This is a genomic window from Lebetimonas sp. JS138, from assembly GCF_000523335.1.
Taxonomy (GTDB): Bacteria; Campylobacterota; Campylobacteria; order Campylobacterales; family Nautiliaceae; genus Lebetimonas.
Genome location: NZ_ATHT01000001.1, coordinates 115344 through 172830 on the forward strand (window position 1 = coordinate 115344; position 57487 = coordinate 172830).

Below are 57487 nucleotides of genomic sequence, written 5' to 3' on the forward strand. Positions count from 1 at the left end.
TAAAATCATATTTTTCATCAATATAATTTGTAAGATGGACTCCGATTCCCTCATCACCGAATAATATATTACCTATTCCCAAAATTAATATTTTCATTTATTGCCTTTTGATTTTTAATATAGTAGGTAGAAAACAGGGCTCTGTTCACTACTTACTATATAAAAGAGAAAAAGAAGGTTATTCTTCTTCTTTTTCCCATTTCATACCTGAGAATATTGCATCCATTGAACCGTTTTTATTAAATACACCGTTAAATACTGCCATATAAATATGAATAGCTACAATAATAATAATTCCCCACATAAATATATGATGCCAAAGTCTTACATAAGCAAGTCCTCCAACTAATGTTTCAATCCATTTTGCAAATGGATACAACATTGCACCAAGTCCTTGATGATAAACTTCTGCATATAAAGCAAGCCCTGTAATTATAATACCGTAAAAAAACAGATAAAGTGCAAAATATGCCCAAAATTGCAATGGATTATAAACACCTTTTGTATGTGGATGTTTAGAAACCAATAAATAATATCCGACTTGTTGGAGAGCCACTTTTATATTAAACGCATCTTTTAATGAAGCTCTTTCATATTTTCCCTCTCTAAAAAAGAAGAAATAAAAAGTTTTATACAAAACTGCGCCAGTCATTGCAAAACCGAAAATAATATGTAATTCCCTAAAATATCCCTGTGTAAACCTGGTAGGATCTACTGAAGCATCAGCATAAGTTATATATGGATTAGCAATATAAAACCCGGTTGCAATAAGAACAAAAATAGAGATGGCTCTAATCCAGTGTTGCCATCTATAACCGGCGGAAAACTCTATTCCGCCTAAATAATTTCCCATTACTTTTAAAAATTTCATTTGTGCCTCCTTAGCATGCACCGTATTGCGGGTCTACTTTAAATTCACCTAATTTTTTACCTTTTACATCCATTACATGAACTGCACATGCAATACATGGGTCATAGCTGTGAATACTTCTTATGACTTCCAAAGGTTTGCTTGGATCAGCCAATTTCATACCAATTAAGTTTGCTTCGTAAGCGCCTTTTTTACCGTTTCCGTCTACAGGACCAGCATTCCAGGTTGATGGAACAACTGCCTGCCAGTTTTCGATTTTTCCGTCTTTAATTCTACACCAGTGACTTAACATTCCTCTTGGAACATCCCCGATGTATCTTCCTTTATATTTTTTATTAGTATCAATTTTATATGGTGTGATTGTTGATTTGTCAGATTTTAAATTTTCAACCAAATTATTAAATGCCGCAATTCCATAATCTGCAATAACTTTAGTCTGTAACATTCTTGCCGCTGTTCTTCCAAGAACAGTAAACAATGCTTTAGCAGGAAGTCCTGTTTGAGCTAAGAATTCATCTACTACTTTTTTAACCCTTGGATTTCCTTTTGCATAATTAACCACCATACATGCGAGAGGTCCCACTTCCATAGGTTCTCTGTTATATCTTGGAGATTTAACCCATGAATATTTTCCTTGTGGATTAACAACTTTTACATTAACTTCATTACCTTTACCGTCAACGGATTTACCGTCAACATATCCGGTATAATTAGGAACAGTTTCTCCGTTATATGGTTGTAAAAATCCTGTATCTTTATACCAGCTGTGAGTTACGTCTTCTGCTATTTTACTTTCGTCAATTTCATAAAATTTACTTAAATCATGGTTTTTAATATATCCGCTTGCATCAAACAGCCATTCATTTGCACCCACCTGATGTTCTCTGTATGTCAAAAAATTACCAAGATTAGTAGGTTGAACAACACTCGGTTCATTTCCAAAAGCAGCAGCGGCCATTACTATATCTGCATAATATGCCCTGTTTGCATAATCAGCCAAATCTTGGAATTTTTGCAAATATTCTCCAAGTCTGCTCGGATTTTCCAAATCCATAGCACATGTAACACCGCCGACTGTTAAACTTTGCGGATGTGGATTTTTACCGCCGAAAATTGCCATTGCCTGAGCTGCAATTCTTTGAATTTCAAGTGTTTTTAAATAATGGCTAAGTGCAATTAAATTTTGCTCAGGTGTAAACTTCATTGTAGGATGACCCCAATATCCGTTTTTAAATGGGCCCAAATCACCCCTCTCAGCAAATTTTTCTACTCTTTTTTGAACTTCTGCTAATTCATCAGCACCGGTAGCAATTGGCTCATATCCTTTTGGAACATATTTAAACGCTTCTTCACTTGCTTTTTTAGGATCTGCTTTAAGTGCACTTATAATATCCACCCAGTCAAGCCCGTGCAATTGATAGAAATGAACCATGTGGTCATGGAAAAAAAGTGCTATATTCATCAATTCTCTTGTAAGTTTTGCATTTAGAGGAGGTTCTATCCCCAACGCATCTTCTACAGCCATAATTCCGGCTTTATAATGAGAATATGTACAAACACCGCATATTCTTTGTGTCATAAATCCTGCATCTCTTGGATCTCTTCCTTTTAAAATAACTTCTATTCCCCTCCAAAGTGTTGCAGAAGAATAAGCATCTTTAATTACATTGTTATCATCCAATACTACTTCTACCCTTAAATGCCCTTCAATTCTTGTAATCGGGTCTATTACTACTCTTTTTGCCATTCTCTACTCCTTAGGATTTTTAATTGCACTAAGTGCTGCGTGAGCTACAATTGCGACACCTGCCACTACTAAAATAGTTGCACCGATTTTATCTGCTGTAGCATCTACTGTAGCTGAAGCAAATTTATGATTTGCAAGCGGTTCTTCATATGGAGCCATAGAATCCCAGAAATCTGGTTCAGAACATCCTATACAACCGTGCCCCGCCTGAACCGGCCAAGATGTATGTTGGTTAAATCTCTCACGAGAACAGTTATTAAATGTATAAGGTCCTTTACAACCTACTTTATATAAACAAAATCCGTTTTCTGCACCGTGATCACCGAACTCTTCAACAAATTCACCGGCATCAAAATGCCCTCTTCTTTCACATAAATCGTGAATTCTGAGTCCGTATGCAAATTTTGGTCTGTTGAAATTATCAACTGCCGGAAGCGCTCCGAATAATATTACATATAATATAGTTCCAACAATATTATTTGCACTTGGAGGACATCCAGGCACATTAATTACAGGTTTGTTGATTACCTGATAAACACCTTTTGCCCCTGTTGGATTCGGAGCGGCAGCCTGAATACCGCCAAAACTGCTACAAGTACCGACACTGATAATTGCAGCCGCTTTATCGGCAGTTCTTTTTAATTTTTCAAGCCCGGTTTCTGCAAATGGACCTATTGTTAAATCTTCTCCACCGCCTTTTGTAGGCACTCCGCCTTCAACGCATAATACAAATCTACCTGCAAATTTTTTCATAGCTTCTTCAAAATTTTCTTCTGCCTGCCATCCGGCTGCAGCCATGATTGTATCATGATATTCTAAATTTATATAATTAAAGATCAAATTATCAATTGTAGGTGAATCAGTTCTGATTAAACTTTCACTACATCCTGTACATTCAGCCAAATGAAGCCAAACAACAGGCAATCTGTCGCTAACTTCCGCCGCTTCGGCAATTAACGGAGAAAATTTTGTCGGAAGACCGAGCATTACAGCCATTGCTGCAGACCATTTTAGAAAATCCCTTCTTGTAAATCCATGTTCTTCCAAAACCTCAGCTACACTTTTTTGTCCAATTCCTGGAAGTTTTTTGAGAGTTGCTAATCTCTCTTTAATTTTTTGGATAGTTGCTTCATTCATTTTATCCCTCCAATTTTTTTGTTCAACATTATTATATACTAAATAAATGTTCATTTTCAATAGTTATAAGCAAAATTTATCAAATTTTATTAAAATTTTATTAATTTAATGGCTTACACATACGGCACAAATATCAAAACATTTAAATATGGAGTCAATATATTCTTTTTTTTCATTTATCATTGCAGACTGGGCGGCGGATAATTTATTTTTATCCTTTGAAGAGGAAAGGTTAAACTGTGTGGGAACTATAATATTGTAATAAGCGATTTTTCCGTTTTTTATTTCTATCTCATGAATCAGGCTTCCTCTGGGCGCTTCGACAGCGGCAATCCCTTTTGAATTACTCATTCCACATTTTATATATGAAGGCTCGCATATATCTATTTCTTTTATTTTATTAATTAAATATTCTAAAATGAGTAAACCTTCATATACCCTTGTAAGAATTCTCGTAAATATACTGTTTTTGTAATTATTATAAATTTTTCTTATATTTTCATTGTTTATATTTCTTGCAAGAGGACCTACTTCCACAAACTCCCCGTTATATAAAACATTTTTGCTTAAAGACGAATTTTCAACTTCTTTAACCAAATTGACATCACCGTTTTTTTTAAAAAAAAGATTATCTCCCAAAACCAAAAACCTGTTAATACTTTTACCAATATCTTTAGGCAGATTTTCAAAAAAAAGCTCAATATCCTCTGAATTTAAGTTCAAATCCATAATTTTCTCTTGATATTTTTCATAAATTTTATTTAATAAATCTTTTAATTTTATTATTTCCAAATTTGTGGGGTCTGAGGTAACACCTCCGGGAACCATATAGGAATTATGTGGATACTGCCCCGCAATAAGAGCTATTGCCTTTGAAATCAACGCGGCAAATTCGCCTGCTTTAAAAATATATTTTTTATCTTTTATCTGTGTTGGGAAAAGTGTAATATAAAACCATTTGATATGATTTTCCACAATTTCAAGCCCAACAGTAATATCTCTTAAAATTTCAGCTTTCTTTGAAACTTTTGCATTTACAGCATTCTCAATTGCTTTTACGGTGGCAAACAGATGGGAATGGCCGCAAATCCCACAAATTCTCGGGTTAATAACCAAAGCATCCATTACGGGCCTGTTTATTAAATAACTTTCAACACTCCTGTATTGCCAAAATTCTATTTCAACAAAATCCACTTTTTCTTCACCGTAAATTTTTAAGCTTGCTTCACCTTCTATTTTGTTAACAATTTTTTTTGTTATTTTCATTCTCACATCCGTCTATTAATTTTTTTGAAAGTCTTTCGTTTTTTAAACTTTTAGCCATTCCGCTGATAGTAAGATATGCCCTTTTACTGACTCCAAGAGGAATTTTTGCAGGAATTCCCATAAAAGTTTCTGTCTTAAAAAGCCCTGTTTTTGGAAAACTGTTTTCTGTACAGCCAAAACATGGAGTTCCGGCTCTCGGTTTTGAATTTACTTCATTCCATAAAATTTTATTACAGTTACTGTGTGTATACGGCCCCTGACATCCCTGTTCGTAAAAAAGACACCCTTCTTTTGTTCCGAAAGCATCAGCATCTATTTTCCATTCAAAATATTCATTCCTGCTGCATCCGCTATGGGAAGTGTATGAGAAAATTTCTTTTGGCCTGTTTTCTTCATCCAATAAAATTTTTTTATTTTCATACAGCATATTCAACACATAAGCAAGCCATTCGTAATGAGCGGGGCATCCGGGAATATTTATTATTTTGTCTCTGCATTTATAAAAAGCCCCTTTTTGTTCTTTATTAAACATCAGGCCTTCCCCAAATACTCCGCCGTATACGGCACAGGTTCCGAGTGCAATTATTTTGTCTGCTTTAAAAAAGAGTTTTCTTATTAAATCTTTAAGATTAAACCCGAGTCTTGAAAAATTATTTTTTAAAGCACCTTCTACAATTAATATGTCACTTTTTTGTAATTCAAACGGAGGAGAATCAAAAACAGGATGGTATAAAAAATCAAATTTTTTATAAATTTCATTTAAAAACGGATAATTTATAAAAGAATGTGTACAGCCGTTACACCCTACAGCGTCTATCCATATTATTTTAAGCTTTGAGCGCATTGTAAATATTCTCACTTACACTTTCAACATATTCTTTTAAAGGTTTGGGTAAAATTCTTTCTTTGCTTAAAAACACAAGACCGCCTAAATATCCCATAAAAAGACCGAATGCTGAGAAAAAATCCTGGTTTTTAAGTTCTTTTTTTCTTACACCCTCTTCTAAAAATATCATAATTTCCGTTACAAATGCACTAACACAAAGCATTCCTTCACACCCGTTTGCAAATATTTCTTTATTGGAAAGATAAACCCTCATAAAATAATCCACTAATTCCGGCTCACTTTCGGCCATGTCAAAATATAACTCGGTAATTTTTTTTATTTTTTCTTTGCCTGGAATATCCATTTCGTTAATTTCTTTTAATTTTTCTCCGAATCTGTTTGAGGTGTAAATAAGAAGCTCTTTTGCCAGCGATTCTTTAGAGGGAAAATAATTATACATATTCCCCACGCTCATCCCCATCTCTTTTGCAATATCTGCAATAGTTGTATTATAAAAACCGTGTTCAGCAAAAAGTTTTAAAGCTGTTTTCATTATTTGAGTTTTTTTAGTCTCTTTTGCCACTTTTTAGCCTTTTTTTATAATTATAATATAATTTCACAAAAAAGGTAAAAAAATGCACGAATATTCAATTGTAGATTCTCTTTTACAGCTTGCGGATGAACATGCAAGAAAAAACAATGCAAAAAAAGTTACAAAACTGGAAATAAAAATCGGAATACTCAGCGGAGTTGAACCGGATTTATTACAAACGGCATTTGAAACCTTTAAAGAAGGAACTATCTGTGAAGAAGCTGAATTTATAATGAAAATACAGCCTGTTGTTGTACGCTGCAAGAATTGTGGATATAAAACAGAGCTTAAAAAAGACGAATACCGCTGTCCAAAATGCAACAGTGGAAATCTGGAAATAATAGACGGGGAAGATATGTATTTAATGAGCCTTGAACTTGAAACAGATTAAATTTTCTCTTTTATTTCCTTAATAATTTCAAGCTGTTTTTGGGCAATAAAATGTGATAATTTTTCTTCTGCTTTCTTTTTATCTTCAAATTCCAAATATAATATAAATCCGTCAACAATTCTTTTTACAAATGTAATTTTAGATTTTAAATCAAATTTTTCATTTAAATCAAATTCGATATTTATTTCCATATCCTTTTCATAATCATATATAAAAGTAGTCTGAACTGTAGCATTTATTAATGAAATTTCTTTTATTATTGCTGGAATTTTTATATTATCCCATGTTAAAAAACTTTTTAACGGAGGGTTTAATTCTAAAGATATTAACTTTTTTTTATAAAAAACAACATCAAAATTTGTCAAAAATATAGTATTGTTTTCAATATCAAAATCTTTTACAACACCCCTTATTAAAATATTTTCAAATTCTATATCTATAAAATTTCCAATTTCAACTATTTTTATTATTTTTTCAGAGGTTTTAATTTCAATATTATTTTTTTCATAATCAATCTTATAAATGACCGCTTTGTCACTGATTGATAATTTATTATAATACGCCCTTATTGTTAATTTTTCTTTTACGGCGATAGAATTAAAAAATTTTCTTAAAATTTTTTCTCTCTTTTCTTCAAAATAAATATATTCGCTGTCATCTTCTATTTCATTAATATCTGCTTTTGCCAGAATATCCTCAATCCTCTGCATAATTTTTAAATAATTATCTTTTTCTCTTTTTTTTATTATTACAATTTTTTCTTTAAAAGAGATAAGTTCATTTTCATAAAAAAATTTATTGTTTTTTAAAATATTTTCTGCTAAATTTTTAATCTTTTCAAAATTATTTTCTTCAATAATCAAATAAAACTTATTTCCGTCCACCCTTGCGGCAAAAAAATTAAGTTCCTGTAAAAATTTCGCAAATTCTTTAATAGCAAAATCAACCTTGGACCTTCCGTAAATATAATTTAATAAGAGTAAATTTTCAAGTTCAACACAAACAATAAAAAATTTTTTATTCAAAGATATATATTCTTCTACTTTATTTTTAAATAATGTATCAGTATACAAATTGGTAAGAGCATCATAAAAATTATTTTCTTTAACTTTTTCAATGATTACAGGATAAAGTGAACCGGTTATTATATTCTCATCAATAATCTTTAAAACCAGATGAAAATCTTTATTATTTACTTTTATAATACATTCTAATATTTTATTATCTATTAATGCCTTAAACCACTCTTTTTTATCTTTTTTGAATAAATCCTCAAAACAATTAGCTTGGTCTATTTTCGCAAATAAATCATTTCCAAAAATCTTTTTAAACAGTTTATTTGAATATGTAATTTCAAAATCAACTATTTCAAAAATTGCAAATGTTTGATTATCTAATAACTGTTCATAAAAATTTGTTTTTCTTTTATATAATTCTTCGTAATATTCCAAAATTATTTTTGTAGGATAATCCAAAAGTTCCCTAAACCACAGATCTTTAACTGCCAATACATTAAGTACTGCATTTTTAAATTTTGAACACAAAAACATAATATCTTTTAATGTAAGCTTGTCTTTGGTTATTTCCATCAACCGGTGTAAATAAGAGCATTTTCTTACATCATTTTCTATTAAATCTATAAAATTGTTTACAAAACCTAATGCGAATCCTTTTTTAAATTTTGTTAAACTTAAATTGTTTTTATCAAAAAATTCTTTTACTTCTTTATCCTCAAGCCACAATTTAATTATTTCTTTTTTTGAATGTTTTAATTTTAATGCTATTTTTTTTCTAAGTTCCATATTATATCACCTCTCTTGGCTCTTCAATATAATATCCCTGAAAACCGTCTATTCCGAGTTCTACCAATACATCATAAACTTCCTTATTGTGTACAAACTCGGCTATAGTTTTTATGCCGAGGTCGTGTGCGAAATAATTCACATGTTTTACAATAGTATAGTATCTTTTGTTTTTATTAATCGTTTTTATCAAACTTCCGTCTATTTTTATGTAATCTGGATGAATATCTGCTAAATAACTAAAATTACTGTAACCTGTGCCAAAATCATCAATTGCTGTTTTAATACCATACGGTTTCATCTCTTTTATAAATTTGATAACTTCTTTGAAATCTTCCATTGCCTCTGTTTCAAGAAGTTCTATTATTACCCTGCCTTGCAGGTTATATTTTTCAATATGTTCTTTTAAATACCGTTTAATTTTATCGTTATGTAAATCTTTGTATGAAAAATTAATTGAAAAATCTTCTCTTCTGTTTTTAAAAACTTCGCAGCTTTTTCTTATCATTGTTTTAGTTATTTCAAAATATAATGCGGTATTTTTAACATTATCCAAAAAGAAAAACGGACTTATTAACCTATCTTTTTCTTTTATTCTAACCAGACATTCATAACTGATTTTATCAGGTTTAATTATTTTTTGAAATACTGGTATTATCCTGTCTTCAGTTAAAGCTTTTTTAACCATTTCTATTGATTCAAATTTTTTAATTACTTTTTCTTCAATATCCATTTTTTCATTATAAAAAACTATATTTAAATCATTTTTTTTAGCATATAATAAAGCTAAATGAAGTTTTTTAATTATATTTTCTTTGTTGCCATCCTTAATTATTGCCATAATTAATTCTATATTAATGGGGATTTCCTCATTTTTATATTTAATATCAATTATTTTATATTTAAAATAAGAAAATATTTTCTCAACCAATTCTTTACATAAAATCTCCCCAAAATTTAATACTATAAATTCGTCCGCGCTGTATCTGTATAATTTACAATTATCAGGCAGCAAATTTTTTAAATTTTTAGCTAAATTTTTTAATACCATATCACCAACTTCTATTGAATAATAATTGTTTATCAAAGAAAAATTTTTAATATCTACAATCATTGAACCTTTTGGATTTAGCTTCTTTAAATCTTTTTCAAGTTTAAGCTTGTTTGGAAGGGATGTTAATTCATCAAAATATGTTTTATATTCTATATTTTTTAATAATTTTGATTTTTCTTTTAAAAGTTTTATTATTTTAACTGCTAAATTTCTAAATTCTTCAAAATAGATTTTATTTTTATATATTTTTTCTTTTTTTACAAATTTTTCAAAAACAGTTAAATCATTTTTCAATTTATTTTCAATATTTTTCAATAAAACATAAAAGAGAGCTGTTAATAATAAAATTAATAATAAAAACAGAACCATTGAATCTAAAAACTCATTTAAATATTAAGTTTTTATTTCATTTTTTATTTTATTAATATCATTTAAAAATATCCCGGAGCCTATAAAATAGGGAGAATGTTTAATATGCCTTACATAAGAAATTTTTAATTCTTTTTTGCCTGTTTTTGGATTTATCCATTCATAAACAATAAAATGCTCTTTTGAATGGGAAGCTTTTATCAGCATCTCTTTTAATTTTCTTAATTTTTCATTATTTGATTTTAAAAGATTAATTCCCAAAAGTTTACTGTCTGGATAAACTAAAATCCCTCCTTTTTCACTGTCTATAAAAATATATTTGTCCAAATGATGTTTATTGTAATTTTCTATGATTTTCTTAAAAGCTTCTATTTTATGTTTTTTAGGGGCATTTACATTATTTAAAATATATTCAAACTGTTCGGCAAATAAATCTACTTTTTCTTTTAATTTACTTTTTTCGATTTGAATATATTTCTTTGTCTCTTTACTGACTTCCTCTTTGTATATATTAAATTGCTGAAAAATATTAACTATTAAAAAAACAAAAATAGTTACAAAAAAAAATTCCATATGTCACTATTTTAAATTGTTTTGACAGTTTCATAAAAAACCTTTTTTCAGTAATATTAGCAAAAAAACTTTTTTTTACTAAGAGTGATTATTCATTTATTTAAAAATAAAATAAATCTAAATTTAATTAATCAAAATAATTCTTATTAAAATATTTTCCTAAATCAATCCCGTAAATTTTTTTATTTTTATACATTTTTTCAAGTTCTGTTATTGCAATTTCAAGCTCATGAGATTTTATACCATAATGAATACTCATATAACTTTCCACAAAAGCTCCGAAATGATCGGCCGCTTTAATAAAATTTCCGTCCACTGAATTTGCAATATTTTTAATTTCTTCAATATTTTCAACAATTTTATAACACCCATTTTTAATAATTTTATTTTTAAATTCATCTTTTAAATAGATATTCATTATTTTTTGCATATTTTTTGGAAGAAGCGGCAAAATTTTCTCATCTATTAAAAAATGCTCATAACTTTTAAGTATTTCATCAAGCCCTTTTACCTTGTGTTTAACAGGGGCAATAATATCTCTCGTAAGGGCTTCCGGCAGGTCATGAAAAAGGGCTGTAAAGAAATTGTTAATTATCTTTTCTTTAATAAGCCCGGCCTCTTTTGATAGAAAATATGTAACAACTGCCACAAAAAGCATATGCCCAAGAACTGAAGTTTCAGGAACCCTCGGAGTATTTGCCCATCTTTTTTGAAATCTCATATTTCCGCATAAAGAGATAAAATCATAACTTTTTCTTTTAAGACTAAGTATCCTCACACCCTCTAAGTCATAAAAATCCTCAAGTTCGTTTTCTATATTGTTTTTAATCTCATCCATTCCATATATAAAAGGGGCTGTGTTGTAAATAATGTCAAATTCCCATTTTGTGGCAATAAAACTTGAGGCTGAGTGAAGTCTGTTTTCTATTGAATCATCTTTTTTTAAAATTTTTATATATTCTATCAGTTCATCACTGATTTTTCCCCTAAGCTGATTTATTACAAACTCGTCAAGTTCTTTTCCTCTTTTTTTTCTTAAAAAATGATAAACGGGAGACTTTAAATCGGTAAGAACCGCCCTGTATAAAAGATTGGCAATTCCTAAATTTATAAATTTGTAATAATCTATATCTTTTTCAAAAAAACTGATTAAATAAGCTATTATAAATTTGTGTGCCTGTTTGTCAAGTTCAATAAATTTGACAGGACGTGGCAGGTCGTTCCATCTTTCAATTGTAAATGCGGTAAAAATAAGTCTAATAATTTCGGCATTCATTTTATGCCTTTATATCAAGCAGACTTTTAAACATTTCATCCTCTGTTTTTATGGGTTTACTTTGGGCTTCAAAAGCTTTTGCATTTACATTTTCTTCTATTAAATTTTTGGCTAAATCTTTATTTTTGGCAATATTTTCAGCATTTTTATTAAATTTATCTGCATAATAATTCATGGCACTTATATTTGCATTTATTCTCATAATATTCCTTTTTGTATTCAACATTCATAATTCATAATTTTATTATACCACTTTTGTTATAATTTCACAAAAAAGGTAAATAATGAAACTTTGGGGCGGAAGATTTTCCAAACAGGCTGCAAAAATACTTGATGAATTTAACGCATCACTTCCTTTTGATAAAAAGCTTTATCTCGAAGATATAGAAGGCTCAATAGCACATTCTCAAATGCTGGCAAGTCAGGGAATTATTACACAAGATGAAGCTGAAAAAATAAAAAAAGGTTTACTTCAGATAAAAAAAGAAATAGAAGAAGGTAAATTTCACTGGGATATATCCGATGAAGATATACATATGGCTATTGAAAAAAGACTTATTGAATTAATTGGTGATACAGGAAAAAAACTGCATACTGCAAGAAGCAGAAACGACCAGGTGGCGGTTGATTTTAGAAGATGGGTATTAAAAAGAAACATAGAATTTTCTGAAAAAATAAAAGAGCTTATTGAAGTTTTTATTAAATTAGCAAAAGAAAATATTGACACAATAATGCCCGGGATGACACACCTTCAACACGCTCAGCCAATTAGCTTTGCTTATCATATGCTGGCATACGCCTCTATGTTTAAAAGAGATTATGAAAGGTTTATTGAGAGTTACAAAAGAAATAATAAAAACCCGCTTGGATGTGCGGCACTTGCAGGTACGCCCCATCAAATTGACAGGTTTAATACAACAAAAGCTCTCGGGTTTGATGAACCTACAATTAACTGCTTAGACAGCGTAAGTGACAGGGATTTTGCGTTGGAAATATTGTTTAATATTTCAATGCTTATGATGCATGCAAGCAGAATAAGCGAAGAGATGGTTTTATGGTCAACAAGCGAATTTAGATTTATTACTCTGAGCGATGAATACTCAACCGGAAGTTCCATAATGCCACAGAAAAAAAATCCGGATGTGCCAGAACTTATAAGAGGAAAGACAGGAAGGGCTTATGGGAATTTAATGGCACTTTTAACTGTTATGAAAGGGCTTCCGCTTGCATATAATAAAGACACCCAGGAAGATAAAGAGGGAGTGTTCGACAGCGTAAAAAATGCATTAATTTCTATTGAAATATTAAAAGAAACACTAAAAACCATGAATGTAAATAAAGGAAATATGTATAAAGCGTGTAAAAAAGGTCATTTAACTGCCACTGATTTAGCAGATTATTTAGTAAAAAAAGGAATTCCGTTTAGAGAAGCACACCACATAACAGGAAAAGCAGTAGCATTAGCGGAGAGCAAGGGAGTTGATTTAAGCGATTTAAGTATTGAAGAATTAAAACAAATAGATGAAAGAATAGATAAAGATTTAGATTTAAGCCTTGAAAATTCAATGAATTCCAGAAAAAGTTTTGGAGGCACAGCCCCTGAGAGTGTAAAAAAACAAATTAAGTATTTTGAAAAGTTTTTAAAGGAGCATAATGATAAAAATTAGACATATAAATAATCATATTTACGAAGCCACAAATGGAAAAGATATAATAATAATTGATCCTAAAAAATACACCCCTGTAGATATGTTTGTAACAGGTCTTGCAAACTGTTCGGCATATGATGTTGTAGAACTTTCAAAAGCAAAAGGAGAAATAGAAAATTTTACTTTGGAAGTTGAATATAAAAGAAAAGAAACTTATCCCAAAATTTTTACCGAATTTCATTTTATTTACAGTTTTAATTCAAAAGCGGATAATATGACGGCAAGAAGATGGGTATTAAGTTCACTTGAAACATACTGTTCAACTATAAATACCGTTCGAAATACAAGTAAAATTTATTATACTATCAAACACAATGGAGAAACCATAGCTTTTAAAGAAAGCATATTGTCAGGACAGACACACGAAAACATTCGTGAAGAATTTGAAGACGACGACGGATTTGGCTGTATAGCCTGAGGAGGATAATCAGGGCTTCGTTGAAGCCAAAACATTTCACAAAATCAAATAAAAGGAAGAAAAATGAAAAAATTAATATTGGTTTTAATAGCTGTTTTTGCCTTCGCAAAACATGGCCAGACTAACGACCCTGCCCTTCAGGAAGCACTTCAGGGACATTACATAAAAGCATTTAGAATGTTTGATAAAAGATGCAGTGAAAATGACGGATATGCCTGCGGAATGGTTGCATATTTTTACGACAAAGGTTTGGGGGTAAAAAAAGACCTTAAAGCCGCAATTGATTATTATACAAAAGGATGTGCCCTAAACGACAATGACAGTTGCACTATTTTGGGATATTACTATTATAAAGGAATTGGTGTAAAAAAAGATTTAAACAAAGCTGTAACTTTACTTAAAAAAGCGTGCAACAACCATTCAAAAGACGCATGCAATTATTTAAAAGAAATTGCCAATATAAAATGAAATACGTCATTTACGGCGATATTCACGGATGTCTGGAAGAATGGGAAGAGCTTAGAAAAGAAACAGCAAAAGGGGCTTTTGAAATAAGTGTTGGAGACATACTTGATAAAGGTCCCTATCCTGTTGAAGCTTTGCGTTATGCTAAAAAAAACAAAATTTTTACAATTATGGGAAACCACGAATACAAACATTTAAGAAAATTTTGGGGGAGAAAAGTTCATTTGGATGAAGACCAGCAAAAAATTTATCCAAAGCTTAAACAAAAAGATTTTGATTTTATTTCTTCTATGCCGTTTTTTTTAAAATTAAATCATTTAACAATTCTTCATGCGGGCATTACAAACAGAATTTATCTAAACAATCCACCTTTAAATATTATGACACTGCTTTTATTTTTAAGGGAAGTGGATGAAAACGATAAATTTTTACCTTTAGACAATAATAATCCAAATGCAAGATACTGGGCAGATACATACAATGGACACGAAGGATTTGTGGTATATGGACACAATCCTTTTTTAAATCCAAAAATCAATAAACACGCCATTGGAATAGATACAGGCTGCGTCTATGGAAACAAGCTCACAGCAGCAATTATCGAAGATAGTGTAAAGATAAAATATTCAATTATTCAGGTAAATGCAAAACAAAAATATGCCGAGCCTCACGCACCTTTACAATAAATGGAAAATGTAAAATGGGTTTTGCCCATCTGGCTGCTTGAAAAGCAGCTATAATGATAAAAATGTTGAAATAATGTACATTTTAAATACTTTTAAAATTTGCTGTTAATTCAAAATTGATAAAATAATTTCAAAATCTTTTAAAGCAAACAAAAATAATTTTACTCCAAAAAAGAAAAATAATACAGCTGCTATTTTATTTATTATATTTAGCCATTTATCTTTTATTTTAATTTTAGAGCTTATTACTGCCCCAAAAACAAATGCAGCAATGATTCCTAAAAAAAGACTTCCACAACTTAACATAATATTTTTACTCATAAATGGAGCAATAATTACTGCAAAAAATATCATAGCCTTTGGATTTGATAAATTAAGCAAAAGTGCTTCTTTATAAATATCTTTTGAATTTTTACAAGCTAAATTCAAATGAACTTTTTCCTTAAAAATAATTATAGAGATTCTAAACAGATAAATACTACCTGATATTCCCACAATTATTTGGAAATATATATTTTTACCTATGCTGCTAAGCCCAACGGCCACAAGCGTTAAATAAACAATATTTCCTGTAAGTATTCCGGCAACCGCCGTTAGTGAACTTTTAAGACCATGACAGAGTCCCTGCCTTATTACATAAAATATATCCGGTCCGGGAGTTAATGCAGCAACAAATCCAATACTTGCTAAAATTAAATATTCCAACAAATTCCTTTTTGATAAAATTATATAAAAAAAGAGGTCAAATGAAACCGTTTATTGTAATGGATATTGTAAAAGAAGCCCAAAAATATGAGAATGTTATTCATTTGGAAATTGGAGAGCCTGATATACTGCCCTCACCTAAAATTAAAAATGCCGCATTGAAAGCTATCGAGGAGAACAAATTTTTTTATACAGAGTCTAAAGGATTAAAAAAATTAAGAGAAAAAATTGCAGACTATTATAAATATTTTTACAATGTTGAGGTAAATCCTGAAAATATAATTATTACCACCGGAACTTCCACCGCATTTTTAATTGCTTTTTATTTCAGCAAAATTATTGCAACCCCTACTCCCGGATATCCTTGCTATGAAAATTTTGCTAAGCTTGAAAATAAAAAATTTATAAAAATACCTACTAAATTTCCCAACTATGAAATTGATTTAAAAGCATTAAAAAATATGGGCTTTGACACATTAATGATTTCAAGCCCAAATAATCCTACAGGAAGCGTAATTGAATCTAAAAAACTAAAAGAAATCTGTGAATTTTGTGAAAATAACAACAAACTTTTAATAAGCGACGAACTATATCACGGACTTGTTTATGAGAAAGATTATACAACAGCCTTAAAATTCAATAAAAATGCAATTGTTATTAATGGATTCAGTAAATATTTCTGTATGCCAGGCTTTAGAATCGGATGGATAATTTTGCCTGATAATTTAGTAAGAACTGCCGAAATAATCGCCCAAAACATCCTGATTTCAGCCCCTACTGTTTCTCAGTATGCCGCACTTGAAGCTTTTAATTATGAATATCTTGAAAATACAAAAACTGAATTTAAAAAAAGAAGGGATTTTTTATATAATGAATTAAAAGATGTTTTTAAAATAGCAAAACCTGACGGGGCTTTTTATTTATGGTGCGATGTTTCAAAATATTCAGATAATTCTTTTGAATTTGCAAATGAACTTTTAAAAAAAGCAAAAGTAGCCGTTACACCTGGAATAGATTTCGGTGAATTTAAAAATTATATAAGAATAGCTTATACAAAAGATATAAAAGATTTAAAAAAAGCTCTAAAAAGAATTAAAAATTATCTAAAAATTTGATATAATTACACTCCACGCGGCGGTGGCGGAACTGGTAGACGCGCAAGATTGAGGGTCTTGTGGGCGTATGCCCGTGGGGGTTCGAGTCCCCCCCGCCGCACCACTTAATAGCCTAAAAACCCCATAAATCAATATTTATCAAAATATATAATTAAAATTTACCCACTTGTTTACCCACTAAATTGATTAACAATAACTTTTTGAATCTGAATTAAACTATATGTATTTTATTATCAGTTTATATAATTTTTTAAGATTTATTTGTTTAGTTCTGTTTGGTTTTGGTTTGGAAATTTATTTTTTATTGAATATCTTGTAGCCTTATAAAGAGGAAAAATAGAAGTGAATTGAAGTAATAATTAGTCTTAATTATCAAATAAAAATTTAGCAAACTCATCTTCTTCTTTTTGCAGCCAATCTTTCATTTTTTCGCGGCTTTTTATGCTAAATCCCATTTCTTTTGCAATTTCAAACATTCTTTTAAAGGCATTATCTCTTATCCCTATTAAAGCAGCTTCTGCTTCATTCCATTCTTGAAAAGCAAGTGCATAAGCTCTTATCTTCAATTTAGCTAATCCATTAACTCTATTAAAAATCTTTTTTAATTTTGGGTCATTAACTTTTGCCCTTCCAGCTCCTGGTCTTGCTCCACCTGTTTTATTTAATAACTGTTCTAATTCTTTTATTTGTGCTTTCCAAGCCGCAATAGCTTTTTTATATTCATTCAAATAGTTTTCTTTTTGTTCTTTTTCTCTACTGACATAATAATTAATAAGAGTCGTATTATATTCATCTTCTGGATATTTCTCGCCAAGTATTCTATAAGCCGCTAATTTCAATAAATCATATTAACTGCTTGATATATATTCATTTTCTCTCCTTTATTAAATTGTGTTTTTTTAAATAATTTTTTAATTCTTCAAAATCTTTTTTTATTTTTGATTTGTCAATGTATCTTAATTTTGCAAGTGATAATGCTTCTTCTTTTTTCATTTCCACTCCTTTTTAAGCACGGCTCAAATTCTATTAATTTTTTTCTTATATTTTGGACTTCTTGGATAAATTCATCATTATCAATAACCTCAATATCTCTTTTAATCTTATTAATCAATTCATTTGCCTCATAAGAGATAACAGCTCTTGGGTTATCCCTAATTATTTTTTTCATTTCTTTCCAATAAGAGATATTTTTTTATAATTTTTATAAATAAATTTCTTTAATTTTTTTAATTTATTTTCCAAAATATTAACCTCGCATAATTTTCCATTGTGAATGGTTTGCCGTATTTTTGCCCCATATAAAAAAGTTGACATGAATTGAAGCCATAATTCATTAACTGCTTTTTCATCATAAGCATCTTTATAATCAAATTTTACTGCATATTTTCAAGGTCTAATGTTCCATTTAAAAGATTAATCACACTTAAATTTGTTTATATAGTTTTTCTTTGAAAAGTTCGTCTTTTGCTTCAATAAGAGGTATTCTCTGTTTATTTTCCTTTTCATTTACTTGATTCACATCGCTTTCATATAGTAAAATATTTTTAAGGTTAACATCAAAATCGCTCATTTCATTTCGATACTCCTTTCTTTATATCTTGTGTAGCTTCTTCATTTGATTGTAAAGCAATAAAGCAAGCTAATAAATGAAATACCTGATATACTGCATAAATCACTTAAATCTTTAACTTTTTCTATATCTTTAAAATGTGAAAATTTTTTTCTCAAATCCCATACTGATATACTTCTTCTATTTTGCTGCAGTTCTTTTTTTAATTTTTTATAACTTTCATCTTGTTCGTTTTTATAATCTAAATCTGGTAATACAATAAAATCTGATTCTTATTTGGGAATATTTATTAGCTTGTGTTTTGGATAATGCAATTTTTTATCATATCTGACTCAACATTTTTGCCCTTTTTATTCATTCCCACATATTCAACTAACACATCAAACACATCTCCATTGAATCCAGTTCCAAAATCTTTTGCACTGATTACAATTCCAACTTTTCCAATGATAATTTAATAAACCTTGTTCTGATTTTTGTTATTTGTATTTCTCTTGCTTTCATTTTTTTTGCCTTTAAAGTGGAAGTATTAAGTTTAATGTTCCGCTTATGATTAAAATCTCAATCTGTGCTAAACCTTTAGAATTATTATTTAATTTTATAATACTGTTAAAATGTGGGGTATAGATAGAAAAGTTCCCAGCTGGGTAAAACCTTTCATTGAAAATTACATAAAAGCCAAAAAGTTTGAAACTGCAAAAAAAGCTCTTTGTGAGAATAATTTTTCTTTTTTCTATTTTAAGTATAATCATATTGCTAAACCTTTTAAAGGCTATTGAATCACTTTATTTTTATTGCCTTGTAAAAGAAGATGGACTTGTTTTTCTTTTATAAGGCTTTACCTCATTGGCTTCTTGAAAATTAATCTTTTTATCAGTTTTTAAAAATTCATCTTTTGCTTCTTTGAAATAATTAGTATTGTCAAATATCCATAACTGCACTAACTCGTAATAAGTCAATCCTGCTTTTAAAGGTAAAAGTTCTCTTTTTATACCTAAATATTCCTCAAATGCTTTTTTGTTGATTAAAGTTATTTTCGGACTTGGTTTAAGTGGCTTTGGGAATTCTTTATCTTACTGCTTTTGTTTGTGCGTGTATGGGGGCAAAAGAAAAAATTTTAAAACTTTCATCGGGTTTGTATAATATTTTTTTACTAATAAATTTATAAAATAAATTTTTTAAAGTTTCTTCATCATCAATAAAATAGCTTTTTAAGTTTGAAGTTTATATTTTTTAAAAGTTTCTTTAATAAATGTATTTTTTACAGTTTCATATTTTCTAACTTAGGCTCTTCTAATATTTCATTTGGAAAATATCTTTTTAAAAAATATGAAAAATCATTTTTTAAAAGTTTTTTTATAGATTTTGTATGAATACTATCCACCCAAAAATTGCTATTTTAGGATTACAAGTTAAATAACATAATATGCGGTATTTATTTTATGTGGTCTTATAAGATTTTATAATATATTTAAGAAGTTTTTTAAATTTTTTGGTTTCTAATATCTTCAACTTCTTTTCTCATTTCAAGCATTGAAGTATTGAAGTCAAATGTAACTAAATCTTCATATAAAAACATTAAGCTCTTTTTAATATTTTTATAAGTTCTTCTTATTCTTTTTTTAAGTTTAACATTTTCTAAAAAACTATTATTCAATACTGCTTGCATTTTTTCACGCTCCTGTTTTTTAGTAATACAATTATAGCACATTGAGACTAAGTGAACTTATATTGATACTATTTTTCTTTATTTTTTAGGTGCAAAAAATTTCCTTAAAGAAATACCGTAATTTAGGGGTTTTAATTAATTTAGGGTGCAAAAGGTGCAAAAAATTTGCTAAAAAATTATTTTTGTAAAAATTTAATATTTATTTGCCTTTTAAAGGAAAAAGTTTAATTTTGATGTCAATGGGGTGTAAAAACTGGTGTAAAAAAGGTGTCTTATAACTCATTCTCTATTCTCTTAATAAGCTCATCAGCATTAGATACAAAAGCCTCATTTTTTTCGTTTGTTGCTTTTAGATAATTTTTGCATATTCTTCAATACTTTTTTTATCTCTTCTTCATCATAATATAACCTTTGATGTGTATTTAGATATACATATTATAACATATAATGCCTTTAAAAGAGAAAAAAAATAAAAAAAAATTAAAAATTAATTAAAAACTCTTTTTCTTCTCTCTTCTAAAAAATCGCTTCTCATATAAGCTCTTGTTACTTTGTTACCAACTTTATGAGTTTTTGATTTTCATAAGCAAGTGTTGAAAATGTAGCTCTCCATCCGTGGGGATTATGTTCTTTGGTTAAATATTCCCTGTAATATCATTTTTGTTTTTTCTTGTTTAATGATTTCAATAATATCAGTTCTTGTTATTTCATTAATTTTTTTATTGCCTATAAATGGTTGAATATAATGAATATATGTCCCTAAATAATTCCGATTCTGTAACTTCTTTTCCTTTTAAAAGAAGATTTCTTATTTCTTGTGCTATTTTCCTTGCTTCTGATAATCCAATAGTTGGATAATCTCCAATAGTATAATAACTGTCTTTTTTACCAAGTTTATACCTTAAACGCCATTTATAGCCTCCCCCGCCGCACCAGTATATTTTAATAAAATTTTATAAATTCATAGCTTAAAATTAAGTTTCTTTGATAGTCCATCTAACAGTCCAAAAATTAAATTTTATTTTACATCGCTTTATTACTGATAAGCTTAATACTTCTTGCCAATAAATACCAGGCAAAAAGAGGGCCGAACATTATTCCGTAAGCTAATCTTGAAGCAAGTCTAACTCCCTGTTTTTGAAATATTTTTTTCATTGCTTTTTCAAATTGAGGATATGTTATCTTTTTTTTGTGATATGCCATTAATAATGGCCAAACTAATGCAACTGAACTCATTGTAACTCCGGAAACTACAACTTCAGTTTCATTTACAGGCTCAATGCTGTCTATTAGTTTATCTACATTTTCTTTTGTAATATTTTCAAGCATTTCATTTGATATATCAGTCCCAAATACTTTATGGGCATATTCAGGATTATGTTCAAAATAGTCTGAAATTTCTTTTGTAGTTAAGATGGGAGTATCAGGATATTTTAATAATGCATGTTCAATAATTTCAGGATTATGCGTAGCTTTTAGGGAGAGTGCAATTTTTTCTCCTGTATCTGTATTTGTAAAAATTATATCAGAATCGGGATGTGATTCATTTGTAAACATATGGGCTTTAATATCATCATTATCGCTGTTTTCTAAATCTGTTACTAAAATTTCAAACATTTTGCCTTTTATTGTATTGATAGCCCCTTCTAACTGCTCTGGAGAATATTCGGAAAATCTTTTTGCAATTTCTTCAATTGGTGTATTTTCATCAAATTGAGAAGACCATCTAAGTCTGATAGCCTCTTCAAATATTTTTCCCAAAGGTCCTTGTAATTTATCATAATGACCGCTTAAAAGATAAGCCATAGCAGCTGATGCAAAAATTTCGCCCCTTACTTCTTTTGTGTCGTAAATATCGCCATTAAGCCACATTTTAAGTCTATTGGCTACTTTTTTTAAGTTTTCAGTATTAAAAGTATTTTTTAAAATATTTAATTGATGAATATACAAGTTTTTTGATTTATTAAAAATTTCAAACCACAATCTTTTAGGTATTTTAAAACTTCCGCTTTTTTTTACCTCTTCAAAACCTACCCAAAAGGCTATTCCAATAAGATTGGTAGTAAATATTTCTGCCAATATCAAAGGATTAAGTGGAATTATCGAAAAAAGTGAAAAAGAAAAACTGAGAATTGTTTTAAAAATAAACAATCCTCCTCCTATAATTCCAATATATTTAAAAATTTCAGTAGGTCTTAAAATACTTATGCCTACATGTCTTGCTATGACATATCCCATCCAAGCCTCAAATGCAATAGATACATAAACCCCAACTCCGAGCTGTCCTGGAAGGCCTGCTAAAATTGCATTTATTATTGCTACTTGTGTAATTACATTATAAATATCTTTATCTAAAGTTTTATCAGGATAATAAAATACTTCTTTAAAAGGTTCAAATATAAAATCTCTTAATTTTATATCTTCAAACAGAGCTGAAACTTTATTTATATTATTAGAGAGCCACTCTTGTGCTTTTTGAATATTTATTTTGTTTTTGTAATTGTGGAATTTTGATTTTATGTAATTGTAGATTGTCATAGCATATCCTTGTTATTTAAATAAAAAAGAATTTCTTTCTTTAAAATTTTCAACTTGTTCTTTGCTCATATCCCAAAATATAAGATTTTCATTTTTTTTGAAAAGATTTTTAATTGCACTTGGTTCTTTGTTTATAATATCTTTGTTACTAATTTGTCTATAAATTTATTTTAAAAGATTTTTTTGAAAGTTTTTTATTTCTTATATAATCTTCTATACAATAAAAATTTTTTGATTTAGATAAATATGAAATTTTTTTATAAGCTTTATTAATAACATCCTTAGTTAAAATATCATCATCCTCTATTAAATTCTTTTAAAATACAATTTCTTTAATTTCTCCGTATTTTATTAGTTCTTTTATTATTTCAAAAGTTTTAGGAGTAATATCTTGATACTCATCTAAATATAATACCTGTAAATTATTTAATCTACCTTTTTGTTATAAATATAATTTTTATATTTTTTTAAAAATTTTTTATCTCTTAATTTAATACATTTATTTCTTTTTCTTTTTATTCATTTTAATTCTTAAAACATTCTTTTTAATTCTTATATGTATTATTTAATCTTTTATTAATATTTTTTATCTAATCTTTGTTTTTTATTGTTTTGCTTATTATATCTTTGAAAATTTTTATTTGTAGATTGTTTAAATTTTTCAGCAATTTCACGAAGCTTTAATATTAATTATTCCCTTTTCTTTTAATTCTATCTTTTTCTTTTTTACATAATAGTTTCGATTTTATAGCTAAATCTACTGGGTTTAGATAAATTTTATCTTTTTTGAAATCTTTCAAAGCTTGATAACAATAATATCAATATAATTATTAATAAAATTTTGCAAAATTTCTTCTCTATTTTCTTTTTTTGAATGAAAACTCTCAACCCTATAACCAGTTTCAATATTAATACATTATTTTTATTTAATATCTTCAATAACTTCTTTAGATGCTGTTGCACTAAATAAAGAGTTTTAAATCTCAAAGATTCAGGTGCTATATATAATAAACTAACTTTCCCATTTTTTGCATCTTCTATAAGTTTTATTCTTTCATTAGGAGTCAAAAAACCGCTCAAAGCTCCAGCTAATGAATATTTTATAATGTCTTCTTGGGAAATATCATCATTAAATAAATCATCTTCTAAAGGCTTAAATCATTTTTTACCTTTTTTAAATCTTTCAAAACCTTTATAATATTCATTATTTTTTAAAAGATAAAACAATGAGCATTTAATATTTTTAGGTAATACTGTTTTCCTTGTTTTTTATATTCTGTTTTTAAAGCATCCATTAATTGTATCAATATCAAAAAAAATCAAATTATAATTCAATACATTTTGAATATATTTAATTAAATTTTTTTCATCTAAATTCAACTTTTCAAAATTTTTATCAGATAATTCTTTTAAATCCTTATAAGCCTTGTCAAATCTTCTTTGTTTCTAAAAAATGTCCCTTCATATTTCTTTATCTATATCATATATTTTTCTTTTGGATAATAATTTTATATTCTTTAATAAGAATCATACTCTTTTGTATTTAAATTATTTAATTGATATAAAAGATTTTTTTCATTATCAAAAATTTTTGAATCATTTCTATTTTAAATATTTGTAATCTTCTTGGTGAAAATTCTTCGTTCAATTAATAATGGAATATTATAATTATCTTTTCTGTGATAAATTTCGTTAACCCAAGGACAAATAGATATTATTTTTTTCGCATAATTTTTTCCCGCTTCCATTTTTTCCAATAATAGCCTTATAGTTACAGTTATATTTTGAGGAGAGATTAAAACCTTGATTTTTGATATTTTTATATTCTTCAATCCAAAAATAAAATTCCTTTTCTATTATTATATATTCTCTAAATGCTAATATAATTACAAAAAAAGGGAGAAAGATGAAAAAACATCATCCAAAAATTGAAATGCTAAAACAATATTATGATAAATATAAAAGCTATGACAAAGCTACCCAAAAAATGTTAGAAGAAGGAATAATAGAAGATATAAGAGAAGTAAAAGGGCTTACCCTTGAAGAAATAGGCTATGTTTTAGGAATTACAAGAGAAAGAGTCAGACAGTTAGAAAGCAACGCTATTAAAAAATTAAAACAAATAGCTTTTAAAGAAAAAATAGATTTGAGGGATTTTGTTTAATCAAAACAAAAACCCAAACGGCCAAAGTGGAATTTCATCAAATCCTATTTCAATATCATCTTTTATAATATATGCATTTTCAAGGTTTTTTATTTGTCTTTTAGTTTTATTTTTCCCTCCTATTTCAAATACGTAATTTTCATCCACTATATAATCCCCCTGTTTTGAATATCTGATTGTATGTTTAAAAAGTTGTGATACAAAAAACGATTCTCTTATTGCTCCTTTATTTTGATTTGAACATAAAACATTAAAGAGATTTGGATTATCTAAAAGAATTTTATCCGGCTTTTGAAACAGAGCATTTCCTTTTTTATTGTAATAAAGAAGATGTATTAATTTTCCTCTTAATAAAGCTTCTATATAGTTTTAAATTTTATCTGTTGACTTTTTAAAAGCTGTTTAGTTTTGTTTAGTTTGTTAACTTTTGTTTACTTTTTAAATTACTTGTAAACTTTTAGAAACTTCAAAAAAGAAACTTTTAAGACTTGTTTCCTTTTGTTTCCTTTTCAATTTTCTCTATTAGCGTGATAAAAAAAATCAAGGTATTTTTTTAAAAAAAAGTGTTGCTTTTTTATTTTTACAAGTTCTTAAATCACCTGTAAAAGGGAGCTAATGAAGTTTTTTACCTGTTGCATAAATGTTGCTATTTAAAAAGCTGTGAGTGAGTTCCAATTCTAACGAGGATTAATTCTTCGTCTGTTTTGATGTATATAACTAATAAATCGCCTCCTATATGAAATTCTCTTGTATCACTCCATTCACCTGTTAATGAATGGTCTTTTGCTTCTGCTGGAAGTTCTTCATTATTTAATAGCAGAGAAATATAATTGATAAATTTTTGAAACTGAGTATCACTTATTTTAATTTTCTTCATATCTTTTATGAATTGCTTATGTCTTTTGAGTTTAAGCATTAGCAAATCTTTTAAGCTCATCTATACTTGTTTTTTCCACATTTTTACCAGTTCTTGCTTCTTTAATAGCTTTTTGAGTAGTTTCATTTGGAATTTTTACTTCAAAAGGAAGTCCCTTATGCTTTACTATCATTGCAGTGAAAATGTTAACTGCTTCTGAATAGCTCAAACCTACTTGTCTTAAAATCTCTTTTGCTTCTTCAAAATATTCTTTTTCAATTCTGATACTTGTTTGAGTTTTCATATCAATCCTTTTTTTTTGTTTATTATACACCATTTGGGATATAAAAGCAATCATACCCCCACCCCCCTGAAATTAGTTTTTGTTTTTTCGTGACTGGGCAGCCGACTGATACACCCTAACGCCCTGAAAAGCCCATAATTTCGGCATTTTCTTGGGGTGTAAACCCTTGAAATGCTTACACTTACTTACACCCTAATTATTTATTAAATACTCTAAAACTCTCATAAATAGGGGATTTTGATATGTTTATGTCTTTACACCCTGTAAAAATAGGTTTACCCCCTTTATTGATTTTTAAGCAGAATAAATTGATAAGAGTTTAAGGAAGGATAATATATTTAATGCCTTTAATAGTAAGTAAATTTTTATCGCTTAAAAACTCTGGGTCAATTGCTTTTAATTCCTCTAATAGTTTTTGAGCTATGATATTTTTTTGATACATTGCATTAAAAAGTCTTGTAACTAATGGTCTTTTTATTTTCCCCTCTTTAAAAGCTTATTTTCCTTATTCTGACATTCAGAAATGCACAGTTCATCTTTCAAGAAATATTTATAAACATATGAAAAAAAAAGATGCTTCTTTCGTTAATAAAAAAATCAAAGAAATTAAATATTCTTGTGATACTTTTGAAAAAGGATTATCTATTTTTCAGACTGAAATAATTGAAAAATTTAAAAATCACTATCCGACTTATATCAAATATCTTAATTCAAAAAAAGAAGAATTTTTAGCTTTTTTAAAATATCCCGAAACTATTAGAAAACTTATCAATTCAACAAATGCTGTGGAATCCGTTCATTCTACATTTGAAAAACAGAGACTTAAAAAAGGTGTTTTTTTTCAATCTATGGATATTTTAAATGTTGCTCTTTTTATTGTAACTGATAAATTACATAAAACTTGGAAAATTAACCCTTTAATTAAATCTAAAAGATATGAATTAAATCAAATGTTTGTTATGAATTTTGAACATGGAGTTGATGAATGAAAAATATTTGTTATAATATCACAGACACAAAATTAATGGTATGTCTCAATTTTTTTAAAGTATTGAAGTATATTAAGCAGTGTTATCCGTTAAAGGAAGTCTAAAAGGCTCTTTATTATCCTTATATGTATTTGGAGGATAAATAATAATCTTTCTTTTAAAATCAATATACTCCCACTTTAAGCGGTAAAGTCCTACATTTCTTAAAGCTGTAAGTGCTTGAAACTGCATTATGTAACGGCTTGCTTCATAATCGTAAGAGAGGATTTTTTGATATACTTCTTTGATTTTAGTTTCATTAATAACGGCTTTCATTTTCTCTTTTTGTTCTCTTGGTAATATTTTGCTTGGATCTATTCCGTAAGCTGGATTATATTCTATAAGTCCTAAATTTAACGCATAATCAAGGCAGTTTTTTACATAATTAAATACTTCTTTTGCTGTGTAGATTTTTCTCTTGTTCTGGTAGCATTTGGAAGATTTACTTTTGGTATCCATTTTATAAAGTCTATTAAATCATATCTTGTAATTTTGTCTATCTTCTTATAACCCATAAAAGGAATAGCATATTTTTCAAAAGCTCTTAAATAATTGCTCTTAAATCTTTTATTGCTAACACTTCCTTTTTTTAATTCTAAAAACTCATAAGCTATTGTCTTAAAAGTCTTTTTTTTCTTGCTCCCTTTTAACGGCTTCTTCTTTTTCTCTCTTATGCTCTACTGGGTCAATACCTTTTGCTAAAAGTTCCTTATAACCTCTTGCAATATCTCTGGCTGTCTTTAAAGTAATATCAGGATAATTTCCTATTTTAAGGCTTGTGTCTTTTTTAGTTCCAATCTTTTTATATCTAAACTCCCAAACTATACTTTTATTTTTTTTAACAAGTCTCAAACCTTTTACCATTCCATCTGATTACTTCTTTCTTTTATCATCTATTAAAAAAGAATTAATTGCTGTTTGAGTTAAAACTATACTCATATTAAACTCCTTTTTAATGAAATATGGTGCGGTTAAAAAACCGACCCCACTACTGACCCCACTTTTTTTTGTGCTAATATGATACAAACTAAAACTAATAAAAACAACAATATCCCGATTTTATGGTAATATTTCAAAAGAAGTGATACAATCTGAAACTGAGAAAAACTAAAAAACTACGCACCTCCGCCGCACCACTATCCTTCTATAAATTTTTCTCCAAAAGAATTTCATATTAAAATTTAATTTTAGTATGTGTAACTTTTTGTTACATTACAAAAATAAGACTATTTTTATCTTTTTTATTTTCATACTTTTTGATATACTCCAATAAAAAAAGGAGACAATATGCCTGTAACAACAAAATTAAAAGGAAATGATGTAGCACTTTATGGGAATCAAGTAAATGTTGGAGATAAAGCTCCTGTTGTAACCCTGCCAAATAACGCACTTGAAGAAATAACAATTGGTGGAGCTCAGGGAAAAGCTCAGTTAATTATTGCTGTACCAAGTCTTGATACACCTGTTTGCGCAACTGAAACTAGAAAATTCAATGAACAAGCTGCTGCAGTTGATGGAGCGGTAGTATGTGTAGTAAGTATGGATTTACCTTTTGCTGCAAAAAGATTTTGTTCAACTGAAGGAATTGAAAATCTTCAAGTATTAAGTGATTACAGAGAAAAATGTTTTAGTGTAAATTATGGAACTTTAATTGCTGAAGGTCCACTTAGAGGTCTTAGTGCTAGAGCAATATTTGTAGTAAACAAAGAAGGAAAAGTAACTTATAAAGAATTAGTTCCTGAAATCACTGAAGAACCAAACTATGAAGCAGCTCTAAATGCACTAAAAGAAGCCGCTAAATAGTTTTATAAATCCCTTCTTTTTTTATATATTCAATCAAATTTTTATAAGTTTTATTTATTCTTAATGTTTTAGCATCACCTATTATAACAAGTTTTCTTTTAGCCCGTGTTATTGATACATTCAGTCTTCTTATATCCTTTAAAAACCCGATTTCTTCATTTTCATTTGCCCTAACAAGACTTAAAATAATTATTTCTTTTTCCCTGCCCTGAAAACCGTCCACAGATTTCACTTCAACTGAGTTTTTCATTATTTTTTTTATATATTCTTCATGGTCTTTATAAGGGGTAATTACTCCGATATATTCTTCTTTAGCCCCGTTTTTTATTAATTTTTCAACTATTTTTTTTACATACTCGGCTTCAAGTGGATTATATTTTGAAAAACTTCCGCTTTTTGATTTTTCTATAAATTTACCCAATGTATCTATAAAAACAATCGGCGCATATCCCCCATACATTTCATTTTCTTTAATTTTTAAATCTTTTATAGTTATATTTTTAATTTTTTCATATGTTTTTACCCTGCATTCATAAAACTCCGAGCTTGAAAAATTATTTATTTTTTCATTCATTCTGTATTGAATACCCAGGGTATAATAAATATCTTTATACAAATATGTAAGTCTCTCAAAAAGTGAAACCATAAGCCTTTTATCATTACTTAAAATTGTTGGAGGCAACTGTTTATGGTCACCCGCAAAAACAGCCTGCTTTGCTTTTATTAAAGGAATAAGCGTTGATGGCTCCATTGCCTGGGCTGCTTCGTCTATAAAAACAACATCAAATTCTTTTGTTTCCAAAAATTCACCGCCGGTACCTGAATTGGTTGCAAAAATAATATCAGCATTATTTAAAATATCATTCATAATAATTTCTATTTTTTTATTTTTTTCGTCATATAACTTACTGATATTTTTTTGCAGTTTAAGCCATTCGGCCATCTCTTTTATCCACTCGGCCTTAATACCTCTTTTTGCTTTTCCTTCTTTTGCTAATTGTAAAATCTCCTCATCGCTCATCCCTCTTCTTCTGCCGGGAGTCGGTTTTTTGCATCTTTTTTCCTGCATATGTTTTAAATCATCTATTTTTTTATTAATTTTTTCAATTTCTTTATATCTTTTATCCCTTCTTATTCTTACATCCAGAGAAAATTTCATAAGTTTGGAATCAATTTTTGCAGGATGACCGATTCTTACAATATTAAATTCACCCATTTTTTCCATAACATTATCAACCGCCACGTTACTGTCTGCCGTAACTAAAATTCTTTTTCCTATGTGCTTTTTTATAACTTCAGCCAAAGTGGTAGTTTTTCCTGTTCCCGGAGGACCATGAATTAAAAAAACATCTGAGTTAATACACTTTCTAAGAGCTGCATTTTGACTTTCATTTAAAATATCGCTTCTTTCATCAACTTCAATAATTTTTGGGGCTTTTTTACCTATTAATACATCAATACAATTTTTCATTTTACATTTTCCATTTTTCATTTCATCTAACGCTTTTATCATTCTTTTAAATGTAATATCATTAACATACAAATCAAGTCTGTATAATTTACTTCTGAATATTGCTTCTTTTGAATAAACTTCTATAAAATTTTTGCCAACACTGCTAACGGTTGCTTCTTTGGAAAATTTTAAAGGCTCCCCCCTGCTCACTAATACAATATCCCCTACTTTAATTTGGTGTTCGGGCATATTATTCCTGTTGAACATGTATATTTTAAAATCTAAAAACTCTCCTATATATTTCATTTTAAGCCCGAGCAGTGCCCTGCCTTTTTTTTGTCTCTCTTGTGGCGTTAGTTTTTTTATTTCATTTAAATAAAATTCTTTTTCTGCTTTTCTTTCTTTTTCAATTAACTCACTAAAATATTTTTTATACTCTTCAATATTTTCAAATTTATACATTATTTTCATTTAATATAACCTTTTTAAATTTTTATTAAAATAACTATCAATGCAAATAAATTTATACCATAAAAAGCCCACTTTCTGTAATAAGCAAAAAAACTTAAAGATAAAAAAAATAAAAGTATCCAAAAATCTACATTAACATAATAATTTTTCTCTCCCATATTAAGATACCACTGTAAAACTTTATCAAACAATCCGCCAAACCCTGTTAAATGCAAAAATATACTTACAGGATAAAAAACAGAAAACAATATGTTTACAACAGGTGAAAAAAATGAATAAAAATTGAAATTATAAAAAAAATAATGCCCCAATATAAACATAACCAAATACATATAAAAGCTCAAAATCAAAGAATTGACAAAAGTCGGTTTAAAATATTTAAAAAATAAAAATATATAATATACACCCATAAAGCTTAAAAAATATCCGATACTGAAAACTTTTTCAAAAAATATTAAAACACTTATTAAAAATGTCCATATTAAAACACTCAAAGGCTCTTTTTCCAGATAAATAAGACTTATAAAAATAACCGTTTCCATAACAAAAGCCCTGACAAGCGATGAAGGAAAATTAGTAAAATAAAGATATAAAAATTCTGTTGTTAAAATAAAAATACCCAAATCAAAATATCTGTTTCTATACGAAAAAAAACGGCTTTGAAAAAATTTATAAACAGGATTTAACATAAAAAACAAAATTGCGCTTAAAAACCCCAGATGCAATCCGCTAAGGGCAAAAAGATGACTTATTCCAAGAGTCGAAAGGTCTTTTCTTGTGCTAAAATCAATAGATTTGCCAAAATACAAAGCTTTGTATAAATTTGTTATTTTTATATTTTTATGCTGATTTTCAACATATTTTTCAATTTTTGAAGGTTCTTTTAATTTCAAATCAAAACTTGGGGCAAAAAATCCGAAAAGATAATTTTTAAAAGAGATATGTTTGGTAAAAATTTTAACAGAGACATCTTCATTCAAAAGATTTTTTAAATCATCCCTGTTTATTGTATAAAAAGTTAAATTTTTTGATTTTATCTTCAATACATAGTAATTTTTCTTTTTATACTGATTTGCGACAAACCCGTCTATTTTAACCACTTTTTTTGAAATAAAATTTTTATATAAAATATAAGAAAAAGCCCCTCTTAAACACAATAAAAAACTAAATAGCAGGAATGTCAATATGAGCTTCTGTATGCTCAACTTCTTTAACCTTACTTAATTTATCGCTAAATTTGGTGTATTTTTTATGAAACAGCATTTCAACGGTGCCAGTCGGTCCGTTTCTCTGTTTTCCGATGATTATTTCCGCATCTTCTATTTCCTTTTCATTATATGTCACTTCCGCAGCTTTTCCTTTTTGAATTGCTTCTTTTTGTTTCTGTCTGGCTTCCAATGCTTTATATACGTCATCACGATAAATAAACATTATAATATCTGCGTCCTGTTCTATTGCGCCTGATTCTCTAAGATCACTCAGCATCGGTCTTTTGTTAGGCCTGCTTTCAAGTGCCCTGTTTAGCTGGGAAAGGGCAATTATGGGTATTTGAAGTTCGCGCGCTAAAAGTTTAAGACTTCTGCTAATTTCCGCAATAGCCAAATGCCTTTCTTTAATATCTGAATTTATCAACTGAAGATAATCTACAATTGCAAGGGAAATATCTCTGTTTTGAGCTTTTAATTTTCTGAGTTTTGCCCTTATTGTATGAATATTGACACTTCCCTCGTCATCCACAAAAAGAGGTTTTTCGCTTAAATAATCACTTACCTCGGTAAGTTTGGACCATTCTTCATCATTTAAATTCCCCCTTCTTAAATCCTGAAGGGGAATATCGCTTGCCGAACTTATCATTCTAAGCATCAGCTGCTCCGCCGGCATTTCAAGAGAAAAAATTGCCACCCCCCTATCCTGCCTTAATACATTAAATGCCAGGTTCAGTGCAAAAGCCGTTTTACCCATAGAAGGCCTTGCGGCAATTATTATCAAATCGCCTTCTCCGAATCCGCTTGTTTTTCTGTTAAGTTCAACAAATCCGGTATCAAGCCCTGTTACAATTTTATTTTGCTTTGATACCTGTTTTTTAATATAATCCAAAGTTTCGTTTATTATTTTGTTTGAATCTTTAAAATCCCCGGAAAGATTGGATGTTGCGATGCTGAAAAGTTTACTTTGAATCTCTTCAACCTCTTCAACAGCCCTTTTGTCTTCTTGCAAAACTGTTTTTTTAATTTCTGTTGAAAGATGTATAAGCTCTCTTTTTACCGATAAATCTTTTATCTCTTTTGCATAAATTTCTACCGCTTCTATCGGGGCGGTTCCCAAAATTTCTAAAAAAAGCTCTTCATCAAATTTGTTTTTTTTATTTAAAACATCCCTTAAAAAAATTTCATCAATAGGCATATCTTTATGATACAACTCTTCCATAGCTTCGAAAAGATATTGATGAAAAGGAAGGTAAAAATCTTTAGGGCTTAAAATAGCCGCCACATCTTCATATACTTTTCCGTCAAAAATAACAGCACTCAATATTCCCCTCTCAATATCCAAATTATATAAATCCAATTTTACTCCTTATGTTATAATTATAAAAAAGGTTATAAATGGTTGTAAAAATCACATATCCTTTCAAAGACACACCGGGTTCAATCCAGTTAAAAGATATTTATATACAAACCCACGATACAGATTTGGTTCATCAGTTAAAAACAACAAACAATCCTGTCGAAATTGGTATTATTTTATCTGAAAACGAAGAAAAATACAAAATTACAAATCCCCAAAAAGCAGATTTACATATTGAAATTGCCGATGTATTAATGGATCCGGAGCTTAGAAAAAAATTTAAACCTTAAAATGTTCTTTTACACCGTTTATAACATCTCTTACATCCTGAGATTCAAAAAGCGTTTTTAATTTCATTTTTGTTTTATTGTCCAAACTTCTTATAATTTCTTTCATTTCTTTTTCATTTTCAGCATTTTTTAGTTTTTCAATTATTTCTTTTTTCAATATTTTTTCAAGCTTTTCTTTAGTTACCTTATTTGGTTTAATTACCATAATCATAAAAATAACCGCCAAAGAAACAATAGTTAAAGCGACTGCATAAATTAAAGCGGGTGTATTCATTTGCATTCCTTTACATATTTATTTATCTCCTCCAAAAATTTAGGAAGCAGTTCTTTTTCTTTATATTTCCCTATTATTTCACCTTTTTTAAGTATAAGACCGTATCCTTTTCCGCAGGCTATTGCCAAATCAGCTTCTTTTGCCTCACCGAGAGCGTTTACAACACAGCCCATAACAGAGAGATTAAGAGGCACTTTTATATTTTTCGTTGCTTTTTCAACCTCTTCGACAATAGGAGGCAGGTCAACTTCTATTCTTCCGCACGTAGGACATGAAACTATATTAACTCCTTTAATAAGTCCCAAATCCTGTAAAATTGCACGGCCCACCCTAATCTCTTCTTCAAGTTCACCCGTAATGGAAACCCTTAATGTATCCCCTATTCCTTCAAGTAAAAGTGCTCCAAATGCCGCAGCGCTTTTAATAGTAGCATGGAATTTAGTCCCTGCTTCCGTCACTCCCAAATGAAAAGGATAATCCACTAAAGGTCTTAACATTCGATAAGCCTCGACCGTTCTTATAACATCGCTTGCTTTAAGTGAAACTTTTATATCAAAAAAATCCAAATCTTCCAAAAATTTAATATGCCAAAGCGCACTTTCAACCATTGCTTTAGGACTCTGTCCGTATTTTTTTTCCAGATGTTCTTCCAAAGAGCCGGAATTTACCCCTATTCTTATGGGCAGATTCCTTTGCTTACACGCTTTTACAATTTCTTTTATTTTTGTCTTTCCCCCTATATTTCCAGGATTAATCCTGAGAGCATCCACATATTCTGAGGCTATAAGACCTAATTTATAATTAAAATGTATATCGGTAATAACCGGAAGCGGTGATTTTTCCACAATAGTTTTAAGGGATTTTGCATCTTCTTCATCAAGCACTGCAACCCTTACCAAATCGGCCCCTGCAAAATAGAGCCTGTTTATCTGCTCAAGTGTTGAGTTTATATCTTTTGTTTTTGAATAAGTCATTGACTGAACGCTAATCGGGGCACCTCCTCCTATTTCAACATCTCTTATTTTTATTTTTCTTGTGGGATATCTTTTAATCATTATTTTCCTTTATAAAATGGTAAATATATTCAATATTTCCTTCTTTTCCCCTAACGGAACTCTCTTCACTTCTTAATAATTTCCACCCTGTATTCTTACAATTGATTTCAAATTTTCTTCTTGCTTTTTCTATTGCAATTGTATCCAAAACAACACCTTTTTTATCTCTTTTTATTCCTATTCCAACTTCAAATTGGGGCTTAAATAACAAAATAATATCTTTTTTGGCATATTTATCTATTTTATCAATAAGTTTATTTAAAGAAATAAAACTTACATCACTTACAATATAATCAAATTTTTCCGGATATTCAAAATTTCTGAAATCTGTTTTTTCATAACAAATAATTTTAGGATTTTGTTTTAATTTTTTATCAAGCTGATTGCTCCCGACATCAACCGCTACAATTTTTCGGGCACCTTTTTCCAAACTTACCTCACTAAACCCCCCGGTACTTGCCCCTATATCCAAAACTGTTTTTCCGTCAAACGTTATATTATATTTTTCCAAATAATTTTTAAGCTTCCGGGCTGCCCTGCTTACATAAATCTTTTCTTCCAAAATTTCAATTTTATCCTTTTCATCTACTTCAAAAGAAGTTTTATTTACTGTTTTACCATTTATTTTGATTTTATTGTTTTTGATTAACTCCCTTGCTTTGTTTCGTGAGGTTACAAATCCTTTTAAAACCAAAAATTTATCTGCTCTCACATAAAACCTTTTTGATAATTATATTAAATTTGTTATAATTTTTAAAACAAAAAAAGGAGACGTTATGGGATTCAGCGGATTTATGGCTTTAGTATTATGTGTAGTGGCAACAGGGGCTATGCTTTATATTGCATTAGATGCAGCAAAAAAAGCTAAATAAGCAAATCTTTTAAAGATTCCACCGGTTTTTTACCGGTATAAATTATTTTATAAACTTCATTCGCAATAGGTGTGTAAATATTATGTTTTTGGGCTAATTTATAAATGGCTTCGGTAGTGTAAACTCCTTCGGCTACTTCTCCGAGTTCATCCAAAATATCTTTAAGCAGTTTATTTTTAGCAAGATTAAGCCCTACCCTGTAGTTTCTGCTCATTGTGGAATTTGCACTCAAAAACAGATCCCCAGCCCCCGCAACGCCTAAAAAGGTGTCTTTTCTGGCCCCGAAAAACTCCCCAAATCTGTCCATTTCAACAAGACCCCTGCTGATTAATGCGGCTTTTGCATTGTTTCCGAGATTGAGCCCTTCGCAGATTCCTGCGGCAATTGCTATTACATTTTTATATGCACCTGCAACCTCAACGCCTTCAACATCATCATCAATATAAATTTTTAAAAAATCCGGAAAAAATTTTTTAAATTCATTTGCCAAATTTAAATTTTTAGAAGCAATAACAAGGGCGGTAGGTTTGTTTTCCTTTACCTCTTTTGCAAATGAGGGGCCTGATATAAACGCTAAATTTTCAGTTTCAATATATTGTTCGAAAATTTCATTCAAAAATTTAAGCTCATCTTTATCTATTCCCTTACTTGCAACTAAAATTTTTTTACCCCTCAAATCATATTTTTTTAAAAAATCTTTTATAGCCTGCGCTGCAATAACAATAATTATATATTCATTTTCTAAAACTTTTTCAATATTTACAAAGTTTTCTATATTTCTTTTTCTTCTCGAAGTAATTACAGCATCTTTATATTTTTGTTTTATGGCATGATACAAAGCGCTTCCCCAGCTTCCCGCTCCTATTATTCCTATCATTGTCTCCCTTTAAATATTTCCAAATCTCTTTTAAACCTATCTATTTCATCTGTATCACCCACAGCCACCAAAATATCGCCTTTGTTTAAAATATGATTTATACCTCTAACTATAAATATAACATTTTCACTTATTTCTTTATCCACTATTCCAATAATCAGTAAATTATATATGCTTGTTATCTCTTTATACACATCCTTTATTGCTTTACCTTCCAAAAAAGAATTTTCCGGAATTTCAATTTCTGCAAAAGAGAGCTTATTATCTTTAAAAATAATTTCTTCTATAACTTTTAATGTTAAAGGTTTTTTCAAAATAGTCATTATTCTGTTTGCTATAATATCAAAAGGGTTCAATAATTTATTTGCACCGGCCAATTTATATTTATATTCGTTTTCTTTATTGCTTATTTTAACAACAATTTTTAATTCAGGAAACAATTCTCTAAGAGACAACACCAAAAACAGATTTTTTTCCTCATCTTTTAATGTACAAATTGCATATTCTATATTTTCTATCTTTTGCAACTCTTCATCATTGATTTCGTTAAGTTTAATTACGTCAAAAAATTTTTCTTTTGCTTTTTGTTCTTCATTTTCATCAAATACAACAATTATAACATTGGATTTTTTTAATGTAGCTGCGATTTTTTCCCCGTATTTGTCAAATCCGAAAATAGCTATTTTCATAAACTACTCTTTTCTATATGATATTTAAAATAATTTATGCTTACGCTGTATCCCATTACAACAATAATGTCTCCGGCTTCAAGTCTTAAATCAAAAGGCGGGTTAAAATAAAAATGGCCTCTGCTAAGAGAAAAAGTTTTTTCAAGCATTTGGGATTCTTTGTCTTTTAAAACGCCGAAAAGCAATATTTTATATTTGTCAAAATCAATCTCTCCTATCAGTTTTCCATCAAGTATTGAATTTTCTATAACCTTTATTTCATCAATAATTGCATTTTTCTTTTCACTTAAAATTGCGTCAATTACGGCAAATGTAATGGGGCTTCCTATATAAACACTTGCAAGAAGTGCAGTCGCCTTGGTAGGGACAACAACATAATCAGCCCCTACTTTTTTAAGTTTTGAAATATTTTTTTCATCATTGGCTAGGGCAATAATTTCTGCCCCTTTTGAATATGCCCTTAAAGTCAATGTTATAAACGTATTTGTAACATCCGAGTTTGTCAATACAAAAATTTTGGTAATTTTTTTAAAATGGAGATTTTTCAAAAAAATTTTTTGGGTAATATCTCCTTTAACTGCCTCATATCCTTTTAATGCAGCTTTTTCAACCCTGTTTTCATCAGTATCGACGATTAAAAAATCTTTTTTTTCTTTTATTAATTTTTCTCCTAAAATTTCTGCTTCATCCGAAAAACCGCAGATTAAATAAATTTCATTAAAATGCTCAATCTCCCTGAAAACTTTTTCACTTTTTAATTCATGTAATTTCTCGGTAAATGCACTTGCAATAATAGAAGTGGTAAATGAAATAATACCGACTCCAGTAATAATTAATAGCATTGTAAGAGTTTTACCTTCATTTGTTACCGGCGTTATGTCCCCGTAACCAACGGTAGATATAGTAATTAAAGCCCAATAATATGAATCAAACAGATTTTTTATTTCAGGATTTGTATGAGCTTCAAACACATAGATAACCGAGCCTCCGATAAAGACAATAAAAACAACAGCCAATAATACAATTAACAATTCAAATTTTTTACTTCTTAAAACATCTAAAAATATATTGACGTTTTTTGTATATCTTAATATTTTAATAAGTCTGAATATTACAAAAATTCTAAGGATTCTAAGGGTTCTGAAAGCAGGTAAAATGGCAAGTAAATCTATAATTGCAAAAGGTGTGCTCATATATTCAAGTTTTGTTTTAATAATTTTTATTAACACATTTTTTAAATGAAAATTTCTGCCTAAGAAATTAGATTCCTCATATTCTTCCAAAATTATTTTATGAATATCATTATAAACCCAGACCCTAAAAATATATTCAATTACAAAAATAGTGGTAATTACATAAAAATCAAATTTTTCAAAAAACGGATTTACATTGTGTTTTATATCATAAAGGAGTATGGCAACGCTTAAACTTACCATAATTAGCATAAAAATATCAAATATTCTGTTACCTATATAAGAAGTGTCATTAAGAAGCCTGTCAATTTTTCTTTTAAATTTTATATATTTTTCACTGCCATCTAAATAAAAAGCAAAAGCAACTAATGCTTTTACTATCTTAGATTCTTTCTTCAAGAAAGCTTACTTTTTAGTAATTTATTTACAACCTGAGGATTTGCTTTACCGCGACTTGCTTTCATAACCTGTCCCACAAAAAAGCCGAATAATTTTTCTTTTCCGCCTTTATATTCAGCAACTTTATCTTCATTGGCGCCCAAAACATCATCCACTATTTTTTCAATAGCGCCTTCGTCACTTACCTGTTTAAGTCCCAATTTTTCAATTGCCTCGTCAACTTCCAAATCTTCTTCCATTAACAAATCAAGCACTTTTTTACCCCCTGCCCCACTGATAACAGCTTCTTTTTCCCTAATGGCAATAAGTGAAAGTTTTTCGGCAGGCACAGGAGAATTTTCAATTGATATATTTAATTTATTAAGTCTTCCCAAAAGTTCAATTGCAAGCCATCTGTTTGCAGCATTTGGTTCAACCCCCCTTTGAACCATTTCTTCAAAAAATTTGGCAAGTTCAGGCTCACTTGTAAGTACTCCCGCATCATATTCTTTTAAGTTAAATTCTTTAATATAACGCTCTTTCTTTTCATCCGGAAGTTCTGGAATTTCAATATCAAAAAACTCATCAGGCACTTCAAGCGGAAGTAAATCAGGGTCTGGAAAATATCTGTAATCCGCACTTTCCTCTTTTCCTCTCATACTTCTTGTTTTACCAGTTTTAGAATCAAAAAGCCTGGTTTCCTGAACAACTTCTTTTTCATATTCATTATATTCATAAGCTTCTATTTGCCTATCAATTTCATATTCAATCGCCTGCTTTACAAATCTGAAAGAGTTTATATTTTTAAGTTCAACCCTTGTGCCGAATTCTTTTTGCCCAAAAGGTCTAACTGATACATTTGCATCACACCTGAAACTTCCCTCTTGCATATTGGCATCGCTGATTCCTAAATATTTAACAACAGAATGGAGTTTTTTAAGATATGCAATGGCTTCATCGCTGCTTCTCATATCCGGTTCGCTTACAATTTCAAGAAGAGGTGTGGAGCATCTGTTTAAATCTACTTTAGAATATTCGCCTTCATGGATGTTTTTACCTGCATCTTCTTCCAGGTGAGCCCTTGTTATTCCTATTCTTTTGGTTTTTCCGTCCGCTTCAATAAATAATTCGCCATGTTCAACAATGGGAATTTCAAACTGGCTTATTTGGTATCCTTTTGGCAAATCAGGGTAAAAATAATTTTTTCTTGCAAAAATACTTTTTTTATTAATAGTCGCATTAACAGCTTTACCAAACATTACAGCCTTTTTAACGGCTTCTTTGTTCATTACAGGCAAAGCCCCCGGAAGTCCGAGACATACGGGGCAAGTATTTATATTAGGTTCATCTCCGAAACTTGTTGCACAACTGCAGAAAATTTTGGTTTTTGTATTCAACTGCACGTGAACTTCCAATCCTATTACTACTTCATATTTCATTAATTCTCCTTATTGAATTACAAATTTATATTTATTTTTGTGAAGCGCCCTTTTAATGGCTTCCTGATGTTCAAATCCTCTTGTTTCAAGTGCTATTGTCACATTTGCATCACCAATTGCCAGATTTAAATCTGTTCTGTCGTATCCTATTTGAACAATATTTGCTTTTTGCTCGGTTAAGATTTCAGTCAGTTTCATAAGTGAACCCGGTTTATCTATTAAAGTAACTATCAATTTCATTTTTCTGTGTGATTTTAAAAGACCTTTTTCTATAATTAAGTTAACCATTGTTACATCAATATTTCCGCCGCTTATTACAACTCCGACTTTTTTTGGAGCACTAAAATTTATTTTATGATGTAACAATGCAGCCACACCGACTGCCCCCGCACCTTCCACAACTACTTTTTGTCTTTCCATCAAAAATAAAATTGCATTGGCTATTTCTTCATCATCCACTTCCACAATATCATCAACCACTTCTTTTATTATATTATAGGTTACAGGGGAAGTGTCTCTGACGGCTATGCCGTCTGCAATGGTTTTTACAAAAGCACTGTCCTGAACTGAACCGCTGAGAAAACTGAGCCTCATGGCAGGTGCACCCGCCGCTGTAACGCCTATTACTTTTATTTTAGGATTAATCTGTTTTGCCGCAGAGGCTATACCGCTGATTAACCCTCCTCCTCCTACAGGAACCAATATATAATCCAAATCCGGAATTTCTTCAAGCATTTCAAGGGCTATTGTCCCCTGACCCGCCATTACATCAAAATCTGCAAACGGGTGAATAAATTCAACTCCTTTTTCTTTTGCCAAATTTACGGCATATTCATATGCTTCATCATAATTGTTTCCGGCTAAAACAACCTCACCACCGTATTCTTTGACACCGCTGACTTTTGTAAGAGGGGTGGCTTCAGGCATTACTATAACCGAAGGAACATTAAAATAACTCGCCGAATACGCCACCCCTTGTGCATGATTCCCGGCACTGGCGGCAATTACTCCTTTTTTTCTCTTTTCATCCCCAAGTGCGGCAATTTTATTAAATGCGCCTCTTAACTTAAACGCACCTGTAATTTGCAGGTTTTCTTTTTTTAAATATATTTCGTTTCCCACTTTTTGTGAAAGAGTGGGGGCATAGGCAAAAGGCGTTTTGTAAATTACCTTATTCACCCTCTTTTGGGCTTCTTTTATTTTACCGAGTTCAATCATAATAATCCTTCATTTTTACATCTTTTGTGTTCAACCATAATACATTTATCTTCCACATAAAAAATTCCCGCATTCTCAGCTATTTTTTTTGAATTTTCATTTTTTATGCCTTCTTGTAAAAAAACACATTTTACTCCGGGAAGCTTGATGGCTTTTTCCACTATCGGCGGGGTGTCTTCACTTTTTCTGAAAATATCGACAATATCAATCTCAAAATCTATCTCTTCCAAACTTTTATAAACTTTTTCTCCCAATATTTCATCTTCTCTGGGATAAACAGGAATAATCTTATATCCGTTTTCCTGCATATATTTTGCCACCTGATTTGAAGCCCTGTGAGGCTTTGGAGAAAGACCGACCACAACAATAACCTTTGAATTTTTTAATACACTGCAAATAGATTTATCGGCATTTTTTGCCGTAGGTAACTCACAAGAGAGCATTTTTTACCTTTTTTTACAAAATTATATCAAAAAAAGCCCTAAACACTTGATTTTTAATAAAAAAAAAGAGTAAAATTTTTTTGTAGACTAATTTAAGGAGGAAAAATGAAAAAATCAGAACTTATCGCAGCTGTTGCTGAAAAAACAGGTTTGAGCAAAAAAGATACTAACGCAGTAATAGATTCAACTATTCAAACAATTGAAGAAGCGTTAAAAGCTGGAAAAAAAGTTAGTTTTATAGGATTTGGAAGCTTTGAGAGTGTCACAAGAGCTCCAAGAACAGCAAGGGTGCCGGGAACAGGAAAAGAAATCAAAATTCCTGAAACTAAATCTGTAAAATTCAAAGTAGGGAAAAAACTAAAAGAATTATTAAACAAATAATTCTTTTTTTTCTTTTTTTTGATATAATTTCACTCCAAGCCGGCGTGGCGGAACTGGTAGACGCGTCGGACTCAAAATCCGATGAGCTCTGCTCATGTGGGTTCGAGTCCCACCGCCGGTACCATTTTAATAATTTATACTTTTCAAAATTATTTTTGTTTTATAATGGCAAGAATCAGCAATACCCCCAAAACAAATGCAAAAACAAATCCTCCAAGCCCTAAAATAGAAATATGTCCCATCATAGGCGGAACATAAAAAGATAAAAGCATTGAAGAGCCTATTAAAATAGAAGCTATAATAACTGCTAAAGAGAGTCTGTTGAAAGAATTCTTCATACTCTCTTCTATTTCATCTAAACCGACATGTTCAAATTCTATTTTTAACTCGCCGTTTTTAATTTTATCTATTATTTCATTTATATTGGAAGGGGTTTTTTGGAAAAACTCCATTATAGAAAGATTTAATTCATGTGATTTTTTAAAAATATTAAAAACAGAAAAAATTTTTTTGTATGTTTTTATTACAAACGGCTTAATTTCCTCGGCGGCGTTAAATTCAGGATATAATTTTTTACCTACCCCCTCCATCGTCACCAAAGATTTTAAAAGTAAATAATTGTCTTCTTTTAAAAAAATTTTATATCTGTTCATAATTCTAAGCAAATCTTCCATTAAAGATTTTAATTCTATATTTTTCAAAGAAGAATAAAAATATGTGGATATTATGTCAGCCGCCTCTTTTTTAAAAGATGAGACATCAATTTCTTTTGGAACTTTAGAGAGTTTTAAAACATATTCAGCCGCTTTTTCTTCCTCATTTTTTATTACATAGTAAATAAGTTCTATAAAATATTTCCTGTCCTCAACGCTCAGCCTTCCCATAATTCCAAAATCTAAAAATACAATTTTATTCTTATACACCATTAAATTTCCCGGATGCGGGTCGGCATGAAAAAATCTGTGTAAAAAAATCTGCTCACATATTAAATCAAAACCTTTTTTTGTAATTTCTTTTAAATCATAACCGGATTCTTTTAATTTTTTTATATCTGAAATTTTAATTCCATCAATATATTCCATAACGAGTAGTTTTTTTGAAGAAAAATAGAGCTTTGGAATCTTTATATCATTATTGCCCTTAAAATTAGCGCTGAATCTTTTCATATTAAGAGATTCTAAATTAAAATCAAGTTCTTTTTTTATAGATTTTGCAAATTCTTCCACTATTCTGACACTGTCTATTCCATAAATTAAAAGCCGGCTTCTTATAATTTCAGCCAGTCTCTGCAAAATGGCAATATCTAATAAAATTTTATCCTCAATACCAGGTTTTAATACTTTTACAGCTACAATTTCACCTGTTCTTAAAGCAGCTTTATAAACCTGACCAATTGATGCACTGGCTAATAAAGTAAAATCTCCTATAAAATAATCTTCTATTTTTTTATTTAATGCCTCTTCAATAACACTTTTTATTTTTTCAAAAGGCATAGGAGAGACATTATCCTGAAGTTTTTCAAACTCTTTGGCTAAATCTATGGGTATTAAATCCGGGCGCAAAGAAAGAAGCTGGGCCATTTTTATAAAAGTAGGGCCCAGCTCTTCTATTGCTTTTCTGATTCTTTCATTTCTGGATAATTTCGACTTGTTTTTTTTGAAAGGGACAGGAACACCTAAACTCTCTATTATATCTCCAAATCCATACTTTGCAAGAACAAAAATTATATCTTTTGTTCTTTTTAATTCATAAATACTATTTTTTAACATTCAAATTATCAAGTTTTTCTTCAATTCTTTTAATATCCTCTTTTGTTGCAACTCCGATTTCGGATAATTCTTTTTTTACTTCTTCTTTTATCAATCTTTTTATTTCTTCCATTTTTTGCTCGGATTCTTTTTTCATCTCATTTATAAGTTCACTGGCTTCTTTTTCGCTAAGTTCTCCCCTCTTTTTAGCTTCTTCAATTAATTCTTCCATTTTCTCTTTTGCCAAAAAAACACTTCCTATACCAATTTTAACTAAATCCTGAATATTCATACATCCCTCCTTTTTTTTATTTATTATATTACATTTTTATTATACTACATTTTTTTAAAATTTCATTAGCAATAGAATTTTCATCCACACCTAAAAATTTCTCAACTTCTTTAACATTCCCATGAGGAATAAAAATATCCGGATATTCAAAACTTTCAATTTCAACATCCAAATTTTGTTCATTTACAAATTCACTGAGCATTTCGGCAATTCCGCCTTCTTTTGCATTATCACTGATTACATACCACTTTTTAGCTTCTAAACTTCTTAAAAGCTCTTTATCAAACGGTTTTACAAATCTTAAATCAACTATTCCACTGTCTATTCCTTTTTCTTTTAACAGTTTATAAACCCTATAAGCTTTCCCCACACCGTTTCCATAAGCAATCAGCATAATATTTTTACTGTCTATTAGAATTTCGCCTTTTCCAAGTTCAAAATCTTTCGGTTCAAATATCTTATCTTCAAGTTCAAACGCCCCCCTCGGATATCTAAACGCACAAGGAGAGCTGTTAAATTTATAGGCAAATTCCACGGCCTTTCTTAATGTATTAAAATCCCTCGGTGCAAAAAGGGTCATGTTTGGAATTATTCTTAAATACCCCACATCAAAAACACCCTGATGTGTTTCCCCGTCGGCTCCTACAATTCCCGCCCTGTCTATTGCGAACCTAACCGGATAATTATCAAGACAAACATCATGAATCACCTGATCATATCCTCTTTGTAAGAATGTTGAATAAATTGCAACAAAAGGAATAAAACCTTCTTTTGCCATAGGAGCCATTGAAGTTACCGCATGCTGCTCTGCAATTCCCACATCCCAAAACCTTTCGGGAAATTCTTTCATTAACTCTTTCATTCCTGTCCCACTCGGCATTGCGGCGGTAACACCGACCACTTTTTCATCATTTTTGGCTATTTCAAGCAAAGCATTGGCAAAAACCTTGGTAGCGTTAAGAGAGCTTTTTTTAAGAGGCTCCCCGGTCGCTATATCAAAAGGAGATACGCCGTGCCAGTGTTCATAATAGCCTTCAGCCTGTTTATAACCCTTGCCTTTTACCGTTTTGGCATGGACAACAACAGGTTTTTTAAGCTCTTTTGCAATTTTTAACGTTTCTATTATTTCTTCAATATTGTGCCCGTCAATAGGGCCGATATATTCAAGCCCCATTTCTTCAAAAAAGATACCGTTAACACTGAAAAACTCTTCCATTTTTTTAGCAGTAAATTTTACATCTTCGGGCATAAAATTGAGTATTTTTTTAAATTTGTCTTTAAAATTCTGATAATGTTTTTTAGCTTTTAACTTTGTCAGATATTTACTTACTGCCCCTATAGGTCTTCCTATGCTCATTTCATTGTCATTTAAAATAATAACAACAGGAAGTTTCAAATCGCCAAGTTCATTCATTGCTTCATACACCATTCCAGCACCCATAGCACCGTCGCCAATTAATACTACAGGAATTCTTTCTTCTTTTTTTAATTTTATGGCTTTTGCAGCTCCAAGTGCCACTGAAATAGATGTAGACGAATGCCCGGCACTGAAATAATCATATCTGCTTTCTCTTGGTTTTGTATACCCGCTTATTCCCCCAAACTGCCTTAAACTCTCAAATTCTTCCCATCTGCCGGTTAAAAGTTTATGTGCATATGCCTGATGTGAAACATCAAAAATAAAAGGGTCTTTTTCAACGTCAAAAACATAATGCATTCCTATAATTAAATCTACAGCCCCAAGTGTGGAGCTTAAATGACCCCCTTTTCTTGAAACAACATCAAGTATCCTCTCTCTTATTTTCTTGGCTAATTCATTCAATTCTTCTACACTCATTTTTTTAACATCAATTTTCACTGTTTCTCTCCTCTAAAATCGACTCTTTTATAGCTTTAAACCTGTTAATTATTTCTGCGTCAATATTTCCTATATCGCTTATTATAACAACCCCGCCTTCTTTTATAGCAGGGTCTTCAATAATTTCAACATTTTTTAAATCTTTGTTTTTTAGAAATTCGGCATCTTTTGGATTAACTTTTATTTTTATTTTTGTAGCATCTTTTACCTCATCCATTAAAGATTTGGCCAAGTTATATGCTATTTCTTTGGAATTTTCACTGATTTCTTTTTGGATTACCTCTTTTGCAATATCGAGTGCTACAGAAATAAGCTCTTTTTCAATAGACACTATTTTCTCTTCAAACGTTTCATTTATTTTGTCTATTTTTTCGATTGAAGTTTCCAATAATTTCATTTTTTCGCTAAAAGTATCTTCAATCTCTTTTTTACCCTCCTGGATTCCTTTTTTGTACCCTTCTTCAAAAGCCTTTTGTTTTTCAATATCTGTCTGTTTTTTACATTCATTTAACTGATTTTGAAAACTGTTTTCAATATTTACAATATTATTGCTCATCTCTTCAATTTTAGCGAGCAGTCTTTCTATCAATTCATTGCTTGATTCCGTGTTTTTTTGCATATTATTTTCTTCTTTTTCAATTTGCTCATCTTTTTTTTCAATTGTTGTTTTTTCAGATTCATTATTATTTAATTCTTTAAATTTATAAGGTTTGACAATATGTTTATTAGAATTTTCGTTAGAAATTATTTTACTCAATTACCTCCTCCTCGGCACCCACTGCTATTTTACCTTCTTCAGCAAGTTTTTGTACAATTTCAACTATTTTTCTTTGAGCTGCTTCAACATCTTTTACCTTGACTGGCCCCAAAAACTGCATCTCTTCTTCGAAAGCCTGGGAAGCACGTTGAGACATATTGGACAAAAATTTTTGCTTAAGCTCTTCAGGTGCACCTTTTAGGGCAATCATCAATGTATTTTTATCTGCCTCTTTTAAAATTTCCCTTATAGCGGTATTATCGAGTTTAAGTATATCTTCGAATGTAAACATTTTTTCTTTTATCTTTTCAGCCAGATCAGAATTAATCTGTTCAATATATTTTAATGTTTCTTTAGCCGCTTTCTGACCGAGCCTGTTGAATATTTCAGCAACAAACCTTACACCTCCGATTTCCACTTTGTATCCTGTAAGCGATTCAAGTTTGGTTTCAAGAATAGCACTTACTTTTTTAATTATCTGAGGAGAAATATCACCTAAATTACTCATTCTGATTAATACTTCTGCTCTTAATTCATCAGGGAAATAACTTAGAGTTTCAGCCGCACTGGTTGGATCCATATGAGCCAAAATCAAAGCAATCGTCTGAGGATGTTCATTTACAATAAAATCTGCAAGCTGCTGCGGTTTTACTTTTTGTAAAAAACCAAATGTCTGCTCACTTTGAAGGGATTTGGAAAGCTTATCCAAAACTTTTTTGGCTTCTTCAGGGCCTAAAGCTTTATAAAGAATTTCTTTTGCATACTCAAGACCGCCGCTTGCAATGTATTGATTGGATTGAAAGATTACATAAAATTCTTCTAAAACAGCGGCGGCAACTGCTTTATCAATAGCTTTCGCTGTTGCTATATATTTACTAATTTCAGTAATTGAATTAACATCCATATAAGAAAAAATCTGCGCTGTTAAATCTTCGCCCAGTTGAATCAATAAAATAGCTATTTTTTCTGGCATTGATAATTCATCTAAAATCGCCTGCTGCTGGGGTGTTAAAGCCATTTATATTCCTTTTTGATGTTCTTCCTCTTTTAATAAATTTTCAAGTACTTTAGCCACATCTTGCGTTTTATCCTCCACCATTTTTGTAATTCTTTCAAGCAAAACATCATATTTTAATTCTTCTTCATCAACATTTGAAGATATTCCAAGCTGTGTTTCAACTTTTTCTTTGAGTTCTTTTATTTTATCATATGTATTCTCTTCTTCCTCTTCTTCAATTTCAAGTGTTTTTTTAGGTTTTTTAATTTCTTCTCCCGATTTGACTTCTAACATTTTTTGGGAAAAAGGAGCAATGACCTTTTTATAAAAAACAAACAATATAATTAACAAAATTAAATATTTTATTATATTTTCAACGGGTCCTAAATATACTTGCACATTGTCCATTATATTTTCCACTGATGATTTTTTTTGAGAATTCAGATGATTAAACTGAAAACAGCTGACGCTTACACTATCCCCTCTTTTTGAATCAAAGCCTATAGTATTTTTAACCAGATTATTAATATTTGCCAGTTCTATTTTATCCAACGGTACAAACACAATTTTGCCGTTTTTGTCTTTTTTATAATTTCCGTCCACCACTACGGCTGCGGTAACCCTTTTTATCTTTGCAAGAGGTGCTATTGTGTCTTTTATAGTGGTTGATATTTCATAATTGGTTGTGTCTTCGCTTTTTGTATATTTATTTTTGATCTGATTGGATTTACTTCCCTGAACCGGCCCGATATTACTTACTGCCCCGGGAACTCCCCCTACTTTTTTTTCTCCGTATCCTGTTTTTTCTTCATCTACAGTCTGTTCGCTTCTTACAACATTGTCCGGGGAATAAATGGTCGAATGCGATTTTACTTTGGAAAAATCAATATCCAGATTGACTTTTGCCACAATTTTATCATCTCCTCCCACAATTGGGGCAAGAATGGAAGTTATTTTATCTTCAAGTTCTTTTTCAAGTCTTTTTTTATATAATATTTCTGTTCTCAAAAGCTCATTATTAGAGCTTAATTCATCATTTTCACCAAGTAAATTCCCGTACTGGTCTATAATTTTTACATTTTCCGGTTTAAGTTTAGGAACTGCGGCGGCAACTAAATATTTAATACCTTTAATCTGCTTAGGGGTTAATATCATATTCGGCTTTAATTTAATCATTACAGATGCACTCGGAGGAGTCTGTTTGGAAACAAAAACACTTTCTTTTGGAAGTGCAATATTTACTTTTGCTTCTTCCACCGCATCTATTGCTTCAACAGTGTTGGCAAGCTCTCCTTCAAGAGCTCTTAAGTATTTAATTTTTTCTTCAAAAGCAGTTGCCCCAAAACTGTTTTTATTAAACAGTTCAAAACCTACATTGCTCGCTTTCGGGAGGCCCTGAGCTGCAATTTCAATTCTTAGTTTTTCCACTTTGTCTTTCGGAACTTCTATAATACCGTCGCTTGGAATAACATATGAAATTTTTTTCTTATCTAAATATTGGGCAATTAAAGCAGCGTCTTTTGGTTTTAAATTTTCAAAAAGAACACTGTAATTATCTTTTTTTAAAGAAGTCGAAGAATTATAAACAACCAAAAAAGAAATCAATAAAACAAAAGCGCCTATTGTTATACCGATAACAATTTTCTGTTTTTTATTTAAATTTTTGCTAAAAGCAATTATTTGTTTAAATAATTCTTCAAAATTCAATTAATCAAACCTTTTAATAAATTTAAAACTTTTTCATTTTCTTCTTTTTTACCTATCGTAATCCTTATTGCATCAAAGCCATAACTGACCATATCTCTTACAATTATACCTTTTTTTAGCAGATTATTGGCAACTGATGTAGAATTTTTTAAAAATAAAACAATAAAATTTGTATAACTTTCAATAAAATTCAAATTATTTTCTTTTGCGAAGATTTCATATCTTTTCATTTCTTCAAAATTAAGCTCAATTCCCATTTTCACAAATTCTTTATCTTTCAAAGCTTCTATGGCAGCTTTAAGCGAAAGCGTGGTAATATTAAAAGGGGGTCTTAATTTATGAAGGTTTTTTATAATAAATTCATTGGCAATTCCGTATCCAACCCTCATACCGCCAAGTCCGTAGGCTTTTGAAAAAGTTCCGGTGTATAGCACATTTTTATATTTTAAAATTTCTTTTGGTTTTATTTCTTTGTTTTTATCTTTGAAAGAGGCATATTCCTGATATGCCCCGTCTATTATTATTAAAGTATCATCATCTATTTTTTCTATAAAGCTAAAAACATCCTTGGCATCTATACATTCCCCCAAAGGATTATTAGGAATACATAAAAATATAATTTCCGGATTTTGTTGTTTATAGATTTCATAAAACTCTTCTAAATTATGTTTATCTGATTTTGTTTTTAATATTTCAGCCCCGAACTGTTTTGAATAAATTTCATACATCGCAAATGTTATACCTGCCATTAAAACTTTTTTTGGCAGTATCGCATGAATTGCAAATTCCAAGATTTGATCGCTTCCTGCCCCTATAATTATATTTTCATTTTTTATATCAAATCTTTCAGATAAAGCGTCTTTTAATTCATAATAACTGTCGTCAGGATATCTGTGCATATTTTTAGCTGTCTTTTTTACGGCTTCTATCGCCATAGGGGGAGGACCGTACGGATTTTCATTACTTGCAAGTTTTATTATTTCCGAAGGCTTTATACCGTATTCCCTCACCACCAATTCTATAGGCTTTCCAGCTTCATATGTTTTTAAATTATTTAAATTTTCAAACATTTTCTTCCTTTATTATCAATATTTCCTACTCACAACTCACCACCCCGCCGCTTTGCAAGCGGCCGGACAGGCTCACCACTCACTATTTTAGCATTCCCTGAGATAACTGCCGAGCCAAAGCATATTTTCCTCTTCTATTAAGTTTTTAACAGCTTCATCTTCTATATGTCCTTCAAAATCTATATAAAACCATGTATTAAATGTATCGTCTTTATTAGGTCTGCTTTCTATTTTTAAAAGGTTTATGTTCTTATCTTTAAATTTTTTAAGCAAATTAAACAAAGCCCCTGTTTTATGGGAAGTTTTTGCAATTACACTTGTTTTGTCATTTCCACTTTTTTGAGTTTTAAAATCGCTTATTATTATGAATCTTGTTCTGTTCGCCAGATTGTCTTCTATTTTTTCAAAAAGTAAAGGAACATTATAAAGTTTAGCTGCTATTTTTGAACATATAGCAGCACTTTTTTCATCTTTGCTTGCAAGTTCAGCAGCTTTTGCCGTTGACTCGGTCGGAATAAATTCAACATCCAAAAGTCCATGCGTTTCAAGAAAATTAAGACACTGATTATAACCCTGCGGGTGTGAATACACTCTTTTTATATTTGCAAGTTCGTCCTGAACAGAAGCAAAAGAGTGATGAATGTCAAGACAAACCTCTGAAACTATTTTTACATTATATTTTTTAAGTGAATCAAGAGTTATACCCACAACACCTTCTGTATTGTTTTCGATAGGCACAACCCCGTATTTAGCCTCTTTATTGTGTACGGCTTTAAATACGGCTTCTATATTAAGTAAAGGCAGATATTTGGCGTTTGCCCCGAATTTATGTTCCGCCGCCTGATGTGTATATGTTCCGACAGGGCCTAAAAAAGCAATTCTTTCACTTCTTTCAAGCGTTCTGCTTATTGCAAAAATTTCCAAAAATATCGCCTCTATATGTTCTTTTTTTAATATTCCGTTTTGTGCTTGGCTTAATCTGTTTAATCTTTCTATTATTTCCTTTTCTCTTTCCGGCCTGTATACGGGGGTATTGGAAGAATTTTTAATCTCTCCCACTTTTTTGACAATTTCCATTCTTTTATTAAGAAGTTTTAAAATATTATTATCAATTTTATCTATTTCTTCTCTTAATTTTTTTAAATCCAAAATTCTTTCCTTTTTAAAAATTCTCCAATATTTTCAGCTGTAAAATCCACTTTTTGATTTATTTCATCTGAATTTTTAATTTTACCGCTTAAAACCAAAGCCGTTTTCATACCAAGTTTACCGGCAGGCAATAAATCCCCTATTAAATCATCACTAATTATGGTAATTTTATCATAATTTAAAGAAATTTTAATTCTTGCAGCTTCAAAAAAATTTAAACTTGGTTTTCCAACAACCTCATAATTTTTGTTTGTGGCATATTTCAGCATTTCCAAAATTGCCCCGAGTCCAGGATAACGCTTATTGTTTTTACGGTAAAATGAAGTTTTATGCATTCCTATTAAATTGGCCCCCCTTGTCAAATATTCAATAATATCTGCAATTTCATCTGAAGAATAGACTTTTATTCCCAAAATTACATTATCAGGATTATCAAAATCAATTTTAAAATTTTTTTTCATTATTTTAACAAATTCACTGTTACCAAAAGGAGCAATACTGCCGCTTATAAACTCACAACCCCGCCGCTTTGCAAGCGGCCGGGCAGGCTCACCACTTACTATTCACTATTTTTCACTTCTTCAAATAATCAATTTCACATGCTATTAAATCCTCAAAAGTTTCCCTTCTTCTAATAAGCCTGTCTTTCCCATTAATCACCGCAACTTCCGCTGCTCTGGGTCTTGTATTGTAATTACTGCTCATTGAAAAACCATATGCCCCGGCAGAATGTATTAAAACCAAATCCCCGGGATCCGTTTTGGCAATTTCCATATCTTTTGCAAAAAAATCTCCGCTTTCACAAATCGGGCCCACAATGTTAGCTTTGCTTTTTTCTTTATTTTCATTTAAAACCTCAATTTTATGATATGCCCCGTACAGGCTCGGTCTTATCAAATCATTCATTGCCCCATCAACTATTACAAATCTTTTATCGGAATTTGTTTTTTCATATAAAACTTTAGTTAAAAACCATCCCCCGTTTCCAACTAAAAATCTTCCAGGCTCGCATATAATAGTTACATCAAGTCCGTTTAAAGTGGATAAAATTGCCTGGGCATAGTCATATGGTTCAATTAATTCTTCATCCTTATATCTTATTCCTAAACCTCCTCCGACATCAAAAAATTTAATATCAATATTTATAGCTTTTAAACTCCTTACTAAATCAGCAACTATATGACTAGCCTCTTTAATAGGCTCAAGTTCTGTTAACTGACTTCCTATATGAAAATGAATTCCTATCGGATTTAAATTTTCACTTTTTTTAGCATAAATATAAAGCTTTTTAGCTGTTTCTATATCAACGCCAAATTTATTTTCATGAAGACCTGTTGAAATATATGGATGAGTTTTTGGGTCTATATTTGGATTTACTCTAATGCTAATTCTTGCAACTTTTCCTAAATTTTTAGCAATTTCTTCAATTCTTTTTAATTCCGCCTCGCTTTCAATATTGAGCATCAAAATATCTTTTTCTAAAGATTCTTTTATCTCATCATCCCTTTTTCCCACGCCGCTGAAAATTATTTTGTATTTATTTATTCCCGCAAGCAAAGCTCTTTTAACTTCGCCTATACTGACACAGTCCGCCCCGCTTCCAAGAGAGGCAAAATGATTTATTACACTTAAGTTCGAATTGGCTTTAACAGCATAGGCTATAATACTTTTTCTTGCTTTAAAAACTTTTTTTAATTTGTTGAACTGCTCGCCAAAATAATTAAAATCATATACATACAAAGGCGTGTCATATTTTTTTGCCAAATATTTAAAATTCATTAATTCTCCTTTTTAATAACATAAATATCCAATACTAACACAAAAAACAGAGGCAAAGTCAAAATAAAGGGGTTTATCACGCCCTGTTTTACAAATTTATAAAGAAGTAAATTTGCCCCCCATAAAAACACGGAAAAGAAAACTGATTTTATCAAAAAAAATGAAATTGAAGAAATTCTCTGATGCACAGGCGCACTATACATTAAATATATCAAAAACAGTATTAAACTCAGAGGGGTTAATATCTTAAACATTAAAATTGATATAATTTTATTTAATTTTATACTTTTGAAAATTTTCATAGCCAAGAGAGCATCTTTTATAGAAATTGATTCCAGTTTTTTCAAATTTGATAATACAAGTGGCTCAAAATCAGCTAAAACATTTAAATGGTTTTCTTTTTTTATAATAAGTCTGTTTTTATCAAACATTTCAATTGTCACATTGTTTCCCATCCATTTATTGTTTTTATATTCGGCTTCTTTTATATTTATTATTTTTTTTACTTTCATCCCCTCCAAAGTAAATATTTTAACACAGTAAGCTTTTTTTAAAAGAGGCTTTAATTCTTTTATATACACAATACTGTTTTTATATTTTAAAAAAAGATTTTCTTTTTTTAATTTTTTATTCAACAGAATATTTTGAGCTTTTTGATTGAAATAAACATAATTTGTATTATCTAAAACAATAAATATAAAATAAACAGATAAAGAAAAAATTAAAAACACAAATAATATTTTATTTTTGGAAAATCCCAAAGAATAAAAAGAGACCAATGTATTGAATTTTATAAAATGATAAATAGTATATAAAAAAGAAAAAATCAGAGCCAAAGGATAAAAATTTTCAAATGAGTAACTGATAACATACACGCTATATAATATCAGCAAATTTGAAGAATGAGGCAGTTTTGAAAAATTACCTATTAAATCCAGTAAAAGATACAAAAAAGAAAGACTGAATAAAAACAGAAAAAAATTTTTGGAAAATTTTTTCAGAATATATAAAAAAAACATTAACAGGATTTCCTTGTATATTTTGAAGCGGCATTTTCAATATCTTTTACGGCTTCTTTAATCACGGGAAAAAGCTTTTTAACACATTCTACTTCATCATTTTTAAAATCGCTAAGCACGTAGTTTACAACTTCTTCTTTTCTCTCAGGCCTGCCTATACCAATTCTTACTCTGTAATAATCATTTCCTATAAATTTATCAATGGATTTTAATCCGTTATGACCGCCGTTGCCACCGGCTCTTTTAAATTTAAGCGCACCCAGTTTCAAATCCAGATCATCATGAACGACAATTATATTTTTATTGTCCAATTTATAAAAGTTTTTAACCAAAACTACGCTTTCACCGCTTAAATTCATATATGTCGCGGGTTTTAAAAAAAGAAAATCTTCTGATTTAAAAAGTTCACCTTTAAAATTACCGTTTTTGTAGGCGTTAAATTCGTTTATAAGATAATCAACCGCCAAAAAACCAACATTGTGACGATTAAGCTCATATTTTTTACCAGGATTTCCAAGTCCTACAATAAGTTTCATTTTTTACTTTTCTTTTATTTTTTATTCCCCTAAAGGGGAGAAGATTATTTGGCTTTAATAACTCCAACTACCGGAATAGAAGGATTTAAGAAACATTCAACTCCATCAGGCATTTTAATATCTCTGATTAAAATATTGTCCCCCACATCAAGATTGCTTATATCAAGTTCGAAGAAATCCGGTAAATTTTCTGGTGCCGCTTTAACTTTGATTCTTCTTCTGTGATAAATTAAAACACCTTTGTTTTTTAAACCTACAGGTGTTCCTTTTACTCTGATAGGAACATGGTAATATGATTTTACACCTTCTTGCGCAACCAACAAATCAACATGCAAAAGTTCTCCTGTTACAGGATGTTTCTGATATTCCTGAACAACAACTTTTAATTCTTTATCTCCTAATTTGACAGGAAAAATTAAATGTTCTTTATTTTTCATATATTTAATAAAATCACCCATTTTGAATGCAGCATTTATGTTTTCAATTCCTTTTCCATAAATGTTTGCAATCAGATAACCATCCCTCTTAAGTTTTTTGGTTTCTTTTTTTGAGGTACTCTCTCTGATAATTCCTTGTAACATTTTAACTCCTTAAATTTTTTGAAAGGAAATTATAACAAAAAATTCAATTAATTGCTATCTTTTAAACCTATTTTCGCGTCATTTACCACTTCTAAACCTTTTTCAAGTTTTGCTTTTCTGAGTTTAAGAAGAAAATCATCCCTGCTTGATGCATATTCTATTGCCGTTTTTTCATCAACTCTTCCTTCGATAACCAAATCAACAAGATGTTGGTCAAAACTCTGAGTACCGTAAATATTTTTACCTTCTTCAATAGTGTCCTTGATTTCTTCATCCCTTCCTTGGAAAATAAGTTCTTTTACCCTCGGGGTTTTTATCATTATTTCCATTGCAGCCGTTCTTTTTCCGTCAACAGTAGGAACAAGCCTTTGAGATATGACCCCTTCAAGTACGCTTCCAAGTGTCATTCTAATTCTATGCTGTTCGCTTGGCGGAAAAACACCTATAACCCTGTTTATTGTCTCTTTTGCATCCAGTGTATGAAGTGTCGAAAAAACCAAATGGCCCGTTTCAGCTGCATGAAGTGCTATTTCCATAGTTTCCAAATCCCTCATTTCTCCCACCAAAATAATATCGGGGTCTTCCCTTAAAGCAGCCCTTAGGGCATTGGAAAAGCTTAATGTATCCTCCCCCAGACTTCTTTGGTTTATCAGACATTTTTTATCTTTATGGACAAATTCAACAGGATCTTCTATAGTAATAATATGTTTTGCTTTTTTATTGTTTATTTCATCGATCATTGCGGCAAGTGTAGTGGATTTACCGCTTCCTGTAACACCTGTTACCAAAACAAGACCTCTTTCAGATTCAGTAAATTTTTTTATGATAGGAGGAAGTTTAAGCTCTTCAATGGTCGGTATATTTATTGGAATTGTTCTAAAAACAAGACTCGGTCCGTCTATTTGAAAAAAAGCGTTCCCCCTAAAACGGTAATTTTCATCCAATTTATAGTTAAAATCTATCTCTTTTTTTCTAACCATTTCCTCAAATCTGCTTCTTAAGATTTCTTTTAATAATTCAACAATACTTTCCCTTGTTAGTTTTGGACTCTCAACGGGAACAAGTTTTCCCTGAATTCTCATTCTTATCCCATCCCCCGCTTTGATATGTAAATCACTTCCTTCTTTTGAAACCAAAAGATTAAGATATTTTACCAGTTCTTCTCTTGTCATATTATTCCTTTATAGAATCAAGCATACTATTAAATGCATTTTCAAAAGCTTCAACACCCTCGTTAAATAATTCCTGATAAATTTTTTGCATATTAATTCCAGCAGGTGTCAAAAACCCAAAAAACGCATCTATATGTTTTGTCTGAAAATGAAATGATTCTTCAAGTTCTTTATCCTTAATGGCTTCTATTACATCAAGAGGCAATGTTAATACTGAATTTGGCAAAAATAAATTTTGCACATAATAATCCTTAGGCAAATAGCTTTGTTTTACACCTGTTGATGCAAAA

At 29.9% G+C, this 57487-nt stretch carries 64 protein-coding genes, 2 tRNA genes and 1 pseudogene (2 of these 67 only partly in view); 13 read left to right on the plus strand and 54 right to left on the minus strand.

The window, feature by feature from the left end; all coding sequences use genetic code 11:
- The 7 genes from DZ67_RS0100580 to DZ67_RS09615 form a co-directional block, all read right to left on the minus strand.
- Positions 1 to 97, minus strand: partial view of a HyaD/HybD family hydrogenase maturation endopeptidase gene (locus tag DZ67_RS0100580; RefSeq protein WP_024786769.1) — the start only. It extends 476 nt beyond the left edge of the window; 97 of the gene's 573 nt are visible here — the first part of the coding sequence; it begins with the start codon at positions 95 to 97; its stop codon lies off the left edge, out of view.
- 81 nt (positions 98 to 178) lie between these two features.
- Positions 179 to 871, minus strand: coding sequence for a Ni/Fe-hydrogenase, b-type cytochrome subunit (gene cybH, locus DZ67_RS0100585; protein ID WP_024786770.1), 693 nt, complete (start codon positions 869 to 871; stop codon positions 179 to 181).
- A gap of 10 nt (positions 872 to 881) precedes the next feature.
- Positions 882 to 2618, minus strand: coding sequence for a nickel-dependent hydrogenase large subunit (locus DZ67_RS0100590; protein WP_024786771.1), 1737 nt, complete (start codon positions 2616 to 2618; stop codon positions 882 to 884).
- A 3-nt stretch (positions 2619 to 2621) separates the two neighbouring features.
- On the minus strand, positions 2622 to 3755 hold the full coding sequence (locus tag DZ67_RS0100595; RefSeq protein WP_024786772.1) for a hydrogenase small subunit: 1134 nt from the start codon (positions 3753 to 3755) through the stop codon (positions 2622 to 2624).
- 105 nt (positions 3756 to 3860) lie between these two features.
- Positions 3861 to 5021 carry a nickel-dependent hydrogenase large subunit gene (locus DZ67_RS0100600; RefSeq protein ID WP_024790486.1) on the minus strand — a complete coding sequence of 387 codons (1161 nt, stop codon included), beginning with the start codon at positions 5019 to 5021 and terminating at the stop codon, positions 3861 to 3863.
- Entirely contained in the window at positions 4996 to 5865 is an 870-nt protein-coding gene (locus DZ67_RS0100605) for a hydrogenase (protein WP_024786774.1), read from the minus strand. Before DZ67_RS0100605 ends, DZ67_RS0100600 begins: the two co-directional genes overlap by 26 nt.
- Positions 5849 to 6400, minus strand: a complete 552-nt coding sequence (locus DZ67_RS09615) for a TetR/AcrR family transcriptional regulator (RefSeq protein ID WP_051428229.1) — start codon at positions 6398 to 6400, stop codon at positions 5849 to 5851. The genes DZ67_RS0100605 and DZ67_RS09615 overlap by 17 nt, the downstream gene beginning before the upstream one ends.
- 82 nt (positions 6401 to 6482) lie before the next feature.
- Here DZ67_RS09615 and hypA point away from each other — a divergent pair, with 82 nt between their 5' ends.
- Positions 6483 to 6830 carry a hydrogenase/urease nickel incorporation protein HypA gene (gene hypA, locus DZ67_RS0100615; RefSeq protein ID WP_024786775.1) on the plus strand — a complete coding sequence of 116 codons (348 nt, stop codon included), beginning with the start codon at positions 6483 to 6485 and terminating at the stop codon, positions 6828 to 6830.
- Here the strand turns inward: hypA and DZ67_RS0100620 are convergent.
- The 5 genes from DZ67_RS0100620 to DZ67_RS0100640 form a co-directional block, all read right to left on the minus strand.
- On the minus strand, positions 6827 to 8632 hold the full coding sequence (locus DZ67_RS0100620) for a diguanylate cyclase domain-containing protein (protein WP_024786776.1): 1806 nt from the start codon (positions 8630 to 8632) through the stop codon (positions 6827 to 6829). The genes hypA and DZ67_RS0100620 overlap by 4 nt on opposite strands.
- 1 nt (position 8633) lies before the next feature.
- Complete coding sequence (locus tag DZ67_RS0100625; RefSeq protein WP_024791678.1) at positions 8634 to 10055, minus strand: EAL domain-containing protein; 1422 nt, start codon at positions 10053 to 10055, stop codon at positions 8634 to 8636.
- 24 nt (positions 10056 to 10079) lie between these two features.
- Positions 10080 to 10628, minus strand: a complete 549-nt coding sequence (locus DZ67_RS0100630) for a cache domain-containing protein (RefSeq protein ID WP_024791679.1) — start codon at positions 10626 to 10628, stop codon at positions 10080 to 10082.
- Between the two features lie 127 nt (positions 10629 to 10755).
- Positions 10756 to 11904 (minus strand): HD domain-containing protein, encoded by a 1149-nt coding sequence (locus DZ67_RS0100635; RefSeq protein WP_024786779.1) that lies wholly within the window; start codon positions 11902 to 11904, stop codon positions 10756 to 10758.
- Position 11905: 1 nt separating this feature from the next.
- Positions 11906 to 12106, minus strand: a complete 201-nt coding sequence (locus DZ67_RS0100640) for a hypothetical protein (RefSeq protein ID WP_024786780.1) — start codon at positions 12104 to 12106, stop codon at positions 11906 to 11908.
- Between the two features lie 82 nt (positions 12107 to 12188).
- Between DZ67_RS0100640 and argH the strand changes: the two genes are divergently transcribed.
- From argH to DZ67_RS0100660, 4 genes are all read left to right on the plus strand, one after another.
- Positions 12189 to 13571 carry an argininosuccinate lyase gene (gene argH, locus DZ67_RS0100645; RefSeq protein ID WP_201767403.1) on the plus strand — a complete coding sequence of 461 codons (1383 nt, stop codon included), beginning with the start codon at positions 12189 to 12191 and terminating at the stop codon, positions 13569 to 13571.
- Positions 13558 to 14031, plus strand: coding sequence for an OsmC family protein (locus DZ67_RS0100650; protein WP_051428147.1), 474 nt, complete (start codon positions 13558 to 13560; stop codon positions 14029 to 14031). The genes argH and DZ67_RS0100650 overlap by 14 nt, the downstream gene beginning before the upstream one ends.
- 63 nt (positions 14032 to 14094) lie before the next feature.
- Positions 14095 to 14499, plus strand: a complete 405-nt coding sequence (locus DZ67_RS0100655) for a cysteine-rich Sel1 repeat protein (RefSeq protein WP_024786783.1) — start codon at positions 14095 to 14097, stop codon at positions 14497 to 14499.
- Positions 14496 to 15182, plus strand: a complete 687-nt coding sequence (locus DZ67_RS0100660; RefSeq protein ID WP_024786784.1) for a metallophosphoesterase — start codon at positions 14496 to 14498, stop codon at positions 15180 to 15182. The genes DZ67_RS0100655 and DZ67_RS0100660 overlap by 4 nt, the downstream gene beginning before the upstream one ends.
- Positions 15183 to 15287: 105 nt before the next feature.
- Here the strand turns inward: DZ67_RS0100660 and DZ67_RS0100665 are convergent, their stop codons facing one another.
- Positions 15288 to 15887 (minus strand): LysE family translocator, encoded by a 600-nt coding sequence (locus DZ67_RS0100665; protein ID WP_024791680.1) that lies wholly within the window; start codon positions 15885 to 15887, stop codon positions 15288 to 15290.
- 41 nt (positions 15888 to 15928) lie between these two features.
- On the opposite strand from DZ67_RS0100665, the gene DZ67_RS0100670 reads away from it, so the two are divergent.
- Together DZ67_RS0100670 and DZ67_RS0100675 are read left to right on the plus strand one after the other, a co-directional pair.
- Positions 15929 to 17002: a pyridoxal phosphate-dependent aminotransferase gene (locus DZ67_RS0100670; protein ID WP_024786786.1), complete on the plus strand. Its 1074-nt coding sequence runs from the start codon at positions 15929 to 15931 to the stop codon at positions 17000 to 17002.
- 16 nt (positions 17003 to 17018) lie between these two features.
- Positions 17019 to 17105: transfer RNA gene (locus tag DZ67_RS0100675), tRNA-Leu, on the plus strand.
- A 262-nt stretch (positions 17106 to 17367) separates the two neighbouring features.
- On the opposite strand, the gene DZ67_RS0100680 is transcribed toward DZ67_RS0100675, so the two are convergent.
- The 8 genes from DZ67_RS0100680 to DZ67_RS10505 form a co-directional block, all read right to left on the minus strand.
- A complete protein-coding gene (locus DZ67_RS0100680; protein WP_024791681.1) occupies positions 17368 to 17841 on the minus strand; it encodes a hypothetical protein in 474 nt (157 codons plus the stop codon).
- A 28-nt stretch (positions 17842 to 17869) separates the two neighbouring features.
- On the minus strand, positions 17870 to 17995 hold the full coding sequence (locus DZ67_RS11005; RefSeq protein WP_269078231.1) for a hypothetical protein: 126 nt from the start codon (positions 17993 to 17995) through the stop codon (positions 17870 to 17872).
- Positions 17996 to 18425: 430 nt separating this feature from the next.
- Positions 18426 to 18572: a hypothetical protein gene (locus tag DZ67_RS10495; protein WP_156919551.1), complete on the minus strand. Its 147-nt coding sequence runs from the start codon at positions 18570 to 18572 to the stop codon at positions 18426 to 18428.
- Between the two features lie 791 nt (positions 18573 to 19363).
- A complete protein-coding gene (locus DZ67_RS10500) occupies positions 19364 to 19531 on the minus strand; it encodes a hypothetical protein (protein WP_156919552.1) in 168 nt (55 codons plus the stop codon).
- Between the two features lie 524 nt (positions 19532 to 20055).
- The gene (locus DZ67_RS0100720; protein ID WP_024791684.1) at positions 20056 to 20241 is read right to left on the minus strand and encodes a hypothetical protein; all 186 of its coding nucleotides are present in this window, start codon (positions 20239 to 20241) and stop codon (positions 20056 to 20058) included.
- Between the two features lie 719 nt (positions 20242 to 20960).
- Positions 20961 to 21188: an Arm DNA-binding domain-containing protein gene (locus tag DZ67_RS11205; protein ID WP_084043356.1), complete on the minus strand. Its 228-nt coding sequence runs from the start codon at positions 21186 to 21188 to the stop codon at positions 20961 to 20963.
- A gap of 76 nt (positions 21189 to 21264) precedes the next feature.
- Entirely contained in the window at positions 21265 to 22779 is a 1515-nt protein-coding gene (locus DZ67_RS0100725; protein WP_024791685.1) for a hypothetical protein, read from the minus strand.
- A 1607-nt stretch (positions 22780 to 24386) separates the two neighbouring features.
- Entirely contained in the window at positions 24387 to 24611 is a 225-nt protein-coding gene (locus tag DZ67_RS10505) for a hypothetical protein (protein ID WP_156919553.1), read from the minus strand.
- Positions 24612 to 24685: 74 nt separating this feature from the next.
- Here DZ67_RS10505 and DZ67_RS0100745 point away from each other — a divergent pair, with 74 nt between their 5' ends.
- Positions 24686 to 24943, plus strand: a complete 258-nt coding sequence (locus DZ67_RS0100745) for a sigma factor-like helix-turn-helix DNA-binding protein (RefSeq protein ID WP_024791687.1) — start codon at positions 24686 to 24688, stop codon at positions 24941 to 24943.
- Here DZ67_RS0100745 and DZ67_RS10510 read toward each other — a convergent pair whose 3' ends face one another.
- The 3 genes from DZ67_RS10510 to DZ67_RS0100760 form a co-directional block, all read right to left on the minus strand.
- Positions 24944 to 25090, minus strand: a complete 147-nt coding sequence (locus DZ67_RS10510) for a hypothetical protein (RefSeq protein WP_156919554.1) — start codon at positions 25088 to 25090, stop codon at positions 24944 to 24946.
- Between the two features lie 499 nt (positions 25091 to 25589).
- Positions 25590 to 25859, minus strand: coding sequence for a type II toxin-antitoxin system RelE/ParE family toxin (locus DZ67_RS0100755; protein WP_024786808.1), 270 nt, complete (start codon positions 25857 to 25859; stop codon positions 25590 to 25592).
- On the minus strand, positions 25852 to 26103 hold the full coding sequence (locus tag DZ67_RS0100760) for a type II toxin-antitoxin system RelB/DinJ family antitoxin (RefSeq protein WP_024786809.1): 252 nt from the start codon (positions 26101 to 26103) through the stop codon (positions 25852 to 25854). Before DZ67_RS0100760 ends, DZ67_RS0100755 begins: the two co-directional genes overlap by 8 nt.
- Before the next feature lie 494 nt (positions 26104 to 26597).
- Here DZ67_RS0100760 and DZ67_RS0100770 point away from each other — a divergent pair.
- A pseudogene (locus DZ67_RS0100770) lies at positions 26598 to 27092 on the plus strand (transposase); the annotation flags it as partial.
- 72 nt (positions 27093 to 27164) lie between these two features.
- On the opposite strand, the gene DZ67_RS0100775 reads toward DZ67_RS0100770, so the two are convergent.
- The 3 genes from DZ67_RS0100775 to DZ67_RS0100780 are packed head-to-tail and all read right to left on the minus strand — an operon-like array spanning position 27165 to position 27983.
- A complete protein-coding gene (locus DZ67_RS0100775; protein ID WP_024786811.1) occupies positions 27165 to 27590 on the minus strand; it encodes a hypothetical protein in 426 nt (141 codons plus the stop codon).
- Positions 27509 to 27805, minus strand: coding sequence for a phage integrase central domain-containing protein (locus DZ67_RS11210; RefSeq protein ID WP_156919590.1), 297 nt, complete (start codon positions 27803 to 27805; stop codon positions 27509 to 27511). Before DZ67_RS11210 ends, DZ67_RS0100775 begins: the two co-directional genes overlap by 82 nt.
- A complete protein-coding gene (locus tag DZ67_RS0100780; RefSeq protein ID WP_162147620.1) occupies positions 27750 to 27983 on the minus strand; it encodes an integrase arm-type DNA-binding domain-containing protein in 234 nt (77 codons plus the stop codon). The genes DZ67_RS11210 and DZ67_RS0100780 overlap by 56 nt, the downstream gene beginning before the upstream one ends.
- Positions 27984 to 28418: 435 nt before the next feature.
- Here DZ67_RS0100780 and tpx point away from each other — a divergent pair, with 435 nt between their 5' ends.
- Positions 28419 to 28934 carry a thiol peroxidase gene (gene tpx, locus DZ67_RS0100785; RefSeq protein WP_024786813.1) on the plus strand — a complete coding sequence of 172 codons (516 nt, stop codon included), beginning with the start codon at positions 28419 to 28421 and terminating at the stop codon, positions 28932 to 28934.
- Here tpx and DZ67_RS0100790 read toward each other — a convergent pair.
- The 3 genes from DZ67_RS0100790 to DZ67_RS0100800 are packed head-to-tail and all read right to left on the minus strand — an operon-like array spanning position 28927 to position 33423.
- The gene (locus DZ67_RS0100790; RefSeq protein ID WP_024790494.1) at positions 28927 to 30849 is read right to left on the minus strand and encodes an IGHMBP2 family helicase; all 1923 of its coding nucleotides are present in this window, start codon (positions 30847 to 30849) and stop codon (positions 28927 to 28929) included. The two genes, tpx and DZ67_RS0100790, sit on opposite strands and share 8 nt — an antisense overlap.
- A 23-nt stretch (positions 30850 to 30872) precedes the next feature.
- Complete coding sequence (locus tag DZ67_RS0100795) at positions 30873 to 32042, minus strand: ComEC/Rec2 family competence protein (protein ID WP_035906982.1); 1170 nt, start codon at positions 32040 to 32042, stop codon at positions 30873 to 30875.
- On the minus strand, positions 32023 to 33423 hold the full coding sequence (locus DZ67_RS0100800; RefSeq protein WP_024786817.1) for a replicative DNA helicase: 1401 nt from the start codon (positions 33421 to 33423) through the stop codon (positions 32023 to 32025). Before DZ67_RS0100800 ends, DZ67_RS0100795 begins: the two co-directional genes overlap by 20 nt.
- A gap of 38 nt (positions 33424 to 33461) precedes the next feature.
- On the opposite strand from DZ67_RS0100800, the gene DZ67_RS0100805 reads away from it, so the two are divergent.
- The gene (locus tag DZ67_RS0100805) at positions 33462 to 33713 is read left to right on the plus strand and encodes a hypothetical protein (RefSeq protein WP_024786818.1); all 252 of its coding nucleotides are present in this window, start codon (positions 33462 to 33464) and stop codon (positions 33711 to 33713) included.
- On the opposite strand, the gene DZ67_RS0100810 is transcribed toward DZ67_RS0100805, so the two are convergent.
- The 9 genes from DZ67_RS0100810 to DZ67_RS0100855 form a co-directional block, all read right to left on the minus strand.
- Positions 33703 to 33987 carry a hypothetical protein gene (locus tag DZ67_RS0100810; RefSeq protein WP_024786819.1) on the minus strand — a complete coding sequence of 95 codons (285 nt, stop codon included), beginning with the start codon at positions 33985 to 33987 and terminating at the stop codon, positions 33703 to 33705. The genes DZ67_RS0100805 and DZ67_RS0100810 overlap by 11 nt on opposite strands.
- Positions 33984 to 35042 carry a flavodoxin-dependent (E)-4-hydroxy-3-methylbut-2-enyl-diphosphate synthase gene (gene ispG, locus DZ67_RS0100815; RefSeq protein WP_035906985.1) on the minus strand — a complete coding sequence of 353 codons (1059 nt, stop codon included), beginning with the start codon at positions 35040 to 35042 and terminating at the stop codon, positions 33984 to 33986. The genes DZ67_RS0100810 and ispG overlap by 4 nt, the downstream gene beginning before the upstream one ends.
- Entirely contained in the window at positions 35035 to 35754 is a 720-nt protein-coding gene (gene tlyA / locus DZ67_RS0100820; protein WP_024786821.1) for a 23S rRNA (cytidine-2'-O)-methyltransferase TlyA, read from the minus strand. Before tlyA ends, ispG begins: the two co-directional genes overlap by 8 nt.
- A gap of 152 nt (positions 35755 to 35906) precedes the next feature.
- Positions 35907 to 36791: an NAD(P)H-dependent glycerol-3-phosphate dehydrogenase gene (locus DZ67_RS0100830; RefSeq protein WP_024790496.1), complete on the minus strand. Its 885-nt coding sequence runs from the start codon at positions 36789 to 36791 to the stop codon at positions 35907 to 35909.
- Positions 36788 to 37480 (minus strand): potassium channel family protein, encoded by a 693-nt coding sequence (locus DZ67_RS0100835; RefSeq protein WP_024790497.1) that lies wholly within the window; start codon positions 37478 to 37480, stop codon positions 36788 to 36790. Before DZ67_RS0100835 ends, DZ67_RS0100830 begins: the two co-directional genes overlap by 4 nt.
- Positions 37477 to 39072, minus strand: coding sequence for an NAD-binding protein (locus tag DZ67_RS0100840; protein ID WP_024791691.1), 1596 nt, complete (start codon positions 39070 to 39072; stop codon positions 37477 to 37479). Before DZ67_RS0100840 ends, DZ67_RS0100835 begins: the two co-directional genes overlap by 4 nt.
- Complete coding sequence (gene gatB, locus DZ67_RS0100845; RefSeq protein WP_024786825.1) at positions 39069 to 40490, minus strand: Asp-tRNA(Asn)/Glu-tRNA(Gln) amidotransferase subunit GatB; 1422 nt, start codon at positions 40488 to 40490, stop codon at positions 39069 to 39071. The genes DZ67_RS0100840 and gatB overlap by 4 nt, the downstream gene beginning before the upstream one ends.
- A 9-nt stretch (positions 40491 to 40499) precedes the next feature.
- Positions 40500 to 41708: a threonine ammonia-lyase gene (ilvA, locus tag DZ67_RS0100850; protein WP_024786826.1), complete on the minus strand. Its 1209-nt coding sequence runs from the start codon at positions 41706 to 41708 to the stop codon at positions 40500 to 40502.
- Positions 41705 to 42151, minus strand: coding sequence for a CoA-binding protein (locus DZ67_RS0100855; protein ID WP_024790499.1), 447 nt, complete (start codon positions 42149 to 42151; stop codon positions 41705 to 41707). The genes ilvA and DZ67_RS0100855 overlap by 4 nt, the downstream gene beginning before the upstream one ends.
- A gap of 105 nt (positions 42152 to 42256) precedes the next feature.
- Here DZ67_RS0100855 and DZ67_RS0100860 point away from each other — a divergent pair, with 105 nt between their 5' ends.
- Positions 42257 to 42532: an HU family DNA-binding protein gene (locus DZ67_RS0100860; protein WP_024786828.1), complete on the plus strand. Its 276-nt coding sequence runs from the start codon at positions 42257 to 42259 to the stop codon at positions 42530 to 42532.
- Positions 42533 to 42570: 38 nt separating this feature from the next.
- Positions 42571 to 42656: transfer RNA gene (locus tag DZ67_RS0100865), tRNA-Leu, on the plus strand.
- Between the two features lie 25 nt (positions 42657 to 42681).
- On the opposite strand, the gene DZ67_RS0100870 is transcribed toward DZ67_RS0100865, so the two are convergent.
- The 15 genes from DZ67_RS0100870 to DZ67_RS0100940 form a co-directional block, all read right to left on the minus strand.
- A complete protein-coding gene (locus DZ67_RS0100870) occupies positions 42682 to 44301 on the minus strand; it encodes an ABC1 kinase family protein (RefSeq protein WP_024786829.1) in 1620 nt (539 codons plus the stop codon).
- Positions 44288 to 44572, minus strand: coding sequence for a phasin family protein (locus DZ67_RS0100875; RefSeq protein WP_024786830.1), 285 nt, complete (start codon positions 44570 to 44572; stop codon positions 44288 to 44290). Before DZ67_RS0100875 ends, DZ67_RS0100870 begins: the two co-directional genes overlap by 14 nt.
- 28 nt (positions 44573 to 44600) lie before the next feature.
- A complete protein-coding gene (gene dxs / locus DZ67_RS0100880) occupies positions 44601 to 46424 on the minus strand; it encodes a 1-deoxy-D-xylulose-5-phosphate synthase (RefSeq protein ID WP_024786831.1) in 1824 nt (607 codons plus the stop codon).
- A complete protein-coding gene (gene fliH, locus DZ67_RS0100885; RefSeq protein ID WP_024790501.1) occupies positions 46420 to 47187 on the minus strand; it encodes a flagellar assembly protein FliH in 768 nt (255 codons plus the stop codon). The genes dxs and fliH overlap by 5 nt, the downstream gene beginning before the upstream one ends.
- Positions 47180 to 48205 carry a flagellar motor switch protein FliG gene (gene fliG, locus DZ67_RS0100890; protein ID WP_024786833.1) on the minus strand — a complete coding sequence of 342 codons (1026 nt, stop codon included), beginning with the start codon at positions 48203 to 48205 and terminating at the stop codon, positions 47180 to 47182. Before fliG ends, fliH begins: the two co-directional genes overlap by 8 nt.
- On the minus strand, positions 48206 to 49891 hold the full coding sequence (fliF, locus tag DZ67_RS0100895; RefSeq protein WP_024786834.1) for a flagellar basal-body MS-ring/collar protein FliF: 1686 nt from the start codon (positions 49889 to 49891) through the stop codon (positions 48206 to 48208).
- Positions 49888 to 50961: a histidinol-phosphate transaminase gene (gene hisC, locus DZ67_RS0100900; RefSeq protein ID WP_024786835.1), complete on the minus strand. Its 1074-nt coding sequence runs from the start codon at positions 50959 to 50961 to the stop codon at positions 49888 to 49890. The genes fliF and hisC overlap by 4 nt, the downstream gene beginning before the upstream one ends.
- Before the next feature lie 87 nt (positions 50962 to 51048).
- Positions 51049 to 52113, minus strand: coding sequence for a prephenate dehydratase (gene pheA / locus DZ67_RS0100905; protein ID WP_024791692.1), 1065 nt, complete (start codon positions 52111 to 52113; stop codon positions 51049 to 51051).
- Entirely contained in the window at positions 52101 to 52571 is a 471-nt protein-coding gene (locus DZ67_RS0100910; RefSeq protein WP_024786837.1) for an HAD hydrolase-like protein, read from the minus strand. The genes pheA and DZ67_RS0100910 overlap by 13 nt, the downstream gene beginning before the upstream one ends.
- Positions 52572 to 52683: 112 nt before the next feature.
- Entirely contained in the window at positions 52684 to 53889 is a 1206-nt protein-coding gene (gene lysA, locus DZ67_RS0100915) for a diaminopimelate decarboxylase (protein ID WP_024791693.1), read from the minus strand.
- A complete protein-coding gene (locus tag DZ67_RS0100920; protein WP_024786839.1) occupies positions 53889 to 54908 on the minus strand; it encodes an LptF/LptG family permease in 1020 nt (339 codons plus the stop codon). Before DZ67_RS0100920 ends, lysA begins: the two co-directional genes overlap by 1 nt.
- Positions 54908 to 55444 (minus strand): aminoacyl-tRNA hydrolase, encoded by a 537-nt coding sequence (pth, locus tag DZ67_RS0100925; protein WP_024786840.1) that lies wholly within the window; start codon positions 55442 to 55444, stop codon positions 54908 to 54910. The genes DZ67_RS0100920 and pth overlap by 1 nt, the downstream gene beginning before the upstream one ends.
- Before the next feature lie 44 nt (positions 55445 to 55488).
- Complete coding sequence (locus tag DZ67_RS0100930) at positions 55489 to 56025, minus strand: 50S ribosomal protein L25/general stress protein Ctc (RefSeq protein ID WP_024786841.1); 537 nt, start codon at positions 56023 to 56025, stop codon at positions 55489 to 55491.
- A 47-nt stretch (positions 56026 to 56072) separates the two neighbouring features.
- Positions 56073 to 57197, minus strand: coding sequence for a type IV pilus twitching motility protein PilT (locus DZ67_RS0100935; protein ID WP_024786842.1), 1125 nt, complete (start codon positions 57195 to 57197; stop codon positions 56073 to 56075).
- A 1-nt stretch (position 57198) separates the two neighbouring features.
- A protein-coding gene (locus tag DZ67_RS0100940) for a transaldolase (protein WP_024786843.1) crosses the window boundary here: on the minus strand, positions 57199 to 57487 show its end. Its footprint extends 656 nt past the window's final position; only the last 289 of its 945 coding nucleotides appear in the window; the start codon falls outside the window, past its right edge; the stop codon is at positions 57199 to 57201.

Coding starts and splice junctions, on each gene's coding strand:
- cybH (WP_024786770.1), bottom strand. CDS start 871: ATGAAATTTTTAAAAGTAATGGGAAATTATTTAGGCGGAATAGAGTTT.
- DZ67_RS0100590 (WP_024786771.1), bottom strand. CDS start 2,618: ATGGCAAAAAGAGTAGTAATAGACCCGATTACAAGAATTGAAGGGCAT.
- DZ67_RS0100595 (WP_024786772.1), bottom strand. CDS start 3,755: ATGAATGAAGCAACTATCCAAAAAATTAAAGAGAGATTAGCAACTCTC.
- DZ67_RS0100600 (WP_024790486.1), bottom strand. CDS start 5,021: ATGAAAATAACAAAAAAAATTGTTAACAAAATAGAAGGTGAAGCAAGC.
- DZ67_RS0100605 (WP_024786774.1), bottom strand. CDS start 5,865: ATGCGCTCAAAGCTTAAAATAATATGGATAGACGCTGTAGGGTGTAAC.
- DZ67_RS09615 (WP_051428229.1), bottom strand. CDS start 6,400: ATGAAAACAGCTTTAAAACTTTTTGCTGAACACGGTTTTTATAATACA.
- hypA (WP_024786775.1), top strand. CDS start 6,483: ATGCACGAATATTCAATTGTAGATTCTCTTTTACAGCTTGCGGATGAA.
- DZ67_RS0100620 (WP_024786776.1), bottom strand. CDS start 8,632: ATGGAACTTAGAAAAAAAATAGCATTAAAATTAAAACATTCAAAAAAA.
- DZ67_RS0100625 (WP_024791678.1), bottom strand. CDS start 10,055: ATGGTTCTGTTTTTATTATTAATTTTATTATTAACAGCTCTCTTTTAT.
- DZ67_RS0100630 (WP_024791679.1), bottom strand. CDS start 10,628: ATGGAATTTTTTTTTGTAACTATTTTTGTTTTTTTAATAGTTAATATT.
- DZ67_RS0100635 (WP_024786779.1), bottom strand. CDS start 11,904: ATGAATGCCGAAATTATTAGACTTATTTTTACCGCATTTACAATTGAA.
- DZ67_RS0100640 (WP_024786780.1), bottom strand. CDS start 12,106: ATGAGAATAAATGCAAATATAAGTGCCATGAATTATTATGCAGATAAA.
- argH (WP_201767403.1), top strand. CDS start 12,189: ATGAAACTTTGGGGCGGAAGATTTTCCAAACAGGCTGCAAAAATACTT.
- DZ67_RS0100650 (WP_051428147.1), top strand. CDS start 13,558: ATGATAAAAATTAGACATATAAATAATCATATTTACGAAGCCACAAAT.
- DZ67_RS0100655 (WP_024786783.1), top strand. CDS start 14,095: ATGAAAAAATTAATATTGGTTTTAATAGCTGTTTTTGCCTTCGCAAAA.
- DZ67_RS0100660 (WP_024786784.1), top strand. CDS start 14,496: ATGAAATACGTCATTTACGGCGATATTCACGGATGTCTGGAAGAATGG.
- DZ67_RS0100670 (WP_024786786.1), top strand. CDS start 15,929: ATGAAACCGTTTATTGTAATGGATATTGTAAAAGAAGCCCAAAAATAT.
- DZ67_RS11005 (WP_269078231.1), bottom strand. CDS start 17,995: ATGAAAAAAGAAGAAGCATTATCACTTGCAAAATTAAGATACATTGAC.
- DZ67_RS10495 (WP_156919551.1), bottom strand. CDS start 18,572: ATGAGCGATTTTGATGTTAACCTTAAAAATATTTTACTATATGAAAGC.
- DZ67_RS0100720 (WP_024791684.1), bottom strand. CDS start 20,241: ATGCAAGCAGTATTGAATAATAGTTTTTTAGAAAATGTTAAACTTAAA.
- DZ67_RS0100725 (WP_024791685.1), bottom strand. CDS start 22,779: ATGACAATCTACAATTACATAAAATCAAAATTCCACAATTACAAAAAC.
- DZ67_RS0100745 (WP_024791687.1), top strand. CDS start 24,686: ATGAAAAAACATCATCCAAAAATTGAAATGCTAAAACAATATTATGAT.
- DZ67_RS0100755 (WP_024786808.1), bottom strand. CDS start 25,859: ATGCTTAAACTCAAAAGACATAAGCAATTCATAAAAGATATGAAGAAA.
- DZ67_RS0100760 (WP_024786809.1), bottom strand. CDS start 26,103: ATGAAAACTCAAACAAGTATCAGAATTGAAAAAGAATATTTTGAAGAA.
- DZ67_RS0100775 (WP_024786811.1), bottom strand. CDS start 27,590: ATGGATACCAAAAGTAAATCTTCCAAATGCTACCAGAACAAGAGAAAA.
- tpx (WP_024786813.1), top strand. CDS start 28,419: ATGCCTGTAACAACAAAATTAAAAGGAAATGATGTAGCACTTTATGGG.
- DZ67_RS0100790 (WP_024790494.1), bottom strand. CDS start 30,849: ATGTATAAATTTGAAAATATTGAAGAGTATAAAAAATATTTTAGTGAG.
- DZ67_RS0100805 (WP_024786818.1), top strand. CDS start 33,462: ATGGTTGTAAAAATCACATATCCTTTCAAAGACACACCGGGTTCAATC.
- DZ67_RS0100810 (WP_024786819.1), bottom strand. CDS start 33,987: ATGAATACACCCGCTTTAATTTATGCAGTCGCTTTAACTATTGTTTCT.
- ispG (WP_035906985.1), bottom strand. CDS start 35,042: ATGATTAAAAGATATCCCACAAGAAAAATAAAAATAAGAGATGTTGAA.
- DZ67_RS0100830 (WP_024790496.1), bottom strand. CDS start 36,791: ATGATAGGAATAATAGGAGCGGGAAGCTGGGGAAGCGCTTTGTATCAT.
- DZ67_RS0100835 (WP_024790497.1), bottom strand. CDS start 37,480: ATGAAAATAGCTATTTTCGGATTTGACAAATACGGGGAAAAAATCGCA.
- gatB (WP_024786825.1), bottom strand. CDS start 40,490: ATGAAATATGAAGTAGTAATAGGATTGGAAGTTCACGTGCAGTTGAAT.
- ilvA (WP_024786826.1), bottom strand. CDS start 41,708: ATGATTGAACTCGGTAAAATAAAAGAAGCCCAAAAGAGGGTGAATAAG.
- DZ67_RS0100855 (WP_024790499.1), bottom strand. CDS start 42,151: ATGCTCTCTTGTGAGTTACCTACGGCAAAAAATGCCGATAAATCTATT.
- DZ67_RS0100860 (WP_024786828.1), top strand. CDS start 42,257: ATGAAAAAATCAGAACTTATCGCAGCTGTTGCTGAAAAAACAGGTTTG.
- DZ67_RS0100870 (WP_024786829.1), bottom strand. CDS start 44,301: ATGTTAAAAAATAGTATTTATGAATTAAAAAGAACAAAAGATATAATT.
- DZ67_RS0100875 (WP_024786830.1), bottom strand. CDS start 44,572: ATGAATATTCAGGATTTAGTTAAAATTGGTATAGGAAGTGTTTTTTTG.
- fliG (WP_024786833.1), bottom strand. CDS start 48,205: ATGGCTTTAACACCCCAGCAGCAGGCGATTTTAGATGAATTATCAATG.
- hisC (WP_024786835.1), bottom strand. CDS start 50,961: ATGTTTGAAAATTTAAATAATTTAAAAACATATGAAGCTGGAAAGCCT.
- DZ67_RS0100910 (WP_024786837.1), bottom strand. CDS start 52,571: ATGAAAAAAAATTTTAAAATTGATTTTGATAATCCTGATAATGTAATT.
- lysA (WP_024791693.1), bottom strand. CDS start 53,889: ATGAATTTTAAATATTTGGCAAAAAAATATGACACGCCTTTGTATGTA.
- DZ67_RS0100920 (WP_024786839.1), bottom strand. CDS start 54,908: ATGTTTTTTTTATATATTCTGAAAAAATTTTCCAAAAATTTTTTTCTG.
- pth (WP_024786840.1), bottom strand. CDS start 55,444: ATGAAACTTATTGTAGGACTTGGAAATCCTGGTAAAAAATATGAGCTT.
- DZ67_RS0100930 (WP_024786841.1), bottom strand. CDS start 56,025: ATGTTACAAGGAATTATCAGAGAGAGTACCTCAAAAAAAGAAACCAAA.
- DZ67_RS0100935 (WP_024786842.1), bottom strand. CDS start 57,197: ATGACAAGAGAAGAACTGGTAAAATATCTTAATCTTTTGGTTTCAAAA.